The sequence below is a fragment of the Vandammella animalimorsus genome, assembly GCF_002285265.1.
Classification (GTDB): domain Bacteria; phylum Pseudomonadota; class Gammaproteobacteria; order Burkholderiales; family Burkholderiaceae_C; genus Lampropedia.
In genome coordinates this window covers 1-53,595 of record NZ_NSJB01000014.1, presented here as the reverse complement: position 1 = coordinate 53,595, position 53,595 = coordinate 1, and the positions used below count along the sequence as shown (strand labels likewise).

Here is a 53,595-nt window from a genome sequence, read left to right as displayed (position 1 = left end):
ACCCCTCGGCCAGCAGCGTGCACAGGCCGCTGGCGTAGTCGATGCGGCCCAGTTCCTGGCCGCCCAGCAGCAGGCGGCCGCCCGCATCGGTGAGCAACTGCCCGCCGCGCAGCAGCGCCAGCGAGCCCGGCAGCACGCCGCCGCCGATGAACAGATTGGTAGCCAGATTGAACGCCGCATGCGTGGTGTAGGTCAGCAGGTTGCCCGACTGCACCATGGCCGCGCTGTGCGCACTCACGCGCGCATCGGCAATCGGGCTCTCGGCCTCGCTGGAGGGCACCAGCCGCTCATAAATGCCAGCGGCCTGCACGACAAAAGCCCCCAGCGCTGCCTGGGCCGTCAAAGGCTTGACGCCGTAGTAGCGCCCGGCCGGGGCCCAGACCGTGGTGCGGATTTTGGTGCGCTGGTTGATCTCCGATTCAGGGATGGACGTGCGGCGCGCGTCAAAACCGGGAAAATCCCGCTGCAGCGCCTGGCCCAGCTCCAGCGTGAGGATGCGCCGCTTGTATTCGCCGCCGGCGTTCTGGTGGTTGTCCACGAACACCCGCACCACGTCGCTGAGCACGCGCTGCACGCTCACGTACTGGATGAACTCATCGGGCGCACCCTCGCGGTACACCAGCGCCAACTTGCTGCCAATGGTCGGCGGCGGCTCCTCCTCTCGCTGCTGCACGAGCAGCACCTGCTGGCCGCTGACGTGATTGCCAAAGAGTTGTCCGGGATAGATGCCCGAGGCGATAAAGCCGGCCTGCAACTTGGCCATGTCCTGCGCGCGCGTAGCGAAATCGCCCTCGGTAGCCATCAGCAGGATGGACACGCGCGGATCCGTGGGCGGCTTGGAAACAATGGCATTGCAACCCATCGCCACGTCGCGATCCGCATTGGTCAGCGCCATGTGAATCTGCCGATGCGCCAGCTGCCCGCCCACGCGGGCGACCTCGGTGATGTCGGGGAAGATGTTGTTGCTCACGCCCGATTCGAGCTCGCCAGCGGCAGGGCCGCCGCCGCCTTCGGGCACGTCGGCCATCACCTTGGATGGCCGCAGTTTGATGTCGTTGGTGGTGATGGGCATGTTTAAACCTCAAGAAATCGCAACGTGATGCGGTACTCGACCTGGGCATTGATCTCTGCATCGGCCAGGGCGCCAGCCAGCGCGGCCTCGAACGCCGCCCCGCGCGTGTGATCGAACACCACGGTGTAGACCTGGCCGCGCAACCGAAGCTGCAGCGGCTCTGCCAAGCGGCTGGCCCAGGCATGCAGCAGCTGCACCTGCTCGCGCGTGGTGGCCCAATCGGCGCCGCTGGGCGTCTCCAGCGTGATGGGGCGACCGGCCAGGCGCGTGGCCTGGTCGATCAGCAGACTGCCGTCGGTGCTGTACTCGGCCGTCATGGCCACGGGCGACCAGGCAAACTCATCCACCCACTGCAGCCCCTCGTAGAGCTGCAGCGTCACGCCGTTGTTGGTCAATGTGATGCTGCTCATGCCGAGGCCCCCTTGGCGCGCGCGATAGCACGCAGCAAATCGTCAATGGCCTGCCCGCCCTGGGGCGTGGTGGGCACGTCGTAGCGGCGGCCCTGCAGCTCGATGCGGTGCGTGCGCACCACCGCATCGCTTTGCGCCGCTGGGCTGGGCGCGGCAGCAGCCTGGCTGCGCTCGCGCTCGGCGCGTTCACGCTCTTGCTGTTGGCGCTGCTCACGCTCGGCGCGCGCAGCCTCGCGGCGCTGCTTGTCTTCGGCCGCGTGCACCTCTTTGAGCTTTTTGGTGTAGGCGTCAAGCAGAGCCAGCTCCTGCTGGATTTCCTGCAGCTTGCCGTCATCGCCACGGATCTGCGCGCGCTGCAGCTCGATGTCCAGCTTGGCGCGCTCGGTCTCCAGCTCGGCCAGGTCGCGCTGCTGCTTGGCGCGGGCGATGGCCTCTTGATTGCCGCTCAGCTCAAGCAGGCGCAGCTCCAGATCGGCCAGGGCCCGCGCGCGGCCGCTGCTGCTGCGCGTCAGCTTGGCCTCCATATCGTCCAGCCGCGTCATGCTCTGCACGTATTCGTCGGCCAGGCGTTTGAGTTTGGCCAGGTGCTCGGCCTGCAACTGGTCGAGCTGGCTCCAGGACATCAGCACCCGGCCTGGCACCTCCATTTCGCCGGCCAGGGCGTGGGCGTGCTTGGCTGCTTCCTGGGCATGCTTGCTGGCGGCGGTGGCCGCTGAGAGCCAGGAGCTCTGGATGGTTTTGGCGGCTGCGCTGATTTTCTCGCCCGCCTCCTGCCCCGCATCGCCGGTCTCTTTGAGCTTTTTGCCCAACTTATCCTGTCCATCGGCCTGCTTTTCTGCCAGGTTGACCAACTCTTTTTGCTGATTGAGCTGCTTCAGCCCGGCCAGGTGCAGCTGCTTTTCCAACTCCAGCTTTTTGAGCTTTTGCTTGTTCAGCTTCTTGTCGTTTTCCAGCTCCTTGATCTGCAGCTCGATTTCAGCCAGTTTGCCCTTGATGGTCAGCTCCTGGATTTGGATTTCCAGGCGCATGATGGCAATGCGTTTTTTCTTTTCCTGCGCCAGGTACATCTCCGAGAGAGCCTCGTCGCCATTGGCCTTGGCGGTGTCGGCCTTGGCGCGCAGCACATCGGCCTGCAGGCGCAGCCCGTCGCGGTTGATTTGCAGGGCCTGGATTTTTCCCCGGTTCTCCAGCTCGATGCCCTCACGCTCTTTTTGCTTGGCCAGGCGCAGCGCTTCGGTGGCATAGGTCAGCTCAGCCTGGGCCTTGGAGAGCCGATCAGCCACATCGATACCATCCTTTTGCATGGACAGCAGCTCTTGCACGGCCTTGGCTGCTTGATCGGCCTCCTCGCGGTATTGCTGCACCGACTTGGCCTGCTCGCCGTACACCTGCACGGCTGCGCGGCGCACAGCCAGCTCTTGCTGGGCCTGCTCGCGCTGTGCGAGCATTTGCTCCACTTCCGTGCGCGAGGCAGCGATCTTGCCCTCGATGGCCTGGCGCTCCTGCTGGATTTGCGCCTCAGTCATGTCTGAGGCCTGGGCGCGCAGCTTGTGCGCCACCAATTCCTGCTCCAGGATGGCCAGCTCCTGCCGCTTGCTCTCCAGCGCGGCCTGCGTGGCCTCGGCCACCAGCTCGGCTCCTTTTTGGCTGGCCTCCAGCAGCTGGTATTCATCCTCCAGCAGCTTGGCCTTCTTGATCAGGATTTGGGCCTCATCCTTGGCAATGCCGATTTGCTTGGCCGCCAGCTTGCTGCGCTCCTGCTGGCGCTGGGTCAGCTCGGCCAGTGCAGCCGTCACGGCCACATAGTTGTTTCTGGTTTTCTCGGCCGAGACGGCCAGCTGCTCTTGCACCAGCCGCGCTGCTCTCTGGCCAGCCGAAAGGTCTTCTTGCGCCTGCAACTGCTCCCTGATGCTGGCCGTCAGTTTGGCCTGGGTTTTCTCGGCGCGCTCGGTCTGCGCCACCAGGGCGGCAAAGGCATCGGTGGTTTGGCCGATGCGCTCACCAGCGGCGGCGACCTGTTCGCCAAAGCCCTTGAATTGGTTGGACAGCGTGACGACTGACTTAACGCCACGCGCCAGGAAATCCCAAACCAGGAAGGCGGCCTCGGCAAAACCATGCAGCGCCACGGTGACCGCGCCCACCACCAGCCCCAGGCCCTTGAGCGCAGTTGTCAACAGCGCCACCACACCGGACTGGCCAATGCCCTGCATGGCCACGGTCAGCGCACTGTGAAACCGCGCCCAGGTGGCGCCCATGCCATCGGTCTGGCCATGCAAATCCTGCAGCGCCAGCGTCAGCGCCGGAAACAGATCGCGCGCGGCCAGATTGCCCGACTCGACCAGCCGGATCAGCTCGGCCTCGGTCACGCCCAGGCCCTTGGCCACCAGCGAGAACGCACCGGGCAGCGAATCGCCCAGCTGCTGGCGCAGCTCCTCCATCGAGACCACGCCCTTGCCGGCCATCTGCCCCAGGGCTTCGAGCATGTGGGCCACCTTATCCCCGGACAGGCCCAGCGTGCCCGCGGCCCTGGTCAATGCGGCAAACAACTCATTGGCCTGCTCGATGGGCACATTGGCGCTGTGCATCGAGGCCGAATATTTAATGAATGCCTCGCTGATGCCTTCGACGGCCACCCCGGCCTCACCTGCGGCGCGGCGCAAAAATTGCAGCTGGCCAGCGGCGACGGAAGCATCTTTGTAGATGGCATTGAGCGCGCGCACGAACTGCTCGTGCTGCACGTTGGCGCGCAAAAAGCTGCTCCCCAGGCCAGAGACCGCGCTCACGATACGGCCCACGGCATTGGCAATCACATTGCCCGCGGCAATCTGCGCCAGGCCCTGGCGCAGGCCAGCGGCAGCGCGCTGGGCCAGCGTCATTTTTTCGGCCAGCTCCTTGTGGCGGGCGACCAGCTCGCGGGCGCGCGCCTGGGTTTGCGCCATCTCCGTGCGCACGCGCAGCTGCGACGCCGCCAGATCGGCGCTGGACACCCCCGCTTGCGCCATGGCATCGCGCAGGCGCTGCAGCTCGATGCGGGACTCGTCATAGGCAGCGCCGGCCTGCTGCGCGCTCCTGCGCTGGCGGTTAAACCCATGCTCGGCCTCTTTGGCCTGCGCCTGCAGGCTGCGCGCGCTGGCAGCCGCCTCGCGCTGGGCGGCAGAGAGCGCGTGCGTGTCCGCCGCGGCTTGGTCAGCGGATTCGCGCAACCTGGCCAACTGTTCGCGCAGCTTTGCGAGCTGCTGGCCGTACTGGCTGGCATTCTGGCCGGCCTGCTCTGATTGCGCCCCCAGCTCGGCCAGGCGATTCCTGGTCTCGGGGATGGCCTCGGCCAGCTCGCTCTGGCGCTGGCTGAGCCGGTCGATCTTCTGCCCAGTGGCGCTATAGCTGGCGCCAAGTTTTTCCAGCCGCAGCTGCAGCGCCACTATGGCCTGGGCGTGCTTTTTCGCGCTCTGGCCTGTCTTGAGTTCTTTTTGCTGCAGATCATCGAGACGCTGCGCCGTGGCGGCAATGGTCTTGGCCAAGCCCTCGTGCCGCTCCTTGAGCTTGCTCATGCGGCCCTCGGATTTGAGCTGCTCGGCCTGCAGCCTCTCCAGCTGCTCACCGGCCTCGCGCAGGCCCTGGCCATGCTCGCGCGCGCGCTGCCCAGCCGCTCGGCTTTGCGCGCCGAGCTTCTCCAGCGCCTGCACCGCCTCTTTGATCGAGGTCTGCAGCCGCTCCTGCTCGGTGCGCGATTGCTGCACCTGCTCCGCCAAGGCCTGCTCGGCCTTCTGGGCCTCGGCCAGCGCTGCCTGCTTTTCTTTCATGGCCAGCGCCGCTGCCTTGGTGGCCTGCTGGGCCTGCTCGGCCGCCTGGGCGTATTCGCCGGTCTTGGCTTTCAGACCGACGAATTGCTCAATCGCCCCCTTTTGCTGCGCGAGATTCTCTAGCTCTTCGGCCAAGCGCTCCAATTCGGGGGCCGCTTCACTCCCTTGCTTGGCCAGCTCCTGCAGCTCATCGGCCAGCTTGGGCACGGCCTGCTGGCCCTTGACCTCTACGCCAATCTCTACGCCTACCCGTTTGGTGCTGCCGTCTGCCATGCTGCCCGCCTGTTGTCTATCCAGGCTGCACTGTCGCGTTTTGGCGGGCAAAAAATAAGGCCAGCGGGTGCTGGCCTGGGCGGTATGGCGGCTGGCGCGGCGGCCAGCGATGGCGGCAATGCTAGCGCAAAACCGCCCGTTGTTTCAAGGGCATCGGCCTCTGCCTCAGCCCTTGAGCACGCGGTAAAACTGGCTCACGCCGCTGCCGCTCTTGCGCGGGTCGCGCAGACAGGCGCCGCCCACTTCCAGATTGGCAAATCCATTGTCCTGCAGCAGGGCAATGGCATTGGCCACGCCCTGGCTGGCGCGGTGGATTTCGACCAACACCGGCTTGCCCGAATCGGCCTCGTTGAGCCCCTCGAAAATCAACTCCAACTCGACCGGGCCGGTGGTCAGGGCCTCGATCACAGCGTAATCGGCCCAGTCGTAGGTGACGCGCAGCTGATCGCCTGCGGCCAGATTGGCCGCGCCTGGCAGCAGGTAAATACCGGCAGGGCGCACCTCGTAATTGCCCGCCGCCGCAATGGTGGTGGCCGTGGTGGCTGTGGGGTAGGTGTAGCTGACCCAAATGGTCGAGCCGCTCTGGATGCCTGGCGCGCTGGCCTCGATGCTGATGCCGGTGCCAGTCACGCTGTAGTTGCCCGACTGCTCCACCTGCTGGGCCGAGCCGGCATCGCTGCCCACGCGCACCACCACGGCCGAGGGCGTGGCGTGCGCGAAAGTGATTGCCTGGCCCTGGTTGACGTTTTCGTGTTTTTCGTCGCTGACGCTGGCCGTGCCCGGCGTGTTGGTGATTTTTTGCAGTGTCACATTGCTGGGCTGCAGGTGCTGGGTGCGATACAGGCCGCCGAGCGTGGCGGCAAACGTTTCTTCGGCGCTGGTGCCCGCATCCTGGCTGCTGATGCTGCCCTGCACGGCGCGGGCAATGTTGGCCACGTTCAGGTCTGCCAACGTCATCTTGATGTTGACCTCGGTGACGCGGCGGATTTCCGCATGCGTGCCGCCGCCGCGCCGACTGAGGTCAGGTTGTTTTTTGACGTCTTCCGTTTGCGACAACTCCAGCTGGAGCACGTTGCCGATTTCCAGCGGCAGCGCGCTGCTGCCGTAGACGCGGGCATAAACCTGCCCGAGCAGCGCCGCTGGCGCATAGGTTTTGCTGATGATTTCACTGGCTGCCATGGGTCAATCCTCCAATGTCAAATGGCTGTGTGGTTCAGGCTGCGGGCGCATCGCCGCCATCGAGCAGGCCGCTTTGCTGGCGCATCCATTGCGCCACGGCCGGGTGCACGTGCAGCACGTCGCCGGCGTCGTAGCCCTGGCCCTGGTGCACATGGGACCGCGCCAGGCGCACGGGTTGCAGCGCCGGCGCGGCCGCTGGCGATGGCGCAGCGCGCCGGCTTGTGGTTCGTTTGCTGTTGCTCATGGTTTGCTCTCACTTTTCGGTGGGTCAACGCTGCGGGCGGCTGGGTGCCAGGGTGCGGGTGCTCAGCTGCAGCACGGCGCTGTGGCACAGCGCGCCGCAAAACCGCACCGGCCCAGCATCGGCCACCTGCATGCCGCGCTGCTGTTCGATCTGGCCCAGCAGGCCGGGCAGGCCCAGGGCCTGGTCGTAGCGCACGGCAGCGCGCATGCGCTCGATCAGCTCATCAAAAATCAACTCGCTGCCGATCTCATCGGCGAGCGCCATGTAGCCGCGCAGCTGCCAGCTGTGCTCATTGAGGATGCGGCCGGCGGCCGTGGTCTCGCTCGTGGCCACGCGGCGGATGTGCCAGCCGCGGATGTGCGGCTGGCTGCCCCAGGCGTCCAGCGCGGCATCGGGCAGGGTGTACAGGTACTGGGCGCGGAATGCGGCCTCGCTGCTGTGGTAGCGCTCGTGCAGGTGCACGTGGCCCACGCCGGGCACGGCCAGCAGCAGGGCCTGCAGGCGCTCGCGCGTCTGGGCCAGGGTGGCGATGTTCATTCCTGCCCTCCCACCATCTGCCGGGCGATCTGCGCGGCCGCATCCTCGAACAGGCGCACCACCTGGGGCTGCATGGCCTCTGCGGCGCGGCCCAAGGGGCGCTTGGCCTCGGTGCCGTGCGCGGCGATCTTGCGCGCCACCAGATAGGCCACGCGGCGGTTTTCCTTGGGATCGGCAATGCCCAGCACTGCCTTGACCCAGGGCTGGATGGCGTTAATTGGTGGCATGTGTGGCTTGGTGCCCAGCTCCACAAACGCCGCCACCGGCGATGCGCTGCCCACCACGCCCAGCACGCCCGCTGGGGTGCTGTGTACCTCGCTGCCAATGCTGGCGGCCGTCAGGCCCGAGGCGCGCGGCATGTTTTCTTGTGCCTCTCGTTGCACCAGCAGCGTGGCCTGATGCATGGTGGCCTCCAGTATCTGACGGGTTTGCTCTGGCGCCTCGCGCAGGCCGCGGGTGATGGCGTCCAGCGCGCCCAGGCCCATGTGGTAGCGGATCATGCACGCACCCTGAATGTGGGCGCGCCGCCAACCTGGTGGCGCGGGTGGCGCTGCGGCCAGCTGGCCACGGCCGCAGCGGGGCGCGCCGGCGCGCCCTCGATGGCCGGGTCGGCCACGCCCAGCGCCGCAAAATAGCTGGCGCGCCACTCTGCGGCGCGGGCCGCATAGTTGCGCGCCCGGCTCTCGGTCTGGCTGGCATCGGCGCCAATGGCCGCCTCGCGCTCGCCCGAAAAATGCGCCGCCAGCTGGCGGCACAGCAGGTGCGCGGCATAGGCGGCCACGGCCTCGCGGTGGCTGGGGTGGATGCTGCCGGCCTCATGCGGGCAGATGTAGATGATGAACACCTGCGATCCAGCCAGCAGCGTGCGCTCGTGCAGCAGCAGCTCGAAACCATCGGCCAGCTCGCGCACCAGGTAGCGGTGCAGGGCCTCATTGCGCCCGCCTGCGCCCAGCAGCTCCACATGCAGCAGCTCAAAGCTCAGCTGCCACTGCTGCGGCAGGCGCTGGGCATGGCCATCGGCCTGCCAGCGCAGCGTGGCGCTGGCGCGGCGCGGCATGTCCACGCCGTAGCGCGCCAGCGCCATGTCAATGGCGCGGTCGCGCTCAGGCGCGGCAAGCACCTGGTGCTGGTCGCGCACCATGTGCTCGACGCTGGCGCGCAGTTCATCCATGGTCATGGGCATCCTCGAAAAAAATCATCCTGGCTTGTCCAAACACTGGCCCGCAGCGCTTGGACAAGCCGCCTGGTCAAAACCCCAAAACACCAGGCGGCCGGGCAGTGGTACGGGGTGCCAGCCCGGTTCTTTGACGATTGCCGATCAGGCCACCACGGCCTTGGTCGTGCCCTTGCAGCCATCGACCAGCACCGCGCCGCCGTAGATGTGGCGAATCTTGTAGGTGATGGTGTCGTTGGCGAACAGGCTGCCCACGTTGGGCATGTCCTGCACGAACAGCTCCGGCTCCTGTCGGCCATCGAGGAACGAGACCTCCAGCACCGGCAGGCGGTTGGTGTCGGCCACCGTCACCCAGTCCTTGTCATCCGTCCAGTAGGAGACGGGGATGATTTCCGGGTTGATGGTCTGCACAAACGTCTTGTCCAGGTTTTGCTGGCGCACGAACAGGTTGTAGGCCAGCTCCTGCAGCTCGAACGGGATCAGCAGCGTGCGCGGCGCGGCCGCCAGGCGCTTGCCGCTGCCCGAGCGCGTTTGCTTGAGCATGGCCAGGCGGTGCTTGGCAAATTCATCCGCCGACAGGGCCGCCGTGAACAGGTTGCCGTGGTCGCTGTGGTACAGCGCCTTGCCGTCGTAGATGTTGCCGTTCTCCTTGAAGAAATCGAACACGAACTCATAAAGCGTGTTCTTGGCCGCCAGGGCCAGCTCCAGCGGGATGCGGCGCACGGTATTGACGTCGTCGTTTTTGATGGTCTCCAGCGTCACCGTCTCCGTGCCGCCGCGCTTGCTGACCTTGTAGGTGGCCTTGGCATCGCTGGGCGAACTCAGGGCCGTGTATTCGCCTTTTTCGGCCACGGCAGGCAGGTTGCCGTAGCCGCCGATCTGGATGCGCTCTTGCGTGCGGAAATCGCTCACGCTGCCCACCGTGGCCACCTTGCGCCAGACGTCCAGATCGGTCTCGCCGGTGTAGATCTCCTGCATGCGGCGCGTGATCGAATCGCCCAACGCGCTGGCAAAGGTGCCGCTGTCGATGGCCTCGCGCATCACGCCCAGGCTCTCGGCCATGCGGCCCATGTCGCAATGCTCCATGCGGCCCGTCACGCGCTTGTCGCCCGTGATCTCGATGTACGCCTCGCGCAAGGAGCTGACCGCGCCATGGTTTTTGTGCGCCGGGTTGAAAAACGCATCGAGCATCTCGCGCACCTGCACGCTGCGGTCGCCCACCTCGATGCTGCCCCCGCCAAATACGGGCACGCGCACGCTGCCCGATTCCGTGAAGCGCGCCAGGTATTCACCTTCTGCCTTGATGGCCTGGTCGATCTCGGCCTCAGTGAAGCGCTCGGCGCGCTCGAACTGCGTTTGCAGGCGTTGCTTGGCCGGGGCGGGCAGGGTGCTGGCCGCAATGCGCTGACCGGCCGTCTGGCGCAATTGCAGCATTTGCAACTCCGCCCGCGTGACCGGCGCATCGTCGCCCTGGGCCTCGCGCAGGGCATCGCTACCGGCCCCGGTAGCGCCGGGCACCAGCGGGCCGCACACGGCCTCATGCAGGTTGACCAGCTCATCGTCGCCAATCGTCTCCGGGTTGATGGCCGCGTATTGCGCAGGCGCGGTTTTCTGGATCGCCTCCAGCATTCGTTGCTTCCACAGTGGCATAGCTTTCTCTTGGTCAGTTGGTTGGTCGGCGGCGGCTTCGGTGAGGCGATCCAGGCCGCCGCCCGCGCCTGGCTCGACAATGAGATCGACGGAATTCACGCGACTGAATCGCACCGCCTCGCGCAGCACCGTGCGCCCCTCGCGGCGCGGTCGTATATTCGCCATCGCATCGATGGACAGGCCAAGCAGGTGCTGCATGCCGCGCTGCACGGCCTCCACCATCTTTTGCACCACGGGGTCGCTGGGGCTGATAGGGCGAAACGTCCCCGTCAGCGCGCCCGTGTCCGGCCCCTGGCCCTCAACGAACTGCACGCCGTACACCCCGCCAATCAGGTTGCGCACATCCTTGCCGCCGCCCTTGATGTGATCAGCGTCAGACTTGGCAAACACCCGCGCGCCCTCGAACAGCGGCGCGGCCTCGCGCAGGGCAGCGTCGGGGTAGTAGTTGTTGTTGCCGCTGCGCCCGGCGCGGATCAGCGTCACCGCGATGGAGCCGTCCGCAGCCTCGCGAAACGTAGCCAGCGCCCCGGAATCAGGCTGGGCCTGGCCCTCGCGCACAGGCACAAATCGTTCGACCACCTCCACCGGCGCGGCCAGTTGCACGGCCTGACCGCCATTGGCGTCATCGACCAGGGTGTAGCCGTACTGCCATTTGCGGCCATCGATTTGCACCACGATGCGGTCGGCATACATGCCGCAGATATCGGCCCATCGCTTGTCCCCCTCGGGGCGGCCCTCGTTGATGCGTTGCCGCACGGCACCAGACACCAGCTCGATCAGCTGGCGGAAATCGCGCTCCGGCGCAGGGGCGGCCTCGCGCAGGCAGGCTTGCACCTCATCGGGTGTCTGCAGCCCGCCGCGCGCGGCCAGAAACTGTATGAGTTGCGCGAGGTTCATCTCACGCCTCCAGATCGCCCACGAGCTTGGCACCCCAGCGGGTGACCACCACCACGATTCGGCCGTCGTAGCAGCGCCAGGCCAGCACGTCGCCCAGCTCAATGCCCACCAGCGCCGCAACCTCGGCCAGGCTCAGCTCACTATCCGTCGGCTCGGGATGTACGGCAGCAGGCTGCACTGGCCCGGCCTGCACTGGGTTGGCATCAGGGGCGGGGGCAGTCTGCCGCGCCGCCGTTTTTTTAGGATTGCTCATGCGCTCACCATCGGTTGTTTGTCGATGGCCGCATGGTGCCGATGGGCGCGCAAACAATTAAGGCCAGCAAACGCTGGCCTGTGGTCTAGAGGTAGGGGGATTTTGCTGTCGAGACCGCCGCGGGCCTCATCCGCGCCGCGCCTGCGCGTCGCAAACGCCCGCCAAGGCGTTTAACCGCCGTTTAACTCGCGCCGTTTGGTGTTGGGTGGTACATGGGGTGCGGCAATAAGCAAAAACGCGCTGTAGGGCTGTTTTTCTCTGACTGGCGGTTTTTAGGCCGCCTGACGCACCTCGAGGTCTGCCAAATCATGCTCATGGACGGTGCGCAGTGCCAGTGTCTCCCCCTCATCGTCCACGAAATCGACGATGTAGCCGTACTCGAGGACATCCAGCACCGTGCCTTCACAGCCCTCGGGAACAAACGGATCATCACCTTCAGCGGGCAGCTCGCGTGCGGCCTTGACGACCTGGAACTCTCGGAACTTGTGTGTCATGACTTTTCCTTCTTCCCCAAGATTTTCTTGTTGAGCCTGGTGTCGATGTACGCTGAGACCAAATGCGGTATCTGCAGCGGATCATCATTATGGATTTTCCAGGCCGTTGTCACAATGGCTTGCCCGCCATTGGGGCCAGTGATAGACATCATCACTTTGTGGCGGCGCTGGTTGTTTTTCACATCAATCTCAGATTCCTCTTGCAGCGCGGCCGGTGTCACAAGCAACCCTTGACGCAGAGCCTGTTCGAATGCGTCGGCGTTCTCCAGGCTGAACCCCAACATGGATTGCAGCACGCGCGCCTTGTGGCCGCCCTTGGGATGCTCGGGGTTGAGCGAGTAATCCAAAATCTTCGCCCTGGGAATCACCGCATCCTTGGCCCCCGGCAGCGGCTCCTGCCGCCACCCCGCCGCCTTGGCCTGGCGATCCAATTCGGCCTTGGCCGGGTGCAGCTCCAGCTCGCGCTGGCTGAAGGGTTGTGCGCCTGGGCGCTGCACCTGCCAATGCGCCATCCAGGGGATGGCCAGGCAGCCGCAGTTGATGACCTGCTCGGCCGGGGCGGCCGGGTCGTGCGGGTGCATCATCAGATCCACGCCGCCGCCCGGATTCGGCACGCGAAACGGCTTGTCGTGCGCCACGACCTGGCCATCGACCAGGTCGTGCTGCCAGCGGCTGTGGATTTTGCCGCTGCGCCGCCATTGCTTGTGCAGTCCGGGCACCAGGGCCGCAGCCTGGCGCAGGCGCTGATCGGCACCCACGGCAAATGCCCTGCCCAGCTCGGTGCGCACGATGGTGGCCGCGCGCGCCTGGGCGGCCCCGCCCAGGGCCTGCTGCACCTGCTGTATGGCCTGGTGGGGCGTGTGCCCGCCAATCAGCGCCAGGGCCAGCGCGCGGTCGATCTGGCCATGGGCCACATGGCCTACGTCGGCCAGGCGGCCAGCGACAAACTGGCGCAGCGCGGCCAGGAAGTGGGTGTTTTGCACGGGCAGTACGGCGTCCAGCCGGGTGCCGATGGCGGCCAGCGGCCTGTCCACCAGCTCCTGGCCCAGCGTCAGCGCCGCCCCCATGCCGGCGGCGGTTGCCGCGCTGGCGGCGCTGGTGGCCCCGCCCAGGATGGCGTCGATCTGCGCCATGACCTGGCTGAGCTGCAGCTGCTGCCAATCGGCAGGCTGCTCGGCCAGCAGCGCCAGGATGTCGCCGCGCGCGGCCTGCAGCAGCTCCAGCACGCGTTGCTGTTGGGCGCGCAGCAGTTGGCCGCGCTCGGTCAACAGCTGCAGCAGTGCGCGTTCGAAATCTCGCTGCTCGGCGCTGGGTTCGGCGCTGGGCTTGGGGCTGTCAGTCATCAGGCGCGCCCAGCCTCATCCACGGCGCTGGCCAGGGCGCGCGGCGCGCGGTAGGTGTCGCGCTGGGCCTGCTCGGCCGCGCGCTGCTCGGCCTGGGCGCGCGCAGCTTCCAGTTCGGCAGCCGGGTCGATCTCCTGCCCAAAGCGGCTGGCCACGTCGGCGACGATTTTCAGGGCCGTCTCCTCGGTCAGCAGGCCCTTGTCGATGGCCAGCATGGCAGCGGCCACCACCGATTGCAGCGCGGCGGCAAATTTGGTCACGTCGCGGTTGGCCAACTCGGGGAACACGGCGGTCACATGCCAGCGCGGGTCGCTCCAATCGGGCGTGGCCGCCTGCTGGCTGGATTTCCACAGCACGTAGCGGCCAATCTCCTCCAAAAAGAGTTTGAGGCGGTTTTGGCGCGAGGTGTAAACCTTGAAGGTCGGCTCGCTCATGCTCTCGCCAATGGCCCGGTTGGCATCGGCGGCGCCGCCAAACCAGTGCTCCGGGAAGGTGCTGCCGCCCAGCACGTGGTTGCGCAGCAGCCGCGCGCTTTCGCTGGTGTCGGCCGCGTGCAGTGCGGGCGACTTGGGCTCCAGCGTCATGCTTTCGTTGTGAACGAATGCGCCATTGCTGCTGGGCGGGACGAACGTTTTCTGGTAGGCCTCCACGGCCTCCTGGTCTGCGCCCTGCATGGTGATGTCCCACACAAAGCGGCGCAGATCCGCAATGCGGTCGAGTTCGCCAAACAGGAACTCATCGTAGGCGTCCAGCCAATCCATTTGCCCCAGCAGATCGGAGCGACCCCGGCTGCCGTCTGGCAGCTTGTTGAGCTGCAGCAAAAAGCACTCGCCGTCGGCGAAATCCTCAGCGCGGATCTGCGCCGTGCGGCGCGAGAACAGCAGCTCATCGTCGCCCAGCACGATGACCTTGTACTTGTGATAGCGGCCGCGCGCATCGCGTTGCGTGACCACGCCGATGGGCTGCTCGGGGTTGTCCGGGTCCATCACCACCTGGGCGATGCGGCGCGGGTCCAGATAGCCCAGGCGCACCATGCCGTCCGGCCCCACATGGGCCGTGTAGCACTGCTCGCCCAGCAAGGCCAGGGCGCGCACGCGCGCTTCCAGCTTGGCCGGCCAGTTGTTGATGGGGTCAAACCAGTGCCGATCCAGCACGGCCTGCTGCTGCTCATCGGCCGCCTGCAGCGTCACGCCCTCGGCCAGCAAATAGGCCAGCGGCAGCTCGATCAGCCGATTGGCCAGCACATTGGCTTGCCACAGGTGCTCGGCCAGTTTTTGCATGCGGCCCTGGGCCATGGGGCTGAGGTCGCGCTCGTTCTGGTTGCCCTGGCCCTCGCCGCTCAGGCGGCGCCAGCCGGCTTCATGGCCTGGCGCGGCCTCGGCCAGCCGGGCGGCGGCCGCAGGCGGCGCAGCCGGCACGGCAGGCACGGCAGGCACGGCAGGCACGGGCGGTGTCGCGGGGCTGCGGCCCAGCAGTTTGCCGATCCAGCTCATCAATCGTCCTCCAAACGCACCTGCGCGCCCACCAGCGCCAGGGCCAGGCGGCCGTGGTCGCCAGTGCGCGCCAGCAGTTCGCGCAGCGCCTGGGCGGCCTGCTGCACGCCGCGCTGGTCGGCCTCGGGCAATGCGGCAATGGCGCCCAGGATGTAGTAGTAATCGTCGCGCGCCTGGCTCATGGCTGGGCCTCCTGCGCCTGCTTCAGTTTGTGCTGCGCCACCAGCAAATCCCACTCTTCGCGCAGCACGCGCCGGCAACCGGGCAGCTGCATGTCGAATGCCGGCGGGTCAACCGTTTTGCCCTGCTGATGCAGATGCTCGATTGCTGCCTGCACATTGGGGATCCACAGGGCATAGGGGCCATCTTCGCTAAGGTACAGCCAGCCGCACTCCTGAAACGGCGAGCCGATATTCATCCACCCCCGGCTGCCATCATCCGGTTGATCCCAGCGCAGAGACAGAGGCACACCCAAAGCCTGCGAAATGACGGTGCAGCTGTATTCATAGCCCTGCAGCGCCGCGAACTTGGCCGCCGCCTCGCTGCCTTTTTTGGGGTAGCAGTGCCCATTTTTTGGCCTCTTGAACTGTGGGTGCGGCTCGCCCTCAAACCCCAGCGAAACCAAGCGCCCATCCAGATGATTAAACGAGCAATGCGTGGCCCCATACTCATCGGCCAGCACCTTGGCTTCTGCCAATGCCCGCTTGCGCTCTGCAATGTGGCGCTTGATCAGCGATAACGCCGGGTCGCTCTCGATCATGTAAATCACCGAATCAGATTTCATCTCATCCTCCTCGCCGCGCCGTGCGGCCGTAGCATTCGTGTGGTGTGCAACGGCTGGCCAGATCAACCAGCCACATGGCCAGCGCCAGCGGCGTGTGCTCGCGTTCGGCCTTCGTGATTTCAGGCCGCCCGCGTCTTCGGCTGGCGACCACATGTGTGGGCTGGCCCAGGGCAATGGGCATTGCAGGGATAGCACGCGGATCGCAGCCCACGATGTAGAGCCAGGTCGCCTTTTGCGCCCTGTGGCCCCACCAGTGCTGGTGGATGGGCAGCGTCCATCCACCCCAGGCATCGCGCATGCCAGGCGGGGGCATATGGGCAGCCCGCCACAGCAGGGATCCCTGGGGGTGCTCCAGCACACCGCCCCATTGCCGCACCTGTTGCACGGCCCAAAGGGCCAGCCCGGCCTCGTCAGGCCTGGGCCGGGCAAATTGCCGCAGGCGCCCCCAGGCCCGGCATGGCGGGTGAGCCACGACAGGATTGCCGCCAGGCCAGCGGCGGGCATCCCGAGGCATGTCCCATACGTCAACCCCCGTCAAATACTTGTAGTTGCTGTCGGTGCGCGCAAAAAGGATGGACACCATCACGTCCTCCTGAACATCCGCTGCGCCGTGCGGCCATAGCGCTCGGCGGCGCTGCGCTCTGGCCCGTTGCTGCTGCTCTGCGCCGCAGCGGCCAGGCCGCCGCTCACAGCCAGCATCCACAGCACTACCACCATGTCCGGCCCGTCGTCATGATCCGCTTTTGGGAAATGCCGAAACTGGTTGATCAGCGTGCTCTGGCTGCTGTGCAAGCGGATCAGCCCGTTGTGCATGTGCGGCTGCAGGCTCTCGATGCGCAGTTGTTTGTCCGCCAACGGGATCACCCCGCGCGCCGGCACGGGCACGCCCAGCGCGGCAGAGCGTTTGACCAGCTCGGTGCGCAAAAACTCCTGAAACTGCACGCTCTCCACGCCCCACACGCGGCATTGGTACTCGCGCTGCATCTCGATGACGTCGCTGATGATGCGGTCGGGCGTGCGTTTGCGAATCCTGGCCTCCACCACATCCAGCACGCCCGTCTCGCGGTTGTAGCCGCCCACGCCAATGGCCGAGGGGTCGCGCCCGCCGCCGGCCTTGCCCAGCGAGGGATCGCAGGCTCCGTAAAAAATCCAGCTGTCCAGACGTGATACCCAGAACTGGATGCTGTTGGCAAAGGGGGCGTCATCGCCTGCGGTCGGGTCGTTTTGCTGCTCGGAATCGAACGCGGTATGCCCCTCGCGCGCGCGCTTGATCATCAGCTGCACCAGCGGCCGCACCGCTGGCCAGCTCACCTGCGCGCCCGCGTCCATCTCGGCGCGGTTGGCCTCGTACAACGCCATCGCGGCCGCCATGCCATCGGCAGGGGTGTCGGCGTTGAGCAAGAGCCGCTCAAACTCCTCCCACAAATCCATGCGCTCGGGCCATTGCAGAACGGCCTTGAACACCTTGCGATGCCACAGCGGATTGCGCAAAAACCGGCTGAGCACGCTGTCGTACATCAGCACCGTGCCGATGATGATGGCGTCCATGCTGTCATCGGGCGGGCCCAGGTTGAGCACGCCCTTGGTCACGAACGCCTCCAGCTTGTCGCGCTGGGCGGGCTGGGCCACGTTCTCATCGTTTTCGATGTCGTCCATGATGGCCAGGTCTGGCCGGTGCGCGCCGTGGCGACGGCCCCGGATTTTTTTGGCGCTGCCAAATGCCTCCACCTTGCGGCCGTTGGCCGTGACGATCACGCCCGCACGCCACACGCGGCCCTGACCTGCGGCCTCGGGGAAGTCGCCAGCAATGCGCGGGTTGGCCTCCAACTCCGCTTTGATGGCCTCCAGCATCTCAGCGGCCTGCTCGAACGCATCCATGATGATCACCGCGTACCACTTGCGCCCGGTGACGATGCACCACAACACAAACGACATGCTGACTTTGGTCGATTTGGCCTCGCCGCGCGGCGCGGCAATGGCATCACGCTGCCCGGCGGGGTTTTCGACCAAGCGCGGCAGGCGCTCGTACAGGTAGCGGTGCAACTGCGATGGCTCGGCCTGGCCGTAGTGCGGGAAGTAGGTGCGATCCCAAAACTCGTAGCCGCCAATGGGGTCAAACACCCGGCGGCGGCGCTCGGCCACGGCAGCGGGGCTGATGTCCCAGCCGTCCAGGTTTGCATCGACCTGGCGGCGCAAATCCTCGGCCAGCTGGGCCAGGCCCTGTAAAAACTCCTTGCTGGTTTTAGCCATGGCCAGCGACCTCCGGCACGACAAAAATCAGTCGGAAATCGGCCAGGCCCAGGCATCCAGCCAACCACATCAGAACAACCACTGCGCCAACAAACAGCAGCGCCAGGCGCAGCAACACCAGCACGAAAGCCCAGTTATCCATACGCCCTCGCCAGCTCTGACCCGAAGGGCTCCAGCAGATCCAGCAGCATCTGCACATGGCCTGGGTGCTGTTGCTGCGCAAACGCCACCAGGCGCTGCAGCACGTCCAGCGCGATGGACTGCTTGTTGATCTCGGGCGAAAGCCTTTTGAACGAGTTCATCGTTTTATTAAACGAATCGCTCATGCTCGCCAGCGTCTCGGCCCGCTCGCGCGCGCTCATGCCCTCTGCCTCGCGCAGCAGGTCCATGGTGTGCTGGTGCTGCACCAGGTAATCCTCCAGCAGCTTTTGCGCCAGCGACGACATGTTTTCATCGCCCAACGCCACTGCGGCGCGGGCTTTATCCCAGTCATCACCAGCGATTGATGCCTCTTTTTTCCAGCGGTTGGCCGTGCCGCGCGCCACGCCCGCCTTGGCGCAGGCCGCGTCCATCGGCAGGCGCTGGTACACGTACAGGCTGCGCAGCTGGGTGCGCTTTTCCTGCGGGTGCGCCATTCACAGCCCCCCGCGCAGCCAGTTCTTTGCCGCCTCGACGATCAGCGCCACGCCCACGCCAGCGGCGCTGCCGCCCACGGCCCCGACCACGGCGGACTTTTTCTCCACGTCGCGCAGGCGCTTGTCCAGCTCGGCGATCTGCGCGCGCGTGGCCACGTGGTTCGATTCGATCTTGTCATCAAGGCGATGCAGGCCCACATCGACCTTTTGATCCAGCTCGACCAGGCGCTTGTCCTGGCGGTTGAGGTGGCTGGTGATGGAGTCGAGCTTGCCGTCCATCTTGCCCAGCAACAGCAGTTCTTCTTTTTCCAATGGCATGGTGGTTTGCGTGTGGTGGTGGGAGGGGGTTGTTCTCAGTGCTGCAGCAGCCGCGCTCGGCACGATGCATAGGCCGCGTTGACGGTCTCCATCTCGGCAATCACTGCTGCAAGGCGTTCAGCGTTTCGCGCCGGAAGTAGCCCAATGGCCGCGCTGGCGTCTGCTGCACCAGCGTCGGCACCGGCGGGGGCGTGATCTGTGGGGCCACCACCACCTGGCCCACAGGCAGCGGGGCGGGTGACGACGCGCACCCGCACAGGGCGGCGCTCAAGCTCGCCAGCCAGGCGAGCGATTTCGGCTTGGTTTTGTGCATCGGTTTGCTCCCGCAAGGTGTGCGCAGCATCGGCGCGCGCCTGGGCGGCGTCGCGCTCTTGGGTCAGGGTTTGGAGGGTTTGCGCCGCTTGGGCGTTTTGCGCGGCCACCGCCGCTTGCAATGCGGCCAGCTCGGCGCGGGCGGCGCGGGCGCGCCGCATCTGCCAATCGGCCACCCCGGCCAGGGCCAGGCAGGCCAGCAGCAGCGCCACGGCGGCCCAGCGCTCCAGCGCAGCAAGCACTCTCATGGCGCCCCCTGCACGGTGGCGGTCTGGCCACTGCCAGGCAAATCCTGCAAACACAGCGCCATCTCGCGCTGGCGGCGCAGCTTCAGGCCGCGCAGCGGCTTGCCCTGCGCCGTGGCCCAGCGCGGCATTTGCTGGCAGGCGGCGCGCACATCGCCGGCCTGCAGCAGCCGCAGCATGGTGCTGTGGCGGCCACTCTTGAGCCAGACAAAGCCGTCCTTTTGCCCCACCGCGCCGGGGCCGACGTTGTAAATGAAGCTCAGCAGCGCGGCGATGGTGGCCGGTGGCATGCGCGCCACCACTGGCGCTGGCACATGGCGCACCAGCACGTCGGCGGCCTCATGGATGCCGCGCAGCGTCAGCTCATCGCACTGGGCATCGCTGGCCCAATCGCCCAGGCGCACGCCGCGCGTCCAGCCCTCGCAAATGGTGGGGATGCCTACCGGGTCCAGATAGGCGCGATTGCGCCGCCCCTCCTCGGTGGGGATCAGGCCAGAGCCGCCAGTGCCCACCAGGATGGCCAGCACCGCAGCGGCCGTGGCCGCGCCCAGCTTGAGCCCCAGCGGCGTTGTGGATTTGGATGTGTTTGCCATGCCGCCACTGTGCCGCCGGCGGCGCAAACAAATAAGGCCAGCTTGTGCTGGCCTGGGGACGGTTTTGGTGACAAAGAGGATTATGCCTGCGATGCTCCACAGGGTTCAAGGGCCAAGATTTTTGCCCGCAACGACATCTAGGTCGCTGCGACGGCCCTTTTCCCGATCCATGTCCGATTTGATGCTGTCTGCCGGCCCCAGCGTCAAAAACACTGTCCACAGCTGCCACAAGGTCAGTGCTACCAGAAGAGCGTATGAAAGCCCTCGCCCCAACTCTGCCGGGATCCCGAAGCCGTAGGCCCGCACCAAGGGGGCCACTATCCCGATAAGCAGAACGATCGCCAGGATGCACGTCGAATTGACCACAGGCGTAAACAGCTCACTGCTTGCATCGCCCGTTGGAGTCCTGCCCCCTGCGCCTTTGCGCAAGGAAAAGCGCAGGCGCTCTGGGTAAACGATGGCCATCCATGCACCGATGACCGCAAAAATGATGGCCGCAGTGGTGCGTAACGCTTCAAAAAGCGGCCATTGCTCCACAAACGGAACCTTCCGGCCAAACCAGGCCCCCGCGCACACCAAAGCGACGCTGAAGATCCAGGCTATAGGCTTAAGAAAACGCATGGGTGGAAACACTAGCTCAGAACGGCTTCAATACTCGCCCTGTTGCTTTGCAATGCCTCAAGCAAAGATTGCGCCGAGACCACTGACGGCGCTACACGTATGACAGGCAGTTTGAACTCCCCGCGTGCGTAGGCCTTGCCGATCCAGCGTGGCGAGGACTCACCCCGAAGAACAAATCCGACGTCATCCCAACCCTCACTGCCGTCCTCGTAGGACCTTACCAGCTCTTTTATTTGTTGGTGCGTTATCTGGGTATCCATTTCGTAGGAGACGCGGACTTCTTCGTTCACCTGTGTTTCGATACCCCTGAGTTTGCGCCAGAACATTTGCCAAAGCGCCAAGTCTTCCTTGCGCTTGGCCAGATCCAGCGTGACGCGGCGGACAACCCTACGGACGGAGTCGTGATGCTTGAGGAGATACTCAATGTCGCCCGCGATCCGATGCTGGCTGGATTGAAACAACGGCTCCACATCCTGCCTCGGGTCGTCACCCGGTTGTTTTCGATACCCGATGACTTCCATGCTTTCGTCAACCAAACCTGCCGTGCCTGAGACTGCTTGCCGCACGACCGCATATTTGGCGCTGCGGCTCAGGAAGCCCTTCAGATAGGCTTGCAACTGCCTATGGCCTGCCACAGGAAATTCAAACCGGACTCCAGCCATCCTTGAGTGCTGTGGCTGGAACCAGTAGTAACTGGGAAATCCGGGTAAGCTGCCCTTGGCGATTGCGTTTTCAATCACCGCTGCCTGGCCCACCATTTCATTGGGTTGGACCGACGCCACCGCCTTTTCTCCCGCGGGCGTCTGGTTCCATAAAACCAAGAGCCACTCCCCATTGTGCTGGGCAATATCAAAGACAAACGCAGGCAAAAGGTCTGCCTCGGGAGAGGGTGGATAGGTTTGTGTTTGTGCAAGCTGCACACCGCCCTTGACCCATTGCTGTATCTGGGCCAGCGTAGCGCTCAAGTCGCCAAATTCACGGCGCCGGGCCCCTCGGGGGCCGCCGCGGCTGTAGTACCCGCACTTGTTGATCTTGAAAAAGGTGATTTTTGCGTCTTCAGTCATCAAAAACACTCCCTCACATCATCCATCCATGCCAGACCACGCGCCCCGCAATCCGCAGGGCCGCTGATCACACCCTTCAGCTCCCGCCGGTCTGCTCGCGGACGATGCGGGCGCAGGCGCGGATGATGGCTTTCCATCACTGTGTCGTAGCTGCCTGCAACAACTGTTCTGCCAGGCGGCGCGCGTCTTGCGGCTCCAGCAGCAGGGTGCATGCCGCATTCTTCCAGCCTGGGTCGCTCACATACACGCCCACCGAGTCTTCGTCCGGCATGGCATGCACCTCCAGCGCCGATGGGCCTTGATAGACCAGCTCCTCGGCGCTGCCACGCAGGTTTTTGACCTGCATGTGAATCAGCATGGCGCGCCCTCGGCTCATTGCCGCGCCTGTGTCTCGCCTGCGGCAATGGCCGCCATCACCACCGCCTGCACATCCGCCGAGCAGGCCCGCCAGCCGCGCAGCAGGCGCTCTTCCGTGGGGTTGAGCGCGTAGCTCACCTGCTGCTGGCCCTTGCCCAGCAACACATACACCACATCGAGTTTCAGCGGCGCCAGCGCCGCCAGCCAGGCCGCAGGCACGGCGCTGACGCCCAGCAGGGCATTGCGCATCTCGCTCTCTGGCACGCCCACCGCCTGGGCCGCCTGGCCCGCACTCAGCCCCAGGCGCAGCAAATCAATCTTCAGCCGCTCATGCACGGGCTGTTCGTAAGCATCCGGGCGCTGCACTGGCGCATGCAACCCCGTCAGCACGTACTCCACATCAATGCCCAGCTCAGGGCGCTGCTGGGCCAGCGCGCGCAGCTCTTTTTCGGGGAAGGAGCCGGTTTGTTTTCGCCCCGCCCAAGCACGGGGTGACAACCCAAGCATCTGCGCAACTTGCTTGTCTTGAGTCATTTCGACTTGCTGCTTGAGCCGCAGCGTGGCCTCATCAAAAAAATTCATAGGGTCCTTGACAGATACGTTTTAGTAATTAAAATACCTACCAGTAATTTAAAACCCATGGCGTAACCCAAAAGAAAGGAGCCACCTATGACCCCTCAACAAATCAAAGAGCAATTCCGCGCACGCGGTCAGTCCGTCGGCCAGTGGGCCGATGCCCACGGTTTTCCGCGCGACGTGGTGTACCGCGTACTCAACGGCCGCGCGGCTGGCTGGCGCGGCCAAACGCATGAAGTGGCCGTGGCCCTGGGCCTCAAGCCCAACCCGACCCAAGCCACCACGTCCAAGGTTTAAACAAATTCTACGAGGCAAACCATGAACGATCTGCAACAAACCCCCGCCACTGCCGAATTGCCGCAACTGACCGCAGTCAACGGCCATGCCACCTGCCTGTCCACCGATGTGGCGCGGCACTTTGGCAAGCGGCATGACGATGTGCTCAAGGCCATTCGCGCCTTGCTTGTGGAACTGCCGGATTCCCATCTCCGCAATTTTGCGGAGATGGAGATTGACGTCGAAATCGGCCTCGGAAAAGTCCGCAAATCCCCCGCCTACCGCCTCACCCGCGACGGCTTCACGCTGCTGTGCATGGGCTTTACCGGCAAGCGGGCGCTGCAATTCAAGCTGGCCTACATCGATGCCTTCAACCGCATGGAGCAGCAACTGGCCCAGGCCAGCCACGGCCAGGATGCAAGGGCGGCGCGCGCACGGTTTGCGCCGCGCATCGCCTACCAAAACGAAGACTGGTTCTTGCGCCTGTGCGCCTGGGCCTCGGTGGTGGGGGTGAGCACCCTGGCCTACAACCTGGGCGTGAGCCGCTACACCCTCTCCAAAGTGCTGCATGGCCGCGATGGCTACGGCCATGGGCACTGGCCGCATGCGCTGGCCCAGTTGGCCCAGCAGGGTTTGCCCGATCAGCCGCCTCCGTTCTACCCCGCAAGGCCACGCCCGTTTGCAGCGCTGACGCATCGGCAGTGCGAGCAGCTCAGCCTGATTTAAGCCCCCGTTATGCCCGCCAGCGGCGCGCCAACAGTGGCATCGCGCCGAGCGCCCGCGCCCCAGAGTGGCCCGTACGCCCCAGAGCGTCAGCGCCCCAGAGAGCCCGCGCGCCTTGGGATGCCGCACATCAAGCGCCTGTCTGGCGGGCGCCCTTCTTAACCCCTCTTCAACTATGCAAAGCATCTGGATGACTGCCCGCGAGCTGGCCGGCCTGCCAGGCATGCCCGCCTCGGAGCGCCGCACGCGCGATCGGCTGCAGCAGCTGGCCGTGCCCAGCCGCCAGCGCCAGGGCCGCACGGGTGGTGGCGGGCTGGAGTACGACAGCGCGGCCCTGCCGGCTCAGACCCAGGCTGCGCTGGCTGCGCAGCGCATCGGCCAGGCCGGCCAGCGCGCCGTGCAGGCCATCACCCCGGCCGCGCCGCTGGCGCTGCCCGAGCCGCAGGGCGATGAGGCCCTGCCTGCCGCCGCAGCAGCCACGCCTGGCCTGTTGCGCCAGCCGCCCAGCGAGGGCGAGCAGCGCTGCGCCGATGCGCGCATGCAGCTGCTGCGCATGGTCGACAGCGCCGCTTGCCTGTGCGGCGCCAAGAAGGCCTATGCCCAGGTGGCCGCGCAGGCCACGCTGGCCCAGCCGGGCGATGCACTGCACGGCATCGTCAGCGCGGCCAATCAGCGCCGCAGCACGCTCTCGGCGCGCACGCTGGAGGGCTGGGCCAGGCTGCGCCGCGAAGGCGGCTGGCAGGCGCTGTTGCCCGCGCCCGCGCAGGCCCAGCCGCTGGCGGCGGTGGGCGAGGACGTGGCCATGGTACTGGGCCTGTATTTCAGCAGAGACCCGCAGTGGCGCAATCTCAGCAATGCGGTGCGCGCCGTCAAGCGCAAGCTCGGCCTGCCCGCCGACGATGGCCGGGCCCTGTATGGCCGCTGCCGCCGCGCCATTGCCAAGACGGACAACGTGCAGGCCATCAAGGCCCGCCACAGCGGCGCGGCGAGGGCGGCCCTGCTGCCGTTTAAACGGCGCGATACCAGCGTGCTGGGGCCCAATGACGTGTGGCTGATGGATGGCCACACCTACAAGGCCAAGGTGCGCCACCCAGATCATGGCCAGCCGTTTGCGCCAGAGCTGACGATTGCCATCGATGCGGCCACGCGCCGCATTCAAGGCTGGTCGGTCAACCTCTCGGAAAACGTCATTGCCGTGGGCGATGCGCTGCGCCACGCCATCGGGCAATGCGGCGTGCCTGCCGTCCTCTATTCAGATAACGGTGCTGGCGAGACGGCCAAGCAGATCGATTGCCCCGTGGATGGTTTTTGCGCCCGCCTGGGCATCGAGCACCGCACCGGCATCCCCGGCCACCCGCAAGGGCACGGCCTGATTGAGCGCTCCTGGCGCACGCACGCCATCAACAGCGCGCGCCAATGGGGCAGCTACCAGGGCGCGGATGCGGATCCGGGCGAGTACCGCAGGGCGGCCTCGCGCATTGCCAAGGAGCAGCGCGCCATTGCGGCAGCGCGCGAGGGCGGCAATGTGCTGAGGCTGGACACCAGGCTGCTGCCCAGCTGGGCGCAGTTCGTCGCCGGCATCGAGGCCATGGTGGCCGACTACAACGCCAATCACCGCCATCGCAGCCTGCCCAAGCGCGCCGATGGCAAGCACATGACGCCCGATGAGGCCTGGGCAGCCATGGTGCAGCCGGGCGATCTGCACATGCTCAGTGAGCTGGAGCTGCGCGCCATGTTCCGCCCCAGTGTGCTGCGCACAGCGCAGCGGGGCGAGGTCAAGTTTTTCAACCAGGTGTATTTCGCGCCGGAGCTGATGCGCCGCGACGTGGATCGCCAGCAGGTGAGCGTGCGTTACGACATCCACGACCCCAGCGTGGTGGAGGTCTACACGCTCTCGGGTGAGTTCGTCTGTCAAGCCCGCTTTGGCGGCAATCGCATCGACTACATGGCCAAGCCGGTCATCGAGATGGCGCGCGAAAAACGCGTGCGCGCCACCGTCAAGCGCCGCGAGCAGCAGATCGACGCCGCGCTGCGCGAGCTCAACCCCACGCTGGCCCAGCAGCCCACAGCCAGCCTGCCCGCGCCCAGCCCGGTCGCTGGCATGCCGCTGATGCAGGTGCCCGCACGGCGGGCCGGGGTGGTGATCGACGTGCAGGCCACGCCTGCGCCACAGGCCAATGCGCAGCAGGCCGATGCCCGCCCGTTTTTTGCATCGCCCAGCGAGCGCTACGAGTGGCTGATGGCCCACCGCGAGCAATGGACAGACACGGATGGCCGCTGGCTGGATGACTACACCAGCGGCGAGGACTACGCAGCCCTGGCCGATTACTACGCCAGCCGGGGCCTGGGCTGGGAGGGCGGCGGCAATGGTTTTAAGGGTGCTCAGGCAGCAGGTGGAGCTGCTGCCTGAGCGAGGTGTTCGCAAAGTTTTTTCAGTTCAAAAGCAAAGCAAACGGAAGGGATTTTAGAGATGAAAAAAGGGTTTGTGCAGACGGCGAATTTTCGGCTGCTCAAGGAGGCCGAGGCCCAGGTGCAGCGCCGGGGGGCGCGCGAGGCCGGGCTGGTGCTGATCCAGGGCGTGTACGGCATCGGCAAATCGGAGCTGACCGAGCGCTGGGCCACCGACAACGGCCATGTGTTCGTGCGCGCCAAAGAAACATGGTCGAAACGCACGATGCTGGACGAGCTGGCCACCAAGATGGGCCTGTCCGTGCGCGGTACGGCCGTGGACGTGCAAAACCGCATCATCGGCCACCTGGCCGTGAGTATGCAGGCGCTCATCATCGACGAGGCCGATCACCTGGTGGATATGCGCAGCGCCGCCAAGCTGGAGGCCATCCGCGACATCACGGACATGACCGGCACCATGGTGTTCCTGGTGGGCATGGAAAACCTGCCCGCCGTGGTGCAGCGCTACGAGCACATCGCTAGCCGCGTGGCGCGCATCGTGCAATTGCAGCCGCTGACGCTGGCCGATGTGCAAGCCACCGTCAAGGCCAAGGCGGAAGTAGCGATCACCCCGGCGCTGGCCGAGCAAATCCACCGCGACAGCAAGGGCCGCATGCGCCTGGTGCTCAATGCCATCACCAACATCGAGGGCTGGGCGCAGGCCAATAGCTGGGCCGAGGTGGACGTGGCGCACGTCAAAGGCCAGTCGCTGTGCACGGATTTCAGCGGCCACCTGGCTGCGCGGCGGAGGGCGGCATGAGCAACACCACCCTGCACCCCAACTGGTACACCGGCGTGGCCCTGGCTGCGCTGGCCCACCGCGCGCCGCCCAGCGGCCTGTTTGACGAGGCGCAGCTGGTGCAATGGGCCCAGGCCGATGCGGTGGAGTTTGGCGCGGGCCTGGCCCATCAGGCGCTGCGCGCCATGCAACGGCGCGGCTACGCGCTGCCGCAATCGGCCAGGCGCTCCAACGGCAAGATTTTCAACCAGCGCTGGCGGCTGACGCCAGCCGGGCGCGAGGCCGGCCTGGCCGCACACGCCGCGCTGCACCACGGCGCACCTGACCCGCACGCTCTGGCCACCCGCCTGTGGGGCCTGCTGCGCATCCGCCGCCGCCTCACCACCGATGAGGCCGCCAGCACGCTGGTTGATGCGGGCGATGGCGCAGCGTACACGCGCCAGAAAAAAGCCATTGGCGCGCTGCTGCGCGCCTGGGCCAAGCACGCCCCCGACGTGGTGACCGTGGCCGCCAAACGCGAGGGCGCGCACCTGCGCTACGTGCTGCTGCGCGACCTGGGCGCCTGGCCGCCGCCCTCGCGGGCCGGGCAGGTGCATCCCACAGCATTTGCCAGCCTGCCGCCGGTGCCCAAGCAATTCGTCAAGCCTGCCCAGCCGGCCGGGTTGGAGGGCCAGCCATGACGCCAACGCCCCGCAATCAGCTGCCCTACATGGCAGAGCCCTGGTTTGCCGTGCTGCTGCAGGCCTGTGCTGGCCGGCGCATGGCCAGCGTGGCGCGCGCCCTGGGCCTGAGCAAGGGGGCCATCAGCCAGGTGGTCAACGGCACGGGCCGCTACGGCAACGGCCGCGCCAGCACGGCGCGCATCGCCGCCAAGGTGGTGCACGTGTTCGATCGCTTTGCCTGCCCTCACCTGAGCAGCGAGAGCGCCGAGGGCGAGGTCGTCATCACCGCCGCCCAATGCCGCCGCTGGGCCCTGCGCCCAGCCCCCACCAGCAGCCCGCGCGAAATGCAGCACTGGCAAGCCTGCCGGCAATGCCCGCACCGACAAATGGCCCAAGCGCTGAGCCAGGCCAATGCCCCAGCGCCCCACACAGGCCCGATCGCCACACCCATCCACCAGGAGACCCCCAATGCAAACCCAAGCCCCAACCCCAACGATTAACCAACCAGCGGCCAACGCCGCCTGCCTGCGCCCGCCGCCGCTGCGCGCCTGGGACATCGTCGTGCAGCGCGTGGAGCGTGGCGGCCGGGTCAGCACCTCTGCCTACAAGCTGCTGGGCAAAGACCAGGCCCAGGCCGTGGCGCGGCTGTTGGACATGCTCGACGACAGCGCCGCCTGCGTGCTGCACATCACCCCCAGGAGGATCGCATGAGCAAGCGCAAACCCACCCTGCTGCTGGCCCCTGGCGTGCTGGTGGCCTACGAGCGCCCCACCTGGCGGGCGCGTCTGCGGCGCGCCTGCCGCGCCTTGTGGCAATCCATCGTGAGGAGGCAGACATGAGCCTGACCAACAAACAACTCGCTGGCTACCAGCGCCGCACCCTGCACAAGTTTCGGGACGCCCTGCACATGATGGCCGAGGCCTGGGCCAACAGGGACGAATTCAACCGTAGCCAACTGAATGACCTGGCCAGGCAGGTGGATGGCCTGGCTGCCGAACTGACTGTAGATGAGGAGCCCGAGCTATGAGCCCAATCCAACCCATGACAGCTGGCAAGCGCATCCGTGGCCAGCTCAACCGCGAGGGCCTGACGGTGGAGCTGGCCCATGTCTGGCGGCACCTGCGCGATGCCGGCGGCTGGTGGTCGGCCCAGGAGCTGCAAACGCACTGGTATCCGCTGTTTGAGGATCTGCGCCAGTTCGAGGCCGGGCTGCGGCGGCTGCTGCACATCGGCAGCATCGAGCGCCGCATCAGCATCGAGCAGGCCGGCCTGCCGGTGTACGGAGTCACCCGGCGCTGCACGCCGCTGCCGGGCTACACGCTGGAGCCGGGGGAGGGGCCATGCTGATCTACGTCTGCCCAAGCTGCCGCGCCAAGAACAGCCTGGACAACGTGCTGCACCAGGCCGTGGAGGACAGCGATGCGCGCCGACTGGTCGAGTACCTGGTGCTGCAGCAACAGCCCACGCTGGGCGCGCAGCTGATCCGCTATCTGCGCCTGCACGCCCCGCCCAAGAACCGCCTGAGCTGGAGCCGCACCCGTCAGGTGCTGGGCGAGATCGTGGAGGCGCTCAAAAGCCACCGCATCCACTACCGGGGCCGCGAGTGGCAGGTGCGTGTGGACGACTGGCGCGCCGCCCTGGACGTGGTGTTTAGGGACGCGGAAGACGGCAAGTTGCGCCTGCCGCTCAAAAACAGCCACTACCTCTGGGGCGTGCTCGCCAACATCGCCAACGGCCACGAGGCCGCGCGCGAGAGCGCCATCGAGCAGGCCCGCCGCAGCAGCGGCCGCAGCGGCCCCGACCAGGGCGCGCGCAGCCTGGCCGATGTGCTGCTCGATGCCGTGGCCAACCCGCAGCGCGCCGCGCCCGCCCCAGCAACACACCCGATCACCGAGGAACCTCAACCCATCACCAGCCGATTCGTGCGCGAGGCCCGCGAACAAATCGCCCGCACCAAGGCCCGGCGCGAGCGCCTGCTGAAAACCCTGCAGCAACAAGAACACCCCGAAACCGACGGCGGCAACGCCGATAGCCAGCAAGAGAAGGAGCAATGACCATGGCAACCCGAATGAAAAAACCGGCCCAGGTGGCCGTGCCGCAATCGAAGAGCGACTGCGCCGAGTACATCCGCAACGTGGGCGACCTGACCCGCGAGCAAGCGAGGCTGGTGACTGAGATGAACGATCTCATCGCCGAAATCACGCAGCGCTTCCAGCCCGAGCTGGAGGGCCTGCAGCAGCGCATCGACACGCTGCGCGAGGGCATCCAATCCTGGTGCGAGGCCCACCGCGTCGAGCTGTGCGGGGAGAACGACAAGCTGGGCAAGACGGCCAATTTCGTCACCGGCACCGTCAGCTGGCGGCAACGCCCGCCCAGCGTGCGCGTCACCGGGCAAGAGTCCGTCATCGACACCCTGCTGCGCATGGGCCTGGAGCGGTTCGTGCGCACCAAGGAGGAGATCAACAAAGACGCCATCCTCAACGAGCGCGACAGCGTGCGCGGCATCGCCGGGATCAAGATCATCACCGGCGTGGAGGATTTCATCGTCGAGCCGTTCGAGGCCAGTGCGGAGGTGTGACATGGCAACACGCAAGAACCCCAGCCAAGAAAGCATGGCCATCCTAGAAATTGGCTGTCAATCGATCCTCCTGCCGGCGTCAAAGGCCATCAAAGCCATGGAAATACTGATGGGAGGCATAGGTGTAGAGCTAAATCGCCCCAGCCTGACAATCAGGTGGCGCTTGGCGAAAAAGTTTCACCTGGAGATAAGTATGGTCAGCCCTGAGGACATCGTGATGCCCCACGATGCCGCTGATGCCGCTGATGCCGCTGATGCCGCTGATACAAGACGCCGCCATGTGCAGCAAACCATCGGGCTCGAGGCGCTGAAGCTGGAGGGCAGGAAATGACCCGCGACGAAGCACTGATCAAAATCAAAAAGTGCATGGCATTGCGCCGCAGCGCCGAGCCGCACGAGGCCGCCGCTGCGCTGCGCCAGGCACAAAAGCTGATGGAGATGTTTAACCTCTCCGAGCGCGCCCTGGAGGTGGCAGATGTGCATGAGGAAAAAATCAACGCCCAGAGCAGCGGTCAGACGTTGTGGGAAGGATTCCTGGCCAACTGCGTCGCCGGGGCATTCGGCTGCGAGTATTACCTCATCCGCCGACGCGAATACACAACAGCATTCGAGACCAGAACCACCTGGCAATACGTGTTCGTCGGGCTGGATGCTGCACCCACTCTGGCCGGTTATGCGTTCGATGTGCTGGGCCGCCAGTGCTACCGGGCACGCGCGGCGCACATCAAATTGCAGCCCAAACGCTGCAAGCCCAGCACCAAAACCGCCCGCGGTGATGATTTCGCCATCGGCTGGGTGATGGCGGCTGCAGCTGTGGTTCAGCACCATGCCCAACCGCAACGAAACGAAGAGCTGTTGCTGGAATACATGGCGGAGCGCCACCCAAATATGACCACTATCAAGCCGCGCGATTCCCGCAAGGGCAAGAACGTCAGCGGGCATGCGCAGGAGGGATACCGCCAGGGCCAGGGAGCGCAGCTCCACCACGGCGTAGGCCAGCGCGAGCAGGCGCTGATCGGGAGGGGGTGATATGGGCGTGACCACCATCGTTCAATGCAAGGGCCGCAACTACGTCACCAACAGCGTGGGCGGTCAGCGCGCGCGCTCGACCATCAGCGCCTGCATGGCAGCGGCCAGGCTGGGCAAAAAGCTGCTGCACAAGGATTTTGCTGGCGTGCAGCGCATATTCGATCTGGATCTGCCAGAGCACGCCACCCGCTGGGAAATCCTCAGCAAAGGAGGCGCGACATGAAGATCGTCCACTCCAACGCCGAGCGGTTGGCGGCCGACCGACGCCGAGAACTCGGCTGGATCCATCAAGGCAAGGCGGCGCTGCATTGGTCTGACGACGACTACCGCTACCACCTGCGCCAGCAGACCGGCAAAGACAGCGCCAAAGACCTGACCCGCGCCGAGCGCGCCGCCATGCTGCGCCACATGGCGGCCTGCGGCTGGCAGCACAAACCCAAGACCGACCGCCCATTCGACCAGGCCGCCAAAATCCGCTGGCTGTGGGGCAAACTGGCCAAGATCGGCGCGCTGCGCGACCCCAGCGACCAGGCGCTGCTGGCCTGGCTGGCCCACACCACGGGCGTGCAGGTCTCGCACCCCAAATTCCTGCCCAACGCCCTGGCCAGCAACGCCATCGAGGGGCTCAAGGCCTGGCTCAAGCGCGCCGAGGCCAAGCTCGCCAGCCAAAGCAAGGGGGGTGTTTAAACCATGCCCGCCGCCCAAGCAACCAGCGTGCCTGTGGACCTGCTGCCGCCGCTGCTGCAGGACTTCGTCGCGCGTATTGGAGTGCAGCCGACCATGGCCCTGGTGCAGCGCCTGGGCGGCGTGCGCATTTACGTGCCCAGCGCCGAGCGCTGCGGCGAGGATCACCCCATCGCCCAAATCATCGGCCTGCCCAACCTGCAGGCCCTGGCCCAGGAGTACGGTGGCCAGTCACATTTCCAGCTGCCCAACGCCAAGGCCGCATTGCTGGCCGTGCGCAACGCCCAGATCGTGGCCGACTACCAGCAGCTCTCAGTGCGCCAGATCGCCCTCAAGTACGGCCTGACCGAGGGCCACGTCGGCCGCATCCTCAGCGCAGCAGGCGCCAGCAAGGCCCACCAGGACGCTCAGCAATCCCTGCTCTGACGGGCCGGTTTGTAACATTTCGGCCCCAAAACAACGTCCGACCTCAGCCAAGGTCGGACGTTTTTCTTTGTGCGCCGCAAGCGCCATAACCCATTGATTTGCAAAAACAAAACGAGGTCGGACGCAAAACGCACGTCCGACCTCGAATGTCCGACCTCGTCCGACCTCAAGCACCCCGTCCCAAGCCCCCCAGAATCGCCCGCAAACCCGCTACAGCACTGCAAACAGCCACCCGGCCACTAGCGATCCATTCCGGTTCAGAAATCGCCCACAATCGCTCAAAAAAGGCCAATTCCTGCCCATTCCGCGCAATACCGGCCGACAACCCCAAACCCGGCCCAATACGACCTAAGCCATTGAATTTTTTCAACGTTTTTGTTTTTTTCTCTCTACTACCCCTGCGCAATACCGGACAGTCCCCCACTGAAAAACGCCTACTGGGCCAGAGCGATCTGGCCGTCTCCCCGATTTGCCTGGGCACGATGACGTTTGGCGAGCAGGTCGATGAGGCCCAGGCCCACGCCATCCTCGACCGGGCGCTGGATGCCGGGGTGGATTTTTGGGACACGGCCGAGATGTATGCCGTGCCCGCGCGGCAGCAGACCTGCGGCGCCACCGAAACCATTCTGGGCAACTGGCTGGCACGCAACCGCAGCCAGCGCCAGCGCATCGTGCTGGCCAGCAAGGTGGCCGGGCCCAGCCGGGGCATGCCCTGGATCCGCGCCGGCCAGGGCATGACGGCGGCGGACATCGTGGCCTCTTGCGAGGGCAGCCTGCGCCGCCTGCAGACCGAGGTCATCGACCTCTACCAGATTCACTGGCCCGAGCGCCACGTGCCGATGTTCGGCGCGCTGTACTTTGACCCGCAGCAAGAGCGCACGCAGACCAGCATCCTGGAGCAGCTGCAGGCGCTCGACAGCCTGGTGCGCGCGGGCAAGGTGCGCTGCATCGGCCTGTCCAACGAAACCCCCCTATGGCGTGCACGAGTTCGTGCGCCTGGCCGAGCAGCATGGCCTGGCGCGCGTGGTCAGCGTGCAAAACCCCTATGCGCTGACCAATCGCAGCTATGAGAACGCGCTGGATGAGACCTGCCACCGCCTGGGCGTGGGCCTGCTGGCGTACTCGCCGCTGGCCTTTGGCGCGCTGACGGGCAAGTACGACGACAGCGGCATCCGCGATGCGCAGGCGCCGCGCGGGCGCCTGAGCCTGTACGAATCGGTGCAAAAGCAGCGCTGGGCGCGGCCCGAGGCGCTGGCGGCGGCGCGGCGCTACAACGCGCTGGCGCGTGCGCACGGCCTCACGCCCACGGAGCTGGCGCTGGCCTTCGTCTACCACCGCTGGCAGGTGTGCAGCACCATCATCGGCGTGACCAGCCTGGCGCAGCTGGAGCAGAACCTGGCGGCCTGGCCACTGCGGCTGAGCCCCGAGGTGCTGCAGGCCATCGACGCCATCCGCTGGGAGCTGCGCGACCCGGCGCAATGAAGCCAGCCCTGCGCCCCTGCGCGCCATCAACCATCAAACCAGCGCCTGGGCAAGGGGGCAGGTATTCAGCGCCCAGTGGCGCCGGCCTGCGGCTGCAGGCCGTAGTCGGCATCCTTCCATTGCGCGGGGCGGCTGGTGTTGGCCACGGCCTGCATCAGCGAAGGCATCATGGTGTCGCCGTGCGTCAGGTCGGGCCAGAGCTGGAACTGGGCCTGCAGCCCGGGCCAGCGCAGCGCGGCCAGTTGCTGGGCCATCTCGCGCGCGCGGGTGATTTGCAGGCGCACCGTGTGGCGCTGGCCGGTGGGCGGCGCATGGGCCGGGCGGCCCTGGGCGCTGGGCTCTTCGAGCGAGCCGGCGTAGAGGAACACCTGCGCCTGGCCGCTGGGTTGCACCCCGCCGTAGTGGCTGACGTAGCGCTGCGTGAAGCGGGCCTGCTCTTGCAGCAGGTAGGCGTCGTGCCACCAGATCGATGGGCTGGCGGCGTAGTACTGGCCAAACAGCGCCGGGCGGGTGAACAGCGCGTGCAGCACGAACAGCCCGCTGAGCGAATGGCCAAACAGGCCCAGGCGCTGCCTGTTCAGCGGCAGGCGCTGCGCCCAGTCGGCCAGCAGCACGTGCTCCAGGAAATCGAGCAGGCGCTCGGCGCCGCCTTCGGGCGCCTGCACGCCCGGCGCGGGCGGGGTGTAGTCGCGGCGGCGGCTGGCGGCATCGAACAGGGCATCGCCCGGGTGGCCGATGCCGATGATGACGCTGGGCTGGCCGCGCACGTAGACCGGGCGCGTTTGCTGCAGCCGCGCCCATTGCGCCGCCAGCGGGAAGATGGCGTTGCCGTCGAGCACGAGCAGCGCCGGGTAGCCCTCGGGCGGGGCGGGTTGCTCGGGCATTTGCAGCCAGATGCGCCAGCGCTGGCCGCTGGCGTGGTCTTCCCAGTCGAACCAGCCGGCCCCTTCGATGCGGGCCGGGTGCATGGGCAGATCGGTCAGGGGACGGGGCGAGGGCAGGGGGCTTGCTGAGGACATGGGCGGGCGCGGGCCTGTGCAGCCGCTCAGGGCCAGGCCGGCGCCCAGCCCCAGGCCGAGGCGCAATGCGGCGCGGCGTGAGGCGGTAAAGGGCAGGGCGGTGGCAAGGGGGCTGTTGGGCATGGTGGTGAATGTGAGAACAGGCTTTTACAGCGCAAGCGCGTAGCCGATGGTCAGCGGGGCGTGGTCGGAGAACTTCTGCCCTTTGTAGATCGACTCGGTGCGCGCCTGTGCGGCCAGCGCTGGCGTGGCCAGGTGGTAGTCCAGGCGCCAGCCCACGTTGTTGGCGTAGGCCTGGCCGCGATTGCTCCACCAGGTGTAGCAGCTGTCGGTGGCCTCGGGCTGCAACCTGCGGTAGACGTCCACCAGCGGCTCGCGCTGCTCATCGCGCTCGCTCAGCAGCTTGGTCATCCAGGCGCGCTCCTCGGGCAAAAAGCCGCTGTTTTTCTGGTTGCTGCGCCAGTTTTTCAGGTCGATGGTCTGGTGCGCGATGTTGATGTCGCCGCACAGGATGAACTCGCGCTGGCGCTGCAAGGCGCTTAGATAGGGAAAGAAACCGTCGAGAAAGCGGTACTTGGCCGCCTGGCGCTCCTCGCCGGAGGAGCCGCTGGGAAAGTACGCGCTGATGATGGACAGGCGCCGCGCCGGGCTGTCAAAGCGCAGCTCGATGTAGCGCCCCTCGGCGTCGAACTCGCCCTGGTCCCAGCCGTAGCGCACGTCGCTGGGCGTGTGGCGCGTGTAGATGCCCACGCCCGAATAGCCTTTTTTCTGCGCCAGCTGGAAGTAGCCCTGCATGCCCGCCAGGGTGGTGAGCTGGGCCTTTTCCAGGTCGGGCAGTTGCGCCTTGACTTCCTGCACGCACATACAATCCGGGCGCTTTTCCTCCAGCCACGGCACCAGCCCCTTGCTGACGGCCGAGCGGATGCCATTGAGGTTGAGGCTGGTGAGCTGGAACAAATCGTTGGGCATGCAAGCGTGCAAAGGACAGTGAATGAGTGATCGCCCCTTCCCCACCGAGGCCCAGGCCGATGCAGGCCAGGCCGCGCGTGAGTTCGTGCAATTTGCCATTGAAAGCGGTGTGCTGTGCTTTGGCCAGTTCACCACCAAGGCGGGGCGGCAAAGCCCGTATTTCTTCAATGCGGGCCTGTTCAATGATGGCCGCAAGCTGCTGCGGCTGGCGCAATTCTATGCAAACGCCATCGTGCGCAGCGGCATTGAATTCGACATGGTGTTCGGCCCGGCCTACAAGGGCATCGTGCTGGCGGCGGCCGTCTCCATGGAGCTGGCGCGCCTGGGGCGCAATGTGCCCTATGCCTACAACCGCAAGGAGGCCAAGGACCACGGCGAAGGCGGCACGCTGGTGGGCGCGCCGCTGCAGGGGCGGGTGTTGATCGTCGATGACGTGATCTCCGCAGGCACGGCCGTGCGCGAGGCCATGGCCCTGATCCGCAGCGCCGGCGCCACGCCCCATGCGCTGGCCATCGCGCTCGATCGCCAGGAGATGGCCACCGAAAATGGCCGCGACGTGCCCTACAGCGCCGTGCAATACGTGCAGCAGCAGCTGGGCGTGCAGGTCTGCGCCGTGGCAGGGCTGGGCGATATCCTGGGTTTTCTGGAACAATGCGGCACCCAGACGGCAGCGCAGCAACAATTGCGCCAGCACCATGAGGCGGTGCTGGCCTACCGGCAGCGCTACGGGGTATGAGAATCTGTGCAAAATCTCTGCGCGGCGGGCAGCGCAAGCAGACCGCCTGAATCCGCAGATGCGCACGCCGCTGCGATTCGCGCAGCCCTTCCCTGAGCGTTGCCTCGCAGGGTGTGTGGGCCTGCGCAGCGCCATTTGCAAAAAACACCAACGACAAGCAAAACGCCATGAAAAAATTGCATTCCCTGGCCATCATTCCAGTCTGGGCGCTGGGCATGTTGCTGCTGCCGTGGCAGCAGGCGCCAGCGCAGCAACAGGAGCGCAGCCGCATCTATACCTGCGTGGTCAATGGCCGCACGCTGACGTCTGACCGGCCCATCCGCGAATGCATCGACCGTGAGCAGCGCATTCTCGATGGCGTCACCGGCCACCAGCAGGGCACGCGCGCGCCCAGCTACACCGAGGAAGAGCTCAAGGTCATCCGCGCGCGCGAGCAAGCCCTCAAGGAGGAGCAGCGCCGCGTGCGCGAGCAGCGCCAGCGCGAACGCGTGCTGCTGGCGCGCTACCCCAACGAGAAGGCCCACGGCGCAGCGCGTGAAAGCGCCAAGCAGACGCTGCGTGACGTCATCAAGGGCGGCGAGCTGCGCCTCAAGCACCTGGCAGAAGAAAAGCAGCGCCTGCAGCAGGAGCTGGAGTTCTACCAGGGCGACATGAAGAAGGCCCCCGCCATCCTGCGCCGCCAGTTCCAGACCAATCAGAAGGAAACCGAAGAGCAGCAGCGCTTCATCGACGGCAAGCGCGAAGAGGAAACCCGCATCGATCGCCAATTCGATGCGGAGCTCGAAGAGCTCAAGCGCCTGTGGACAACCAAATAATCTGACCCGCGCAGCCGCTGCCCGCTTGCCTTGCTTTTGCTCAGGGCCGGCCTGGGAACAACAAAGCCCCTTGAAAGGGGCTTTGTCGCTTTTTTGTTGGGGTCTGCGGTTGATCTGCGGGCCCGTCTACTGTGGCGTATTACTGCGGGCTTGTGACGCCCCCGCCACTCCTGCAAGGGGTGAATCAGCCCGCCTGCGCCTGCGCCCGCGCTTGTGGGTCAGGCGCAGCCTCGGCGGGCGGGGGCAGGCGCCGCAGGCGTGCGCGCGCCAGCATGTGCTCGGTGGCCTGGGTGGTCAGCCCATACATCTCGGCAAACTGCGCGAGCTCGACGCCGCTGGCCTCGAACGCCTGCAGCATGGCCTGCTCACGTGCGGCCTGCAGCGTGGCCTGTTCGAGGGCGGCTTGCAGCATGGCCTGGATGTCCGGGTCACGGCTTTGAACGGCCTGGGCATAGGCCTGCGGCGCAAGGCCCGAGCGTTCGATGGCCTTGCCCAGCCGCTGCTGGAACCACTCGCGCGCCTGCTGCTGCAGGGCCGGGCGCTGTGACTCCTGCGCAACCTGCGCGGCCCGGCGTTGCTTGCGCCGGTACAGCTCGGCCAGGGCGTGGAAGCTGTGCTCGGCCGCCATGGGCTCGACCGCGTGCAGCTGCAAATCACGCCGCGCCTGGCTGTTGGCCACCGCCTGCAAATAGCGCTGTGAGCGGGTGTGCAGGCCCAGCGCCTGCTTGAGGGCCTCGGTCTGCAGCTCTGGGTGGGCGCTCGTCAAATCCTGGAAGATGCCGCGCTTGAGCGGCAGAGGGTGCTCACCAAACAGCTTGGGGTAGCGCTGCGCCAGCTCGGCCAGCAGTGCGTGCGCGGCCGTGTTGCGGCCAGGCTGGCCTCGCTGGGGGCGGCCGGGCTGGGCTGGGCGGGCCTGTGCGTCAGTGGCAGAAGCTGCGGTAGCTGTTGTGGCCGTTGGCGTGTCGGTTGGCTTGGTAGTGGCAGCGCCTTCGGGCGCAGGTGTCGGCGCGGGGGCGGGTGCGAGGGCAGAGTGCGGCATGGCGGGGAGTTTCTTGGGGCGATGGGGCCGATGAGGGCTGCGGATTGCGGCTGGCGTTGGCGGTGCCAGGGCATCATCAGCACTTGATGCCGACGTGCAGCGCGGCAATGCCGCCAGTCAGGTTATGAATGTCCACATGGCCGAAGCCGGCCTCGTGCATCATGCCCTTGAGCGTGGCCTGGTCGGGGTGCATGCGGATGGATTCGGCCAGGTAGCGGTAGCTTTCAGAATCGCCCGCGATCCATTGCCCCAGCCGGGGCAGTACCGCAAACGAATACCAGTCGTAGGGCTTTTGCAGTGGCGGCACCACGCGGGAGAACTCCAGCACCAGCAGCTTGCCGCCTGGCTTGAGCACGCGCTGCATTTCGCGCAGCGCCAGGTCTTTGTGCGTCATGTTGCGCAGGCCGAAGGCCACGCTGACGACGTCGAATTGGTCCTGCGCAAAAGGCAGGTGCTCCGCGTCGCACACCAGCGTGGGCAGGATTTGCCCCCGGTTGAGCAGGCGGTTGCGCCCGGTGCGCAGCATGGCCTCGTTGATGTCGGTGTGCACCACCAGGCCGCTGCGCCCGACCTTCTTGGCAAACGCACTGGCCAGATCGCCTGTGCCGCCGGCGATGTCCAGCGCCTTTTGCCCCTCGCGCAGATTGGCGACCAGCACGGTATAGGCCTTCCAGGCGCGGTGCAGGCCCGCCGACATCAAATCGTTCATGACGTCGTACTTCGGGGCGACGGAGTCGAAGACCTGGCGGACCTTGCCGGCCTTCTCCTCTTCATCGACAGTCTGAAAGCCAAAATGGGTGGTGTTCATGGCAAAGCGGTAGCGAAGCTCAAAAGGGTTGTGCAGTGGGGCGGATTATCCACGGCGCGGTGCGCGGCATGCGGGCGATGGCCCATCGTGCTTGATATAGGAAACGCGCAGGCGCAGAAAAGGCGCCTCCACCCAGCGGTAGCTCCAGTGCGCCGGCAACAGCATCAGGCCATAGAACAGCAGCGCCCACAGGCAGGCCACATAAAAATTGCTGATGTCCATGACGTGCACATGCACCCAGCGCGCGGCATCGAAGACCACGAAGAAGTGCAGCAGATAAACAGAATACGAATACGCCCCGGCCCGTGCCAGCCAGCGGCTGGGCCCGCGCATGCTGGGGCGCGCGCTGGCCTCGTACCAGGCAATCAGCACCGCATAGGCCAGGGCCTCGATCAGCGGCAGCACGATCCACAGCCGCCCTGGTGAGGGATAGCTGGGGCGTTGGTAAAAGCCGCCGCTGGCATCAAACCACCAATAAAAAAGGCAAAAAGCCAAAGCCACGGCAGCGGCCACGCCATGGCGCCCGGCCAAATGGCCGCGCCAGCGGCAGGCCAGCATACCGAGCAAGAACTGATCAATCCGCCCCACCAACGTGAAATAGGCCAGGTGCTGCACCGTGCCATCCCAGGCCCACAACAGGGCGCGCCCTGCCAGCGCCAAGGCCAGCAAGGCCCACAGCCACCACACCGAGCGCGCCTGCAAGGCCAGCAGCAGCGGCAGCAACAGGTAAAAATGCATTTCCACAGCAATCGACCAACCGCCATTGGGCCAGGTCGGCTGCCAGAAACCCCGCAGCAGAGCCTGCAGATAGGCTGTGGCATCGCCCCCATGCCAGACGATGCGCAGCCCCGCCAGCAGCATCACCAGCAACAGCAGCGGCAGCAGGCGCAGCATGCGGTTGAACAAAAAGCGCGGGAAATCCACCTGCCGCCCTTCCAGCAAACGGGCAAACAAATAGCCGCTCAAGCCCATGAACAGCGCCACGCCCGTGTGCCCCTCATCGAGCAGGGCCAGCGGCCACCAGGCCGGCGCCCCTTCAAACGGCACGGGCTGCCCATGCTGGCCGTGCACAAAATGCCAGGCCACCACCAGCAGTGCCGCCAGCGCCCGGACGTGATCCAGCGCAGCAAAGTGCGCACCTGAGGAGGAAACATGCATCCGGGCGATTATCGAGCAATGGCCTTGTTGTGCCTTGGCAACAAAGTGATCGATTGTGGATGCTGACAGGGCCATTGCCAATGGCATGCAGCGCGCTGCTGTGGGCATCGCCTTCGCCTTTGCTGCCTGGCCAGCAAAGGCTGGTCTGTGGCCGCCGCCGGGCACTGAACAACTGCTCGCGATGGGCCGCCGCAAAGTGACAGAGTCAAGGCCAGCGTCTGAGGGCTGCAATTTGTGCTTGCAATCGTTGGGTGGAGCCACTAGACTGCCGCGCAGAATGGCATTGGTTACTTGCGCACGGTTGCGTTCCGTTGTTTTTTTGCAAAAACATAGGAATTCAGTCTGTGGAGCCATTTCGACGACTAGCTTCATGCTAGGATTTCCCAGCGTGATCGAAACTTGGTCGTAACGCTTTCAAACCCTCTTCATTTTTGGAGCTAACTCTCATGAAAAAGAACGTTTTTGCGCTGAGTGTGGCTGCTGCTCTGGCTGGCTTCGCCGGTGCTGCAGGTGCGCAGGTTGCTTTTGTGAACGCTGATGTCAATGCGGCTACTAAGTTCGTGGTCAACAGCGGTGGCATTGGTCACATCCTGCTGCAGCCTTACTACACTGTGCAAGGCAACCGCAACACGCTGATGAACATCATCAACACCGATGAAGTGAACGGCAAGGCAGTGAAGGTGCGTTTCCGTGGCGCTCGCAACTCGGACGACGTGTTTGACTTCTACGTCTTCCTGTCGCCTGGTGATGTGTGGCGTACCCGCCTGTATCGCAATGGCGAAAAGACCTATCTCGAGCTGCCTGACTCCAGCTGCACGCTGCCCAGCCGTGACGTAGTTGCTTCTACCGCCTTCAAGACAAGCCGTGTCTACGACAAGAAGGATCAGGGTGAAGTGCGCGAAGGTTATGTTGAGCTGCTGACTGCTGCTGACATTGTTCCTGGCTCCAGGCTGTACGACACCATCAAGCACAACGGTGTGACCGGTGCTGTGGCTTGTAACCCTCTGACGATTGAGAGTGCTATGACGGCCCTGGTTGACAAGCCTACGGCCGAAGCCAAGGGTCTGACCTTCCCAACGGCTGGTATCACTGGCCACTGGGCTCTGACCGACGTGACCACGGACTCCACCAACACGGGTAACCTGTTGGCTGTGGTGGCTACTGATGCTAACAACGTTCCTGCTAACGGCAACCTGGTTGTGGCCCCGCAGAACGAGTACCCTGCACCTGCAGAGTGGCTGACTGGTGCAACTGCTGGTACGACCGATCCTCTGCTGACTGGCGGTGGTGTGTTGGCTCAGAACTTCGACTTCCCTGACCTGTCCACACCGTACTTGGCTGGTAAGTCGGCTGTTCAGCAGGCTAACGAGCTCTCCGATGGTCTGGCTGTGACGTCGATCGTCAACGAGTATGTGGTTGGTGTGGGTGTGGACTTCCGTACTGACTGGGTGCTGTCGATGCCTACCCGCCGCTACGGTGTGGCCATTGACTATGCAGCTGACAAGGCGGTGTACAACGATCAAAGTGACTACTTCGATGCCAAGAACGCTCCTATGACCAAAGTGGATGGCGTTCCTCAAGTGACGGTGACTTCCATCACCCAGCGTTACTACGACGACAGCGAGCGTTCGCTGCGCGCTACGGTTTCGCCTGGCGACCTGCCCCGTCTGGCTGGTGAAGTCAACGTGATGACCTTCCATGCAGATGCTGACCAGTCCGTTCTGGGTGCTCTGATCTCTACGCAGCGCGTGAACCCCTCTTACGGCACTGAAAACATCAGCGCTGGCTGGGGCCGCGTGACTCTGGCTAACAAGGACAAGACCAAAGGTCTGCCTGTGATCGGCTATGCAGCTCTGCAAGCTGGTGGCAAGGCCCTGGGCTTCACCTGGCCGCACGCCAGCACCCGTTAATTGTTGGCTAATGGGCAAACCCTTCAGGGTGTGCCCGTTTGCAAACAATTTGACGCAAGTCAAAAAGCAGGCTTTCGAGCCTGCTTTTTTTATGCCTATCAACTGGTGTTTGGTGTCGGGCGGTGGGCTAAGGGGCTTATCCTTCTGCACCATTTTTGAATGATGCAGCAAGCGCCAGATGCATTGGTGTGAGCGCCAATTTTTGACAAGGGAAACAATGAAGAAGACCAATCTGAAATACCAACAGAATGTAGCGGGCTGGCGGCCGCTGGTGGTTGCCGCAGCCGTACTCAGCGGTGTACTGCTGCCCGGCCTGGCTTACAGCGAGCAGGTGATTTTCCGCAGTGAAGAGCCAAAGCTGCAAATCACGGACTTGGACATCGAAAGCGATGCCCGCGCCATTGACCCTGCAGCGCGCAACCATGCGCTGTCCGATGCGCGCAAGGTGGATGTGACCGGCAAGGCGCTGTTTGTGCGTGCGGCAATGGCTGAACAGGCCAAGGCCAAAGGCTTGGACAAAAGCCCGCAGGCCCAGGCACGCTTGAAGCTGGCCGAGCAAAAGGTGCTGATGGAATTGATGCTGGAGGAGCTGGAGAAAACCCAGGCTCCATCGAAAGAGCAACTGCTCAAATACGCCGAGGCCGAATACAAGGCCAACCCCCAGCGTTTCGAAGCCCCGGCAGAAACCAAGGCCAGCCATATTCTGTTGTTTGCCGACAGCCCCGATGCCGAGCAACGCATTCAGGAGCTGTACCAGCAGCTCAAGGATGGCGCCGATTTTGGCGAACTGGCGTTCAAGCACTCAGAAGATGCAGAAACGGCGCCGCTGTATGGCTCCCTGGGGTATTTCGACCCGAAGAAAATGGTGATGGAGTTCCAGAGTGTGCTGGCTGGGCTGAAAAAGGAAGGTGAATACAGCGAGCCTTTCAAGACCCGCTATGGTTGGCACATCGTGCGTTTAGAGGAGCGGCGTGAGGCAGGCAAGCTCTCTTTCGAGGAGGTTCGTGACAATTTGATGGCTGCTGGGCATAAAGCAGCCATGAAGGATCTGCGTGACAACCTGGTGGAAAAATCCGTGAGCCAGATCAAGACGGATGAGCAGGCCTTGCAGGCGTTCACTGAAAAGCACAAAAAGCTGGCCGACGAGCAGCGCGGCAAGCACTGAGAGAGCTTTTGGATAGGCCTCTCGAGACCTGTTGCACCGGGATTTTGAGCAGTTCCTGGCTGTGTGGCGCCCCTTCTTGAGGTGTCCAGCCACACAGCAAAAAAGCTGCGCAAGAACAGGCCGCTGTGCAGCCCTCGCAAAAGAGGGCAGCACAGCGGCCATTTTTCAGCTTTGTTGCGGGGCAGGGGTGGCGAGCAGGATTTCGTCCAGCGTGGTGGTGCCATCGCTGACGCGCTGGGCCCCGCCCAGGCGCAGCGGGCGCATGCCGGCGGTCACGGCTTCGCGCCGCAGGGCGGGCAGGTTGAGCTGGGCATGGATTTGCTCGCGCACGCTGCTGTTGACGCTGAGCAGCTCGTACAGCCCCACCCGGCCGCGGTAGCCGCTCATGCGGCATTCGGTGCAGCCCACAGCGCGGTAGGGGGTGATTTTTTTCTCGCCCAGATTGATTTTCCAGGGCTTGACGGCATCGTCCAGCAGGGCCGGGTCAAAGTCTTCGTCGGGCTGTTTGCAGTGCTTGCACAGCGTGCGCACCAGGCGCTGGGCCAGCACGCCCAGCAGCGTGGCATTGATGAGGTAGGCCGGCACGCCCAGCTCCATCAGGCGGGTGATGGCCGATGGCGCGTCGTTGGTGTGCAGCGTGGAAAAGACCAGGTGCCCGGTCAACGCCGCCTGGATGGCCATTTCCGCGGTTTCCAGGTCGCGGATTTCGCCCACCATGATGATGTCCGGGTCCTGGCGCATCAGCGCCCGCAGTCCTTCGGCGAAGCTGAAGTCGAGCTGTGGCTGCACCTGGGTCTGGTTGAAGGCCGGCTCGATCATTTCGATCGGGTCTTCCACGGTGCTGACGTTGACTTCCTCGGTGGCCACGCGCTTGAGCGTGGAGTACAGCGTCGTGGTCTTGCCCGAGCCGGTCGGGCCGGTGACCAGAATGATGCCGTGGGGCTTTTGCACCAGCTCTTCCCAGCGCTGGGCATCGTGGCGGGAAAAGCCCAGGTCGGCCAGGTTCTTGATGGCGTTGTCCGGGTCGAAGATGCGCATGACCATCTTCTCCCCAAAGGCGGTGGGCAGCGTCGAGAGGCGCATTTCCACTTCTTCACCGCGCGGGTTGCGTGTCTTGATGCGCCCGTCCTGCGGCCTGCGCCGCTCCACCACGTCCAGCCGCCCCAGCAGCTTGACGCGGGCAATCATGGCGTTCAGCACCCCGATGGGCATTTGGTAGACGGTGTGCAGCACGCCATCGATGCGAAAGCGAATCGCGCCCTGGTCGCGGCGCGGCTCCAGGTGGATGTCGCTGGCGCGCTGGTCGAAGGCGTACTGCCACAGCCATTCGACCACGCGCACCACGCCCTGGTCATTGGCATCGAGCTGGCGGTTGGCCTTGCCCAGCTCCACCAGTTGCTCGAAGCTGGCCAGAGTGCTGGTGTTGTTGCCGCTTTTCTGGGCTGAGCTCACAGAGCTGGCCAGCGCGTAAAACTCGCCGATGTAGCGCTTGAGATCCAGCGGGTTGACCATGACCAGGCGCACTTGCCGGCGGGTCTGGCGTTCGATTTCCCGCACCCAATCGGTGACGTAGGGCTCGCAGGTGGCGATGACGGTGGTGTCGGGCAGCACCTTGATGGGCAGCACGCCATAGCGGCTGGCATAGGCTGCGCTCATGACCTCGGAGATGCGCCCCACGTCGGCCTTGAGCGGGTCGATGCGCAGAAACTCGATGCCGGCGCGCCGCGCAATGAATTCGCTGAGATCGTCCAGATCCAGCGTGCCGCCGCCTTCGGCGCGCTTGAGGCCAATGGCCGAGAGCCGCACCAGCGGGTTTTGCTGGCTTTCCGCCCGCGAAAACCGCGCGATGGTGCGCTGCGCCTCCTCGGGGGCGATCACGCCATCGTGGTGCAGCCACTGCACCACGTGCAGCCAGTCCAACGGGCCGAAGAAGGTTTTTTGCGGCTTGGCGGGCGGCTCGGTCGGGGCGTTGCCTCTAGGGTCTGCATGGTTGGCCATGTCCTCACTCCGGATGTTCTTGTTGGTTGGTATTGCCGGCTCAGCTCTCGCCCGGTTGCGTGGCCGCTGGGGCCAACTTGCGCGCTGCAGGGGCATCGGGCTTGCCGCCGTGGATGCGCCGCATGGCCTGCTCCATCTGGCCTGTGACCAGTTCATCCACCGCTTGCAGCGCGCGTTCGGAGGCAGCCTCGATGGCGTCGCGCTCGGCAGCTGGCGGCTTGCGCAGCACCCAATGCACCACCTCGGATTTGACGCCTGGGTGGCCAATGCCTAAGCGCAGACGCCAGAAGTCCGGGCTGCCCAGTTGCGCCTGGATGTCCTTGAGGCCGTTGTGGCCGGCATGGCTGCCGCCGCGTTTGAGCTTGGCCTGGCCAGGCAGCAAATCCAACTCGTCGTGCACGACGAGGATTTCCTGCGGGGCGATTTTGTAGAACCTGGCCAGCGCCGCCACGGCCTGGCCCGAGCGGTTCATGAAGGTCATGGGCTGCAGCAGCCACACCTGCTGCCCGCCAATGCGCAGTCTGGCTGCGTTGCCGAAAAAGCCCTTTTCGGGCACCAGCATGGCGCCGTGCTGGCGTGCCAGCGCATCAATCCACCAGAAACCGGCGTTGTGGCGCGTGGCGTCGTACTCAGGCCCGGGGTTGCCCAGGCCGACCAAAAGTTTCAACGTCATGGCCGCGGATTATCCGTGCGTTTGCAGCCGTGTTGCCGGGCTGGGCGCTGGCGGCGAAGGTGGGGGCCAGCGCGCAGCACTCACTGGCCCGCAGGCCAGGCCTGGCGATGCACGGCCTCGACGGCTTCGCGGTCGGGCGGGAAGTCCATGGCCGCCTGGTTGCGCTGCAGCGCCTGCTGGGCATGGCTGCGGGCCAGGGCTTGCATTTCCGGGCCGCCGAGGGCGTACAGGCCGATGAGCATTTTCTGCAGGCGGATGCCCACTTCGCGCTGTGCGGCGCCGTCGCGCCCAACGGGGGGGAAGAAGTCGTCGAACACGTCTTCCAAGGCAACGGCGGGGACTTTGACGTTGGGGTGGCGCACTTCGTACTCACCGGTTGGGCTGGATGGCTCTGCAGCGGGTTGAGCCGGAGGCTCGATCTGTGCCCACAGCTCGAAGATGCGCAGACTGCGGTTGATGACGTCAATGGCCGTGCCGCTGTCGTTGACGGCGGCCGACAAGGCCTTGGAGGCCACCTCCGCCATGGCCACCAGGCCAAAGCGCGGGTCGCTGTCGAAGGTGCGGCTGGGGGCGATGGTGAAGGCATCGCGCAGCCGGGCCAGAAAATCCTGCGTGGCCTGCTCGGCCTGTTCGTTCTGCGGCACAGGCAGGCCGACGACGCTGCACAGCGGTGTGGAGCCGGGCGCGACGAATTGCCCTGGCAACACCATCACATAGATCTGTGCCGCAGGCGCCTCGGGCCGCTCGGCTTGCTCGGCCTGCGCATCTTGGGCGCTGCTGAGCTTGGCGTGATCGCGCAGCAGCTCTTGCAGCATCGCCACGTCAATCCATTGCACATGGCCGGCCTTTGGGGCATGCAGGGCGATGGCGCTGGTGGGGATGGGCTCGGCCTGCCGCTGCCAGGGCGCGCCGCCGCGGTAGGGGTCGCGCAGATAGCTGCGCACTTCTTCGCAGGCAATTTCTTCCAGCCGGGCGATGGTGTGGCCCATGCGCCCGAGGGTGGAGAGGTAGTTGATCCAGTGCAGCAAGGTCGCGACGATGAGCACGATCATGCCAATGGTGACCAGGAACAGCAGCACCCGGCCTTCTTCGCGGTACAGGCCGGTGTGCAGGGTGATGATGCCCACGATGCTGAACAAAAAGGCGCCCAGAAAGGTCGACAGCGCGTTGTTGGCGGCGGTGTCGTTGATCAGCAGCTCGGTGGCGCGCGGCGTGGCGGCGCTGCTGGCCGAGGCATAGGCCGAAACCAGGATGTTCAGCGAGAAGGTCGTCACGGCCAGCATGCTGGCGGCCATGATCTGCAGGATGCTGTCCACCGCGCCCTCGCCCAGCACGCCCGTCCACTCCTTGGGGATCCAGTGCTGGAACCAGGCGGCAAACAGCGCCGTGACGATGCCCAGCAGCGAAAACAGCGTGGTGCGAAACCACATGCCGCGCATGAAGCGCTTGAGCGACCAAAGCCATCTGGTCATGGTGTGTGTTCTCCATCGGGCTCTTGCCCGGTGTTGGGTTTCTTGGGCCTGCGTTTTGGCCGCGCAGGCGTTGCGGTGGGTTTGGCCGGTTTGCTGCCACCTGGCTGGCGGGCGCGGGCGGTGGCCACTGGCGCTGCGGGCTGCAGCTTGCTGATGGATATGGTCTGCGCGTGGCCGGCGTCGGCGGCAGGCGCTGCAGCGCCGAGCAAATCGGCCAGCGTGTGGCCGTCGAGCTCGTCCATGAACGCCTGCAAGGCCGAATGCAGCACGGTCTGCAGCCGGCAGCCGCCAGTGAGCAGGCAGCGATTGTCGTCGCTTTGCGGCCCAAAGCAGGCCACCAGGTTCAGATCGTCCTCCATGGCGCGCACGATCTGGCCGACCGTGGCCTGCAATGCGGCCGGCGCGAGCCGGATGCCCCCGCCCTTGCCGCGCAGCGTGTCGATGAAGCCCTGCCGACCCAGGGCGTGGACGACCTTGATGAGATGGTGCTCGGAGATGCCGTGGGCCTGGGCAATCTGTGCGATGGACACCAGCGCCTGCTGCTGCCCGAGAAACAGCAGCGTGCGCAATGCGTAGTCGGTCTTGAGTGTCAGTCTCATCGTGTGCGCTCCAGCGCCCTTTGAGCAGGCTCCTTGAACAGGTTCTGAGGTGAGGTCGCCAGCCCGGTGGGCGTCAGCCAGAGGCCAATCATACGAGCCGGCGCGGGCGCATTGTGCACGGCAGGAGGCCAGATTGGCCGCCGCAGTCAAAAGGTGCATATAGAATGCACCTTTTGACTGCGGCAGGCATGTGCTGCGCAGCCTGTGGCCCCGATTGCGCGGGCAGGGCGGGCCAGCGCATACGGCTGCGGCAGATGTCTCAACCACACTGAAAGAGGAAAGCACCATGAGCAACACCCTGGACTCCGCACAACTGCTGGCCGCACTGGAAAACGTGGCCGTGATCTCCACGACCGACCTGCAGGGCAACATCACCTACGCCAACGACTTGTTCTGCAAGCTCACCGGCTACAGTCGCGAGGAGCTGCTGGGCCAGCCGCACAGCATCGTGCGCCACCCGGCCGTGCCCAAGGAGACCTACAAGGAAATGTGGGACACCATCAAGGCCGGCAACATCTGGACGGGCATCATCCCCAACGTGGGCAAGGGCGGCGGCGTGTATGTGGTGGACACCACGGTGCAGCCGCTGCGCGATGCGCAGGGCAACATCAACGCCTACATCAGCATTCGCCGCGTCATCAATGATTTGATGGACAACTTCGAGGCCGTGGAATTCTCCAAAGAGCAATTCGACGAGTACTACGCCAAGTAATAGCGAGCCCTTGCATGCATGCCATTGCCCAACGTGTGGTGATTGCCTACGGCTCCGAGTCGGGCAACGCCAAGGCCTTGGCCCAGGCGCTGGCCGCCGCGCCCTGCGTGGCGGCCCTGCAGCCTCAGGTCATGCCGCTCAACGACGTGGACCTTCTTCAAGCCCCCTGGGGCGATGAGGCGCTGCTGTTGATCATTTCCAGCTCGTTTGGCGACGGCGAGCCACCGGGCAATGCCGAGGGCTTTCTGGCGCGGCTGCGCCAAAGCAGCTCGCTGGCGCAGCTGCGCTATGCCATCTTCGGTCTGGGTGATACGGCCTACCCGAATTTCTGTGGCTTTACCAAGCAGCTCGATGCACTGCTGCAAGAGCGCGGCGCGCAGGCCATCATCAACCGCGTGGATGCCGACATCGGCTATGCGGACTTCTTCGCGCGCTGGCAGTCGGTGCTTGAGCAAGTGCTGCAGGGCGACGCCCAGGCCGGTCTGGCGCTGTCGTTGCGCGTGATCGCCTATGGCGAGAACGACGCCTATGCGGCCGACATCCTGGAGCGGCGCCAGCTCAACCATGCTGCGCCAGATGCCGAGCCCGGCGCCTACCACATCCGCCTGGCCTGTGAGGGCAGCGGCATGCGCTGGCGTGCCGGCGATACCTTGCACGTGCTGGCGCAAAACGATCCACAACTGCTGGCGCAATTGGCCCAGTGGTACGGCGCGCCCGAGGCCGCCGAGCTGCTGCGCGACAAGGAGCTGCGCCAAATCAGCAAGGGCGTGCTGCGCGAGCTGGCCCGTCTGGGCGGCAGCGACGCGCTCAAGGGCTTGCTCAAGTTCAGCCAGCGCCAGCAGCTGGAGCAGTACCTTTGGGGCGCCGATGTGCTCGATGTGCTGCAAGACTTTTGCACGCCCGAGACGGTGCCGCTGGCGCAGCTGGCGCAACTGCTGTCGCCGCGCCTGCCCAGGGCGTACTCCATCGCCTCGCACGGCGAGGCCGGGCACATCGACCTGTGCATCCGCCACGTCCGCTACGAGCGCCAGGGCCGCTCGCGCGAAGGCATGGCCACGCACTGGCTGCTGGCGCATGACGGTCCGGTGCAGGTCTACTGCCGCGCCAACCCCGGCTTTCGCCTGACTGGCGATGCCGCCACGCCACTGATTCTGATCGGCACCGGCACCGGCATTGCGCCGCTGATGGGTCTGCTGCGCGAGCTGCAGGCCAGCGGCCAGCCGCGCCAGACCTGTCTGTTCTTTGGCGAAAAGCGCCAGGCGCAGGACTTCCTCTATCGCGAGGAGCTCGAAAGCCTGCAGGCCGAAGGCGTGCTGCATCAGCTGGTGACGGCCTTTTCGCGCGATGGCGCGGAAAAATACTACGTGCAGCACGCCCTGCAGGAGCACGCCGGCACGTTGCGCGATTGGATTGCGCAGGGCGCGCACGTGTACGTCTGCGGCAACAAGCAGCACCTGGAGCGCGCCATCGGCGCGGCCTTCGACGCACTGCTGGCCGATGCCGAGCAAGGCGCAGCGCACGATGAAACCCCTTGGCAACGCCTGGGGCGCGAAGGGCGCGTGCACCTGGAGCTGTATTGATGTGCTGCAAGGGCGCTACGCCCCGATGCCCGCCGCAAGGCGGGCGCGGCGAGGCTCCAAAGGAGCCCCACAGGCGCTGAAGCCCAACGTAAAGGCTGGCCCATGACCGACGATCCGATTTGCAGCGAGCAGGAAATCACCGAGCTGGTGCAACGCTTTTATGCGCGCGTGCGCCAGGATGCGCAGCTCGGGCCGATCTTCGAGGCGCACATCGACGATTGGGACGAGCACCTGGCCAAGCTGATGGACTTCTGGTCCAGCATCCTGCTGCGCAGCGGGCGCTTTTCCGGGGCGCCCATGCCCAAGCACGCCGCCTTGCCGGGCTTGACGCAGGCGCTGTTCAGGCACTGGCTGGAGCTGTTCGCGCAAACCCTGGCCGAGCAGCCCAACGAGCGCCTGGCCGAACAGGCCATGGCGGCGGCGCGGCGCATCGCGCAAAGCTTGTGGATGGGCTATCAAAGCCAAGGGCCTGCGCGCCCCTTGGCCGTCCCCTTGGCGGCTGGGCCTGCTGGCCGCCGCGAGGCTCAGCAGCGGTGAGGCCCCTCAAATCTTCATGACCTGCTCACGGTAGAACTGCAGCTCGTCGATGGATTCGTGCACATCGGCCAGGGCCGTGTGCTTTTGCGCCTTCTTGAACTGGTTGGCAATGCTCGGCTGCCAGCGCCGCGTCAGCTCCTTGAGGGTGCTGACATCGACATTGCGGTAGTGGAAGAAGGCCTCCAGCTTGGGCATGTACTTGACGAGAAAGCGCCGATCCTGGCCGATGGTGTTGCCGCACATGGGCGATTTGCCCTTGGCCACGTAGCGGCGCAGGAACTGCAGCAGCTGCGCCTCGGCCTGGGCCTCGTCGATGGCGGAGGCGCGCACCTTGTCCGTCAGGCCGCTGCGCCCGTGCGTGCCTTTGTTCCAGGCGTCCATGCCATTGAGCAGGTCATCGCTTTGGTGGATGACCAGCACCGGGCCTTCGATGCGCGGTTGCAGCTGCGGGCCGGTGACGATCACGGCAATTTCCAGCAGGCGGTCAGTCTCCGGGTTCAGGCCGCTCATTTCGCAGTCCAGCCAGATCAGGTTGTCGTCGCTCTTGGCGAGCGTGGGCGCTGTGGTGGCATCGGCGGCAGTGGCGCTGGGGTCGGCCGCTGGGGGAGGGGCTGGGGGGCGGTGGGTATTCATGGCGGGGATTGTGGCGCATGGCGGCGCCTTTGATGCGCAAGGCGTGCATGCCATACCCATCAAGGGCTGGGCGCGTGCGGAATTGGGAGGCGCGTGTTCAGTGCGGCGGCGCTGCGTCGAACACGGCAATGCTTTCCACATGGGCCGTGTGCGGGAACATGTTGACCACGCCAGCGGCCGTGCAGCGGTAGCCGGCCTGGTGCACCAGCAGGCCAGCATCGCGCGCCAGCGTGGCTGGGTTGCAGCTGACGTAGACGATGCGCTGTGGCGGCTGCCATTGGGCGTCGTCCTGCCAGTCATTGCCGCTGGTTGCAGGCGGCGGCTCATCGCCCGCAGTGGCGGCGCTGGCCGCTTCGGCGTCCGCCGCGCTGGCGCCCCTGTGGCGGTGTTGGTGGCGGCGCTGGTGGATGTCGGCCAGCGCCTTGGCCAGCGCGAACGCGCCTTCGCGCGGCGGATCGACCAACCACTTCTGTGCCGAGCCATCGGCCTGCAGCAGCGCGGGCGTCATCTGAAACAGGTTGCGCCCCACGAAGCGCGTGGGCGCCAGCGGGCGCAGCCCCTGCGCGCTGCGCTGCGCCTGATTGGCCTGCCAGTTGGCGCTGGCGCGCGCCACCAGCGCGTCGCTGCCCTCGATGCCCAGCACCTGGGCGGCCTGGGTGGCCAGCGGCAGGCTGAAGTTGCCCAGGCCACAGAACCAGTCGATCACGCGCTCGTGCCCTTGCACGCCCAGCAGCTGCAGTGCCCGGGCCACCAGCACGCGGTTGATGTGCGGGTTGACCTGGGTGAAGTCCGTAGGCCGAAACGGCATGCGGATGCCGAACTCCGGCAGGGCATAGGCCAGCGGCGCGCTGCCATCGTCGGCATCGAGCCGGTGAACCGTATCGGGGCCCTTGGGCTGCAGCCACCATTGCAGCGGAGGGTGCTGGGCGGCGAAGTCGCGCAGGCGCTGCCGGTCGGCCTCGCTCAGGGGCTGCAGGTGGCGCAGCACCAGCGCGGTGACGGCATCGCCGCAGGCCACTTCGATCTGCGGGCAACTCTGGCGCGCATCCAGGCTGTCGATCAGCGCGCGCAGCGGCATCAGCAGCGCATCGACTTGCGGCGGCAGGATGGGGCAGACCTGCATGTCGGCGATGTAGCGGCTTTTGCGCTCGTGAAAGCCCACCAGCACCACGCCTTTTTTCTGCACGTGGCGCACCGACAGGCGCGCGCGCCAGCGGTAGCCCCAGTCCGGCCCCTGGATGGGGCGCAGAATGCGCTCGGCGCGCACCTTGCCCAGGTGCCAGAGGTTGTCTTCCAGCACGCGTTGCTTGACGGCCAGCTGCGCCGCCGGGCTCAGGTGCTGCATCTTGCAGCCGCCGCAGGCGCCCTGGTGCAGGCCAAAGTGCGGGCAGCGCGGCGTGCTGCGCTGGGAGGACTCGCGCAGCACGGCATCGAGCGTGGCCTTTTCCCATTGGTTTTTGCGGCGCACGGTGGTGGCGGTGACGACTTCGCCGGTCAGCGCCCCTTCGACGAACACCACCTTGCCGTCGTCGCGGTGCGCCACGCCTTGTGCGTCCATATCCAGCGCATCGATGCGCAGGGCATGGGGGGGCAGGGCGGTGGCCGTTGGCGTGCTGGTGTCGTTGGGCATGGGGCGGCAGGCTCTGAGGGCCTGGGTGTTCTCGTGGGGTGAAGGGCGGCCGGCTGGCGCGCCGGCGTGGGGGCGGGCATTGTAGTCATTCGGCCCGGTGCGCGCTGGCTGGCGGTGAGGGCCTGAGGCCTGTTCGGCCAGCGCGTTCTCTCAGCTGTCGTGGTCGCCGGCCATCGAGCTGGAGATGCCGTGGCGCCTGTGCAGCCACACCTGCACCGTCGAGCCACCTTGGAGCAGCACTTGCGCTGCGTGCGCTGGATCCTGGTGCCCGTTGGCCTTTGCTTTGCAATTGGCAAAGGTGTCAAGCTCTGGCAGGAAAGGTCAAAAAGGGCGCCGACGGGCAAATGCCGTTCACTTAACAGCACGAACCTGCTTGAGCGGATAGCGAGCAGGAGGCTTCTTCACAACACGGGGGCATTGTCGCCCCCGTCGTTGTTTGGGCAGCAGTTGCTCACCCAGACGCTGGCGTAACCGCAGCAAGTGCTTGGGCAGCAATCCCGGGCTGATGCTCGCCAGGCTGA

General features: G+C 65.6%; 60 protein-coding genes and 1 pseudogene (1 of these 61 only partly in view). 25 read left to right on the top strand and 36 right to left on the bottom strand.

Going from position 1 to position 53,595, the window contains the following annotated elements; genetic code table 11:
* The 25 genes from CK625_RS12680 to CK625_RS12560 form a co-directional block, all read right to left on the bottom strand.
* A protein-coding gene (locus CK625_RS12680) for a hypothetical protein (RefSeq protein WP_095540691.1) crosses the window boundary here: on the bottom strand, nt 1-1,072 show its 5' portion. It extends 980 nt beyond the left edge of the window; 1,072 of the gene's 2,052 nt are visible here — the first part of the coding sequence; it begins with the start codon at nt 1,070-1,072; its stop codon lies off the left edge, out of view.
* Between the two features lie 2 nt (nt 1,073-1,074).
* On the bottom strand, nt 1,075-1,482 hold the full coding sequence (locus CK625_RS12675; protein WP_095540690.1) for a hypothetical protein: 408 nt from the start codon (nt 1,480-1,482) through the stop codon (nt 1,075-1,077).
* Nucleotides 1,479-5,555: a tape measure protein gene (locus tag CK625_RS12670; RefSeq protein ID WP_095540689.1), complete on the bottom strand. Its 4,077-nt coding sequence runs from the start codon at nt 5,553-5,555 to the stop codon at nt 1,479-1,481. The genes CK625_RS12675 and CK625_RS12670 overlap by 4 nt, the downstream gene beginning before the upstream one ends.
* Nucleotides 5,556-5,720: 165 nt before the next feature.
* Nucleotides 5,721-6,734, bottom strand: coding sequence for a hypothetical protein (locus CK625_RS12665; RefSeq protein WP_095540688.1), 1,014 nt, complete (start codon nt 6,732-6,734; stop codon nt 5,721-5,723).
* A 34-nt stretch (nt 6,735-6,768) separates the two neighbouring features.
* Nucleotides 6,769-6,978 carry a DUF7210 family protein gene (locus CK625_RS12660; protein WP_095540687.1) on the bottom strand — a complete coding sequence of 70 codons (210 nt, stop codon included), beginning with the start codon at nt 6,976-6,978 and terminating at the stop codon, nt 6,769-6,771.
* Nucleotides 6,979-7,002: 24 nt separating this feature from the next.
* Entirely contained in the window at nt 7,003-7,515 is a 513-nt protein-coding gene (locus CK625_RS12655; protein ID WP_095540686.1) for a hypothetical protein, read from the bottom strand.
* Nucleotides 7,512-8,015 carry a hypothetical protein gene (locus CK625_RS12650; RefSeq protein WP_238945661.1) on the bottom strand — a complete coding sequence of 168 codons (504 nt, stop codon included), beginning with the start codon at nt 8,013-8,015 and terminating at the stop codon, nt 7,512-7,514. The genes CK625_RS12655 and CK625_RS12650 overlap by 4 nt, the downstream gene beginning before the upstream one ends.
* On the bottom strand, nt 8,012-8,692 hold the full coding sequence (locus CK625_RS12645) for a hypothetical protein (RefSeq protein WP_095540685.1): 681 nt from the start codon (nt 8,690-8,692) through the stop codon (nt 8,012-8,014). Before CK625_RS12645 ends, CK625_RS12650 begins: the two co-directional genes overlap by 4 nt.
* A 141-nt stretch (nt 8,693-8,833) precedes the next feature.
* Nucleotides 8,834-11,236 carry a hypothetical protein gene (locus tag CK625_RS12640; protein WP_238945660.1) on the bottom strand — a complete coding sequence of 801 codons (2,403 nt, stop codon included), beginning with the start codon at nt 11,234-11,236 and terminating at the stop codon, nt 8,834-8,836.
* Between the two features lies 1 nt (nt 11,237).
* Entirely contained in the window at nt 11,238-11,489 is a 252-nt protein-coding gene (locus CK625_RS12635) for a hypothetical protein (protein WP_095540684.1), read from the bottom strand.
* A 272-nt stretch (nt 11,490-11,761) separates the two neighbouring features.
* A complete protein-coding gene (locus CK625_RS12630) occupies nt 11,762-11,983 on the bottom strand; it encodes a DUF4926 domain-containing protein (RefSeq protein WP_095540683.1) in 222 nt (73 codons plus the stop codon).
* On the bottom strand, nt 11,980-13,326 hold the full coding sequence (locus tag CK625_RS12625; protein WP_143326287.1) for a DUF6883 domain-containing protein: 1,347 nt from the start codon (nt 13,324-13,326) through the stop codon (nt 11,980-11,982). The genes CK625_RS12630 and CK625_RS12625 overlap by 4 nt, the downstream gene beginning before the upstream one ends.
* Nucleotides 13,326-14,819, bottom strand: coding sequence for a hypothetical protein (locus tag CK625_RS12620; RefSeq protein ID WP_095540682.1), 1,494 nt, complete (start codon nt 14,817-14,819; stop codon nt 13,326-13,328). The genes CK625_RS12625 and CK625_RS12620 overlap by 1 nt, the downstream gene beginning before the upstream one ends.
* Nucleotides 14,819-15,001 carry a hypothetical protein gene (locus CK625_RS12615; protein WP_095540681.1) on the bottom strand — a complete coding sequence of 61 codons (183 nt, stop codon included), beginning with the start codon at nt 14,999-15,001 and terminating at the stop codon, nt 14,819-14,821. Before CK625_RS12615 ends, CK625_RS12620 begins: the two co-directional genes overlap by 1 nt.
* Nucleotides 14,998-15,603, bottom strand: coding sequence for a hypothetical protein (locus CK625_RS12610; RefSeq protein ID WP_095540680.1), 606 nt, complete (start codon nt 15,601-15,603; stop codon nt 14,998-15,000). Before CK625_RS12610 ends, CK625_RS12615 begins: the two co-directional genes overlap by 4 nt.
* Before the next feature lie 582 nt (nt 15,604-16,185).
* Complete coding sequence (gene terL / locus CK625_RS12600) at nt 16,186-17,853, bottom strand: phage terminase large subunit (RefSeq protein ID WP_095540679.1); 1,668 nt, start codon at nt 17,851-17,853, stop codon at nt 16,186-16,188.
* Nucleotides 17,846-17,995: a hypothetical protein gene (locus CK625_RS13965; protein WP_172425171.1), complete on the bottom strand. Its 150-nt coding sequence runs from the start codon at nt 17,993-17,995 to the stop codon at nt 17,846-17,848. Before CK625_RS13965 ends, terL begins: the two co-directional genes overlap by 8 nt.
* Nucleotides 17,988-18,488, bottom strand: coding sequence for a DUF1804 family protein (locus tag CK625_RS12595; protein WP_095540678.1), 501 nt, complete (start codon nt 18,486-18,488; stop codon nt 17,988-17,990). Before CK625_RS12595 ends, CK625_RS13965 begins: the two co-directional genes overlap by 8 nt.
* Nucleotides 18,489-18,806 carry a hypothetical protein gene (locus tag CK625_RS12590; protein ID WP_143326286.1) on the bottom strand — a complete coding sequence of 106 codons (318 nt, stop codon included), beginning with the start codon at nt 18,804-18,806 and terminating at the stop codon, nt 18,489-18,491.
* A 35-nt stretch (nt 18,807-18,841) separates the two neighbouring features.
* A complete protein-coding gene (locus CK625_RS12585) occupies nt 18,842-19,366 on the bottom strand; it encodes a hypothetical protein (protein ID WP_143326285.1) in 525 nt (174 codons plus the stop codon).
* Nucleotides 19,363-19,956 (bottom strand): lysozyme, encoded by a 594-nt coding sequence (locus tag CK625_RS12580; protein ID WP_095540675.1) that lies wholly within the window; start codon nt 19,954-19,956, stop codon nt 19,363-19,365. Before CK625_RS12580 ends, CK625_RS12585 begins: the two co-directional genes overlap by 4 nt.
* A 105-nt stretch (nt 19,957-20,061) precedes the next feature.
* Complete coding sequence (locus CK625_RS12575; RefSeq protein ID WP_095540674.1) at nt 20,062-20,577, bottom strand: hypothetical protein; 516 nt, start codon at nt 20,575-20,577, stop codon at nt 20,062-20,064.
* Nucleotides 20,578-20,588: 11 nt separating this feature from the next.
* Nucleotides 20,589-21,641: a hypothetical protein gene (locus CK625_RS12570; protein ID WP_143326284.1), complete on the bottom strand. Its 1,053-nt coding sequence runs from the start codon at nt 21,639-21,641 to the stop codon at nt 20,589-20,591.
* Nucleotides 21,642-21,777: 136 nt separating this feature from the next.
* Nucleotides 21,778-21,999 (bottom strand): hypothetical protein, encoded by a 222-nt coding sequence (locus tag CK625_RS12565; RefSeq protein WP_143326283.1) that lies wholly within the window; start codon nt 21,997-21,999, stop codon nt 21,778-21,780.
* A 14-nt stretch (nt 22,000-22,013) separates the two neighbouring features.
* Nucleotides 22,014-22,580 carry a hypothetical protein gene (locus tag CK625_RS12560; RefSeq protein ID WP_095540671.1) on the bottom strand — a complete coding sequence of 189 codons (567 nt, stop codon included), beginning with the start codon at nt 22,578-22,580 and terminating at the stop codon, nt 22,014-22,016.
* A gap of 87 nt (nt 22,581-22,667) precedes the next feature.
* Between CK625_RS12560 and CK625_RS12555 the strand changes: the two genes are divergently transcribed.
* From CK625_RS12555 to CK625_RS12475, 18 genes and pseudogenes are all read left to right on the top strand, one after another.
* Nucleotides 22,668-22,871, top strand: a complete 204-nt coding sequence (locus CK625_RS12555; protein ID WP_095540670.1) for a DNA-binding protein — start codon at nt 22,668-22,670, stop codon at nt 22,869-22,871.
* A gap of 21 nt (nt 22,872-22,892) precedes the next feature.
* On the top strand, nt 22,893-23,576 hold the full coding sequence (locus CK625_RS12550; protein WP_095540669.1) for a Rha family transcriptional regulator: 684 nt from the start codon (nt 22,893-22,895) through the stop codon (nt 23,574-23,576).
* A 187-nt stretch (nt 23,577-23,763) separates the two neighbouring features.
* Nucleotides 23,764-25,983 (top strand): Mu transposase C-terminal domain-containing protein, encoded by a 2,220-nt coding sequence (locus CK625_RS12545; RefSeq protein ID WP_238945659.1) that lies wholly within the window; start codon nt 23,764-23,766, stop codon nt 25,981-25,983.
* 60 nt (nt 25,984-26,043) lie between these two features.
* A complete protein-coding gene (locus tag CK625_RS12540) occupies nt 26,044-26,781 on the top strand; it encodes an AAA family ATPase (RefSeq protein ID WP_095540667.1) in 738 nt (245 codons plus the stop codon).
* On the top strand, nt 26,778-27,440 hold the full coding sequence (locus CK625_RS12535) for a hypothetical protein (protein ID WP_095540666.1): 663 nt from the start codon (nt 26,778-26,780) through the stop codon (nt 27,438-27,440). The genes CK625_RS12540 and CK625_RS12535 overlap by 4 nt, the downstream gene beginning before the upstream one ends.
* Nucleotides 27,437-27,922, top strand: a complete 486-nt coding sequence (locus CK625_RS12530) for a hypothetical protein (protein ID WP_238945658.1) — start codon at nt 27,437-27,439, stop codon at nt 27,920-27,922. The genes CK625_RS12535 and CK625_RS12530 overlap by 4 nt, the downstream gene beginning before the upstream one ends.
* Nucleotides 27,891-28,133, top strand: a complete 243-nt coding sequence (locus CK625_RS12525; protein ID WP_095540665.1) for a hypothetical protein — start codon at nt 27,891-27,893, stop codon at nt 28,131-28,133. The genes CK625_RS12530 and CK625_RS12525 overlap by 32 nt, the downstream gene beginning before the upstream one ends.
* Nucleotides 28,130-28,261: a hypothetical protein gene (locus CK625_RS14235; RefSeq protein ID WP_275250575.1), complete on the top strand. Its 132-nt coding sequence runs from the start codon at nt 28,130-28,132 to the stop codon at nt 28,259-28,261. Before CK625_RS12525 ends, CK625_RS14235 begins: the two co-directional genes overlap by 4 nt.
* Complete coding sequence (locus CK625_RS12520; RefSeq protein ID WP_095540664.1) at nt 28,258-28,449, top strand: hypothetical protein; 192 nt, start codon at nt 28,258-28,260, stop codon at nt 28,447-28,449. The genes CK625_RS14235 and CK625_RS12520 overlap by 4 nt, the downstream gene beginning before the upstream one ends.
* Complete coding sequence (locus CK625_RS12515; protein ID WP_143326282.1) at nt 28,446-28,769, top strand: hypothetical protein; 324 nt, start codon at nt 28,446-28,448, stop codon at nt 28,767-28,769. The genes CK625_RS12520 and CK625_RS12515 overlap by 4 nt, the downstream gene beginning before the upstream one ends.
* Nucleotides 28,763-29,476, top strand: a complete 714-nt coding sequence (locus CK625_RS12510; RefSeq protein ID WP_095540662.1) for a hypothetical protein — start codon at nt 28,763-28,765, stop codon at nt 29,474-29,476. Before CK625_RS12515 ends, CK625_RS12510 begins: the two co-directional genes overlap by 7 nt.
* Nucleotides 29,477-29,478: 2 nt before the next feature.
* The gene (locus tag CK625_RS12505) at nt 29,479-30,000 is read left to right on the top strand and encodes a host-nuclease inhibitor Gam family protein (RefSeq protein WP_238945657.1); all 522 of its coding nucleotides are present in this window, start codon (nt 29,479-29,481) and stop codon (nt 29,998-30,000) included.
* 1 nt (nt 30,001) lies between these two features.
* Nucleotides 30,002-30,331: a hypothetical protein gene (locus tag CK625_RS12500; RefSeq protein WP_143326281.1), complete on the top strand. Its 330-nt coding sequence runs from the start codon at nt 30,002-30,004 to the stop codon at nt 30,329-30,331.
* On the top strand, nt 30,328-31,029 hold the full coding sequence (locus tag CK625_RS12495; RefSeq protein ID WP_095540659.1) for a DUF2786 domain-containing protein: 702 nt from the start codon (nt 30,328-30,330) through the stop codon (nt 31,027-31,029). Before CK625_RS12500 ends, CK625_RS12495 begins: the two co-directional genes overlap by 4 nt.
* 7 nt (nt 31,030-31,036) lie before the next feature.
* On the top strand, nt 31,037-31,252 hold the full coding sequence (locus CK625_RS12490) for a hypothetical protein (RefSeq protein ID WP_238945656.1): 216 nt from the start codon (nt 31,037-31,039) through the stop codon (nt 31,250-31,252).
* Nucleotides 31,249-31,716, top strand: coding sequence for a regulatory protein GemA (locus CK625_RS12485; protein WP_095540657.1), 468 nt, complete (start codon nt 31,249-31,251; stop codon nt 31,714-31,716). The genes CK625_RS12490 and CK625_RS12485 overlap by 4 nt, the downstream gene beginning before the upstream one ends.
* A 3-nt stretch (nt 31,717-31,719) precedes the next feature.
* Nucleotides 31,720-32,139, top strand: a complete 420-nt coding sequence (locus CK625_RS12480) for a Mor transcription activator family protein (protein ID WP_095540656.1) — start codon at nt 31,720-31,722, stop codon at nt 32,137-32,139.
* 482 nt (nt 32,140-32,621) lie between these two features.
* Nucleotides 32,622-33,621: pseudogene (locus CK625_RS12475) on the top strand (aldo/keto reductase).
* Nucleotides 33,622-33,686: 65 nt separating this feature from the next.
* Here the strand turns inward: CK625_RS12475 and CK625_RS12470 are convergent.
* A complete protein-coding gene (locus CK625_RS12470; protein WP_095540655.1) occupies nt 33,687-34,763 on the bottom strand; it encodes an alpha/beta hydrolase in 1,077 nt (358 codons plus the stop codon).
* Between the two features lie 24 nt (nt 34,764-34,787).
* A complete protein-coding gene (locus CK625_RS12465; RefSeq protein ID WP_238945655.1) occupies nt 34,788-35,609 on the bottom strand; it encodes an exodeoxyribonuclease III in 822 nt (273 codons plus the stop codon).
* Nucleotides 35,610-35,631: 22 nt separating this feature from the next.
* On the opposite strand from CK625_RS12465, the gene pyrE reads away from it, so the two are divergent.
* Nucleotides 35,632-36,345, top strand: a complete 714-nt coding sequence (pyrE, locus tag CK625_RS12460) for an orotate phosphoribosyltransferase (protein WP_095540654.1) — start codon at nt 35,632-35,634, stop codon at nt 36,343-36,345.
* 167 nt (nt 36,346-36,512) lie between these two features.
* Nucleotides 36,513-37,160, top strand: a complete 648-nt coding sequence (locus CK625_RS12455) for a DUF4124 domain-containing protein (protein WP_143326280.1) — start codon at nt 36,513-36,515, stop codon at nt 37,158-37,160.
* A 184-nt stretch (nt 37,161-37,344) separates the two neighbouring features.
* Here CK625_RS12455 and CK625_RS12450 read toward each other — a convergent pair whose 3' ends face one another.
* From CK625_RS12450 to CK625_RS12440, 3 genes are all read right to left on the bottom strand, one after another.
* On the bottom strand, nt 37,345-38,199 hold the full coding sequence (locus tag CK625_RS12450; protein WP_095540652.1) for a ProQ/FINO family protein: 855 nt from the start codon (nt 38,197-38,199) through the stop codon (nt 37,345-37,347).
* A 76-nt stretch (nt 38,200-38,275) separates the two neighbouring features.
* Nucleotides 38,276-39,007 carry a bifunctional demethylmenaquinone methyltransferase/2-methoxy-6-polyprenyl-1,4-benzoquinol methylase UbiE gene (ubiE, locus tag CK625_RS12445; RefSeq protein WP_095540651.1) on the bottom strand — a complete coding sequence of 244 codons (732 nt, stop codon included), beginning with the start codon at nt 39,005-39,007 and terminating at the stop codon, nt 38,276-38,278.
* Between the two features lie 45 nt (nt 39,008-39,052).
* Nucleotides 39,053-40,165: an acyltransferase family protein gene (locus CK625_RS12440; RefSeq protein ID WP_095540650.1), complete on the bottom strand. Its 1,113-nt coding sequence runs from the start codon at nt 40,163-40,165 to the stop codon at nt 39,053-39,055.
* Nucleotides 40,166-40,611: 446 nt separating this feature from the next.
* On the opposite strand from CK625_RS12440, the gene CK625_RS12435 reads away from it, so the two are divergent.
* A complete protein-coding gene (locus CK625_RS12435) occupies nt 40,612-42,075 on the top strand; it encodes a hypothetical protein (protein ID WP_143326279.1) in 1,464 nt (487 codons plus the stop codon).
* Between the two features lie 217 nt (nt 42,076-42,292).
* A complete protein-coding gene (locus tag CK625_RS12430) occupies nt 42,293-43,240 on the top strand; it encodes a peptidylprolyl isomerase (RefSeq protein WP_172425170.1) in 948 nt (315 codons plus the stop codon).
* A gap of 165 nt (nt 43,241-43,405) precedes the next feature.
* Here CK625_RS12430 and CK625_RS12425 read toward each other — a convergent pair whose 3' ends face one another.
* The 4 genes from CK625_RS12425 to CK625_RS12410 all read right to left on the bottom strand — a co-directional run bounded on the left by CK625_RS12425 (nt 43,406) and on the right by CK625_RS12410 (nt 47,982).
* Nucleotides 43,406-45,238: a GspE/PulE family protein gene (locus CK625_RS12425; RefSeq protein WP_095540647.1), complete on the bottom strand. Its 1,833-nt coding sequence runs from the start codon at nt 45,236-45,238 to the stop codon at nt 43,406-43,408.
* Nucleotides 45,239-45,278: 40 nt separating this feature from the next.
* Nucleotides 45,279-45,911, bottom strand: a complete 633-nt coding sequence (pth, locus tag CK625_RS12420) for an aminoacyl-tRNA hydrolase (protein WP_095540646.1) — start codon at nt 45,909-45,911, stop codon at nt 45,279-45,281.
* Nucleotides 45,912-45,991: 80 nt separating this feature from the next.
* Nucleotides 45,992-47,383 (bottom strand): DUF2254 domain-containing protein, encoded by a 1,392-nt coding sequence (locus CK625_RS12415; RefSeq protein WP_095540645.1) that lies wholly within the window; start codon nt 47,381-47,383, stop codon nt 45,992-45,994.
* Nucleotides 47,380-47,982: an RrF2 family transcriptional regulator gene (locus tag CK625_RS12410; protein WP_095540644.1), complete on the bottom strand. Its 603-nt coding sequence runs from the start codon at nt 47,980-47,982 to the stop codon at nt 47,380-47,382. Before CK625_RS12410 ends, CK625_RS12415 begins: the two co-directional genes overlap by 4 nt.
* A gap of 286 nt (nt 47,983-48,268) precedes the next feature.
* Between CK625_RS12410 and CK625_RS12405 the strand changes: the two genes are divergently transcribed.
* The 3 genes from CK625_RS12405 to CK625_RS12395 all read left to right on the top strand — a co-directional run bounded on the left by CK625_RS12405 (nt 48,269) and on the right by CK625_RS12395 (nt 50,811).
* Nucleotides 48,269-48,694 carry a PAS domain-containing protein gene (locus CK625_RS12405; RefSeq protein ID WP_095540643.1) on the top strand — a complete coding sequence of 142 codons (426 nt, stop codon included), beginning with the start codon at nt 48,269-48,271 and terminating at the stop codon, nt 48,692-48,694.
* A 14-nt stretch (nt 48,695-48,708) separates the two neighbouring features.
* Entirely contained in the window at nt 48,709-50,274 is a 1,566-nt protein-coding gene (locus tag CK625_RS12400; protein ID WP_095540642.1) for a flavodoxin domain-containing protein, read from the top strand.
* Nucleotides 50,275-50,376: 102 nt separating this feature from the next.
* Complete coding sequence (locus CK625_RS12395) at nt 50,377-50,811, top strand: group III truncated hemoglobin (RefSeq protein WP_095540641.1); 435 nt, start codon at nt 50,377-50,379, stop codon at nt 50,809-50,811.
* A 6-nt stretch (nt 50,812-50,817) separates the two neighbouring features.
* On the opposite strand, the gene orn is transcribed toward CK625_RS12395, so the two are convergent.
* Entirely contained in the window at nt 50,818-51,444 is a 627-nt protein-coding gene (orn, locus tag CK625_RS12390; protein ID WP_095540640.1) for an oligoribonuclease, read from the bottom strand.
* Nucleotides 51,445-51,541: 97 nt separating this feature from the next.
* The gene (rlmD, locus tag CK625_RS12385; RefSeq protein ID WP_095540639.1) at nt 51,542-53,074 is read right to left on the bottom strand and encodes a 23S rRNA (uracil(1939)-C(5))-methyltransferase RlmD; all 1,533 of its coding nucleotides are present in this window, start codon (nt 53,072-53,074) and stop codon (nt 51,542-51,544) included.
* Nucleotides 53,075-53,595: the final 521 nt, after the last annotated feature.

What these genes read in the sequence shown, in the direction of transcription:
- CK625_RS12675 (WP_095540690.1), bottom strand. Translation starts at nt 1,482, where the DNA reads ATGAGCAGCATCACATTGACCAACAACGGCGTGACGCTGCAGCTCTAC.
- CK625_RS12670 (WP_095540689.1), bottom strand. Translation starts at nt 5,555, where the DNA reads ATGGCAGACGGCAGCACCAAACGGGTAGGCGTAGAGATTGGCGTAGAG.
- CK625_RS12665 (WP_095540688.1), bottom strand. Translation starts at nt 6,734, where the DNA reads ATGGCAGCCAGTGAAATCATCAGCAAAACCTATGCGCCAGCGGCGCTG.
- CK625_RS12660 (WP_095540687.1), bottom strand. Translation starts at nt 6,978, where the DNA reads ATGAGCAACAGCAAACGAACCACAAGCCGGCGCGCTGCGCCATCGCCA.
- CK625_RS12655 (WP_095540686.1), bottom strand. Translation starts at nt 7,515, where the DNA reads ATGAACATCGCCACCCTGGCCCAGACGCGCGAGCGCCTGCAGGCCCTG.
- CK625_RS12650 (WP_238945661.1), bottom strand. Translation starts at nt 8,015, where the DNA reads ATGATCCGCTACCACATGGGCCTGGGCGCGCTGGACGCCATCACCCGC.
- CK625_RS12645 (WP_095540685.1), bottom strand. Translation starts at nt 8,692, where the DNA reads ATGACCATGGATGAACTGCGCGCCAGCGTCGAGCACATGGTGCGCGAC.
- CK625_RS12640 (WP_238945660.1), bottom strand. Translation starts at nt 11,236, where the DNA reads ATGAACCTCGCGCAACTCATACAGTTTCTGGCCGCGCGCGGCGGGCTG.
- CK625_RS12635 (WP_095540684.1), bottom strand. Translation starts at nt 11,489, where the DNA reads ATGAGCAATCCTAAAAAAACGGCGGCGCGGCAGACTGCCCCCGCCCCT.
- CK625_RS12630 (WP_095540683.1), bottom strand. Translation starts at nt 11,983, where the DNA reads ATGACACACAAGTTCCGAGAGTTCCAGGTCGTCAAGGCCGCACGCGAG.
- CK625_RS12625 (WP_143326287.1), bottom strand. Translation starts at nt 13,326, where the DNA reads ATGACTGACAGCCCCAAGCCCAGCGCCGAACCCAGCGCCGAGCAGCGA.
- CK625_RS12620 (WP_095540682.1), bottom strand. Translation starts at nt 14,819, where the DNA reads ATGAGCTGGATCGGCAAACTGCTGGGCCGCAGCCCCGCGACACCGCCC.
- CK625_RS12615 (WP_095540681.1), bottom strand. Translation starts at nt 15,001, where the DNA reads ATGAGCCAGGCGCGCGACGATTACTACTACATCCTGGGCGCCATTGCC.
- CK625_RS12610 (WP_095540680.1), bottom strand. Translation starts at nt 15,603, where the DNA reads ATGAAATCTGATTCGGTGATTTACATGATCGAGAGCGACCCGGCGTTA.
- terL (WP_095540679.1), bottom strand. Translation starts at nt 17,853, where the DNA reads ATGGCTAAAACCAGCAAGGAGTTTTTACAGGGCCTGGCCCAGCTGGCC.
- CK625_RS13965 (WP_172425171.1), bottom strand. Translation starts at nt 17,995, where the DNA reads ATGGATAACTGGGCTTTCGTGCTGGTGTTGCTGCGCCTGGCGCTGCTG.
- CK625_RS12595 (WP_095540678.1), bottom strand. Translation starts at nt 18,488, where the DNA reads ATGGCGCACCCGCAGGAAAAGCGCACCCAGCTGCGCAGCCTGTACGTG.
- CK625_RS12590 (WP_143326286.1), bottom strand. Translation starts at nt 18,806, where the DNA reads ATGCCATTGGAAAAAGAAGAACTGCTGTTGCTGGGCAAGATGGACGGC.
- CK625_RS12585 (WP_143326285.1), bottom strand. Translation starts at nt 19,366, where the DNA reads ATGAGAGTGCTTGCTGCGCTGGAGCGCTGGGCCGCCGTGGCGCTGCTG.
- CK625_RS12580 (WP_095540675.1), bottom strand. Translation starts at nt 19,956, where the DNA reads ATGGCAAACACATCCAAATCCACAACGCCGCTGGGGCTCAAGCTGGGC.
- CK625_RS12575 (WP_095540674.1), bottom strand. Translation starts at nt 20,577, where the DNA reads ATGCGTTTTCTTAAGCCTATAGCCTGGATCTTCAGCGTCGCTTTGGTG.
- CK625_RS12570 (WP_143326284.1), bottom strand. Translation starts at nt 21,641, where the DNA reads ATGACTGAAGACGCAAAAATCACCTTTTTCAAGATCAACAAGTGCGGG.
- CK625_RS12565 (WP_143326283.1), bottom strand. Translation starts at nt 21,999, where the DNA reads ATGCTGATTCACATGCAGGTCAAAAACCTGCGTGGCAGCGCCGAGGAG.
- CK625_RS12560 (WP_095540671.1), bottom strand. Translation starts at nt 22,580, where the DNA reads ATGAATTTTTTTGATGAGGCCACGCTGCGGCTCAAGCAGCAAGTCGAA.
- CK625_RS12555 (WP_095540670.1), top strand. Translation starts at nt 22,668, where the DNA reads ATGACCCCTCAACAAATCAAAGAGCAATTCCGCGCACGCGGTCAGTCC.
- CK625_RS12550 (WP_095540669.1), top strand. Translation starts at nt 22,893, where the DNA reads ATGAACGATCTGCAACAAACCCCCGCCACTGCCGAATTGCCGCAACTG.
- CK625_RS12545 (WP_238945659.1), top strand. Translation starts at nt 23,764, where the DNA reads ATGACTGCCCGCGAGCTGGCCGGCCTGCCAGGCATGCCCGCCTCGGAG.
- CK625_RS12540 (WP_095540667.1), top strand. Translation starts at nt 26,044, where the DNA reads ATGAAAAAAGGGTTTGTGCAGACGGCGAATTTTCGGCTGCTCAAGGAG.
- CK625_RS12535 (WP_095540666.1), top strand. Translation starts at nt 26,778, where the DNA reads ATGAGCAACACCACCCTGCACCCCAACTGGTACACCGGCGTGGCCCTG.
- CK625_RS12530 (WP_238945658.1), top strand. Translation starts at nt 27,437, where the DNA reads ATGACGCCAACGCCCCGCAATCAGCTGCCCTACATGGCAGAGCCCTGG.
- CK625_RS12525 (WP_095540665.1), top strand. Translation starts at nt 27,891, where the DNA reads ATGCAAACCCAAGCCCCAACCCCAACGATTAACCAACCAGCGGCCAAC.
- CK625_RS14235 (WP_275250575.1), top strand. Translation starts at nt 28,130, where the DNA reads ATGAGCAAGCGCAAACCCACCCTGCTGCTGGCCCCTGGCGTGCTGGTG.
- CK625_RS12520 (WP_095540664.1), top strand. Translation starts at nt 28,258, where the DNA reads ATGAGCCTGACCAACAAACAACTCGCTGGCTACCAGCGCCGCACCCTG.
- CK625_RS12515 (WP_143326282.1), top strand. Translation starts at nt 28,446, where the DNA reads ATGAGCCCAATCCAACCCATGACAGCTGGCAAGCGCATCCGTGGCCAG.
- CK625_RS12510 (WP_095540662.1), top strand. Translation starts at nt 28,763, where the DNA reads ATGCTGATCTACGTCTGCCCAAGCTGCCGCGCCAAGAACAGCCTGGAC.
- CK625_RS12505 (WP_238945657.1), top strand. Translation starts at nt 29,479, where the DNA reads ATGGCAACCCGAATGAAAAAACCGGCCCAGGTGGCCGTGCCGCAATCG.
- CK625_RS12500 (WP_143326281.1), top strand. Translation starts at nt 30,002, where the DNA reads ATGGCAACACGCAAGAACCCCAGCCAAGAAAGCATGGCCATCCTAGAA.
- CK625_RS12495 (WP_095540659.1), top strand. Translation starts at nt 30,328, where the DNA reads ATGACCCGCGACGAAGCACTGATCAAAATCAAAAAGTGCATGGCATTG.
- CK625_RS12485 (WP_095540657.1), top strand. Translation starts at nt 31,249, where the DNA reads ATGAAGATCGTCCACTCCAACGCCGAGCGGTTGGCGGCCGACCGACGC.
- CK625_RS12480 (WP_095540656.1), top strand. Translation starts at nt 31,720, where the DNA reads ATGCCCGCCGCCCAAGCAACCAGCGTGCCTGTGGACCTGCTGCCGCCG.
- CK625_RS12470 (WP_095540655.1), bottom strand. Translation starts at nt 34,763, where the DNA reads ATGCCCAACAGCCCCCTTGCCACCGCCCTGCCCTTTACCGCCTCACGC.
- CK625_RS12465 (WP_238945655.1), bottom strand. Translation starts at nt 35,609, where the DNA reads ATGCCCAACGATTTGTTCCAGCTCACCAGCCTCAACCTCAATGGCATC.
- pyrE (WP_095540654.1), top strand. Translation starts at nt 35,632, where the DNA reads ATGAGTGATCGCCCCTTCCCCACCGAGGCCCAGGCCGATGCAGGCCAG.
- CK625_RS12455 (WP_143326280.1), top strand. Translation starts at nt 36,513, where the DNA reads ATGAAAAAATTGCATTCCCTGGCCATCATTCCAGTCTGGGCGCTGGGC.
- CK625_RS12450 (WP_095540652.1), bottom strand. Translation starts at nt 38,199, where the DNA reads ATGCCGCACTCTGCCCTCGCACCCGCCCCCGCGCCGACACCTGCGCCC.
- ubiE (WP_095540651.1), bottom strand. Translation starts at nt 39,007, where the DNA reads ATGAACACCACCCATTTTGGCTTTCAGACTGTCGATGAAGAGGAGAAG.
- CK625_RS12440 (WP_095540650.1), bottom strand. Translation starts at nt 40,165, where the DNA reads ATGCATGTTTCCTCCTCAGGTGCGCACTTTGCTGCGCTGGATCACGTC.
- CK625_RS12435 (WP_143326279.1), top strand. Translation starts at nt 40,612, where the DNA reads ATGAAAAAGAACGTTTTTGCGCTGAGTGTGGCTGCTGCTCTGGCTGGC.
- CK625_RS12430 (WP_172425170.1), top strand. Translation starts at nt 42,293, where the DNA reads ATGAAGAAGACCAATCTGAAATACCAACAGAATGTAGCGGGCTGGCGG.
- CK625_RS12425 (WP_095540647.1), bottom strand. Translation starts at nt 45,238, where the DNA reads ATGGCCAACCATGCAGACCCTAGAGGCAACGCCCCGACCGAGCCGCCC.
- pth (WP_095540646.1), bottom strand. Translation starts at nt 45,911, where the DNA reads ATGACGTTGAAACTTTTGGTCGGCCTGGGCAACCCCGGGCCTGAGTAC.
- CK625_RS12415 (WP_095540645.1), bottom strand. Translation starts at nt 47,383, where the DNA reads ATGACCAGATGGCTTTGGTCGCTCAAGCGCTTCATGCGCGGCATGTGG.
- CK625_RS12410 (WP_095540644.1), bottom strand. Translation starts at nt 47,982, where the DNA reads ATGAGACTGACACTCAAGACCGACTACGCATTGCGCACGCTGCTGTTT.
- CK625_RS12405 (WP_095540643.1), top strand. Translation starts at nt 48,269, where the DNA reads ATGAGCAACACCCTGGACTCCGCACAACTGCTGGCCGCACTGGAAAAC.
- CK625_RS12400 (WP_095540642.1), top strand. Translation starts at nt 48,709, where the DNA reads ATGCATGCCATTGCCCAACGTGTGGTGATTGCCTACGGCTCCGAGTCG.
- CK625_RS12395 (WP_095540641.1), top strand. Translation starts at nt 50,377, where the DNA reads ATGACCGACGATCCGATTTGCAGCGAGCAGGAAATCACCGAGCTGGTG.
- orn (WP_095540640.1), bottom strand. Translation starts at nt 51,444, where the DNA reads ATGAATACCCACCGCCCCCCAGCCCCTCCCCCAGCGGCCGACCCCAGC.
- rlmD (WP_095540639.1), bottom strand. Translation starts at nt 53,074, where the DNA reads ATGCCCAACGACACCAGCACGCCAACGGCCACCGCCCTGCCCCCCCAT.